Genomic DNA, 57671 nt, shown 5'->3' on the forward strand with positions numbered 1-57671 from the left:
GTGGTGGAGAGTTCCGGAGTGCCGGCGCGCAGGGTGTCCAGGCCGGTGCTGAAGTTCGCGCCGGCGTACCGGGACCAGGTCAAGCCGGTGGCGGAGAGGAACAGCAGGCCGACCGCGAGCCAGACACCGGTGGTGGCGTGCCAGCCCCGGGTACGGCGAACTCCCTTGCGGGCGGTCAGGTCCGGTACGAGCAGGTGTGTCGTCCGGGCGCGGGTGGCGCTGCGGCGGCGCCACCACAGGACTACCCCGCCGAGAACGAGAACCCACAACCAGCTGGCGGCGATCTCGGAGTAGTGCCGGCCGACCTCGCCGAGGTGCAGGTTGCGGTGCAGGTCGTCGAGCCAGGTGGTGGCCGGGGTGGAGCCGAACCAGGTGGTGAGCCGCCCGGTCACCTCGCCGGTGTACGGGTCGACGTAGACGGTGTGCTGCTTGTCGCCGAGTTCCTCGAGCGAGAACACCACCTGGGTGGTCCGGTCGCCGGTGCCGGGCGCCACGGCGGCGATGGTGCCGTCGGGGTGCGCCGCCCGCGCGGCGGTGACCTGTTGGGCGAGGGTCTTCGGCTGGTCACCGACGGTGGCCACGGTCAGCCGGTCGCCGTAGAGGGCCTGGTCCAGCTGGGGGGTGATGGTGTACGCCAGGCCGGTCAGGGCGGCGACCAGCAGGAACGGGGCAACCAGGATGCCGGCGTAGAAATGGAGCCGGGTCAGCAGCGCGGCGAACGGCGTGGGCTGGCGGCCCGGCCGAGCGGCCGGCGCGGCGGTGGAGGTGTCCGGCGCGGGATCGCCGGACAGTTCGGTGACGGACATCGACTACTCCGATCGAAAATATCGGCTTTTTGTTCGGGGTGGCTCGTGCCCGTCGAGCCGTGGGCTGCCCGGCTGCCGTGTCCCGATCGAGTAGTCGGTCAGGTGTGTCAGGAAGTTCCCTCGTCCGCGTAGATCTTCGGGTTGTCGTCCGGCGCGGTGCCAGGACGCCTCCGCGTGCCGACGGCGGCGAAGGGGCGCCGTGGCGGGCCGACTCGCGCCAGGGTGCCGTCAAGGGATCACCCGGTGCCGGTTGATCAGGGCTGCGACGTCCGCCGCGCCAGGTGGACCGTGATGTCGGCGGTGACCTCGACCGCGCCGGGCAGCACCTCGCGTACGCGGTGGAACACCTGCTCACGTACGGGTGGCGGCAGTTCGAGATAGGCCGAGACGGTCGACAGGAGACCGACGAAGTCGTCGGCGCTCATCGGGATCCGCCGCTCGATCACCTCCTGCCGCACGTCGGTGAACCACTCGGAGGCGCGCAGCTCCGTGCCGGGCCACTGCATGCCGGCCTCCGGCGGCGTCCCGTCCGGCGACGGGATCTCGTCGTCGGCGAGGAACGCGGCTCGGGCCGCGGCCACCGCGTCGCGCAGGGCCGGGTCGGCGATCCGCAGCGGCCCGCCGAACGACGCGAACACCCCACCGGACGCGAGCAGCCCAGCGACCCGCTCCCACCGCCGGTGCGGGTCGGTCCAGTGCAGCGCCGCCGCCGCGTACACCAGGTCGTGGTGCTCGCCGGTGCGCAACTGCTCGAACGCGGCCTGCCGGACCCGCACCCCGGCCGGGACGTGCCGGCGCAGTTCGGCGAGCATCGCGGAATCCGGGTCGGTGGCGGTGACCGCGATGCCGCGCCGCGCGAACAGCCGGGTGGCCTTGCCGGTCCCGGCGCCGATCTCCAGGGCGCTCCGGACCGGCCGGTCCGCGTACGCCAGCACCAGGTCGGCAAGCTCCTCGGGATAGCCGGGCCGGAACCGCTCGTACGCCTGCGCCGCCGCTCCGAAGCTCAACGCGCGACCCGGCATGCCGGCCATCCTCCCACGATCGGTCCTTCGTTCGCGGCTATCGTGCGCGGCGTGAGCGAACCCGGCTGGCTGGACGACACCCGCACCTCCTACGACACGGTGGCGTCCAGCTATGCCGACCTGCTGCGCGACGCCCTGGCGAACGAGCCGTTCCAGCGCGGCATCCTCGCGCTCTTCGCCGAGCTGGTCCGGTCGCGGGGGAGCGGGCCGGTCGCGGACGTCGGCTGCGGACCGGGCCGGATCACCCGGCATCTCCATGATCTGGGCTTGAGCGCGTTCGGCATCGACCTGTCACCGGCGATGATCGACCTGGCGCGGCGCGACCACCCGGACCTCCGTTTCGAGGTGGGTTCGATGACCCGTCTCGACCTCACCGACGAGTGCCTGACCGGGTTGCTCGCCTGGTTCTCCCTCATCCACGTCCCGGACGGTGAGATGCCCGCCGTCTTCGCCGGATTCCACCGCGTGCTGCGGCCCGGCGGCGTCGTGCTGCTCGGATTCCACGCTGGTGACGGCAGCCGGCTCAAGACACAGGGGTACGGCGGGCACCCGATGCGGGTCCACGTGCACCGCCGTCCACCGAAGCGGATCGCGGCCTGGCTGACCGACGCCGGCTTCACCGTCGAGGCCGAGATGACGCATCACCCCGCCCCGGACGTCGAAGGCGGCTTCGTCTTCGCCCACCGGTGAGATCAGGCCCTCGCCCTACGCTTCCGGATCCCCGGTCACGTGCGCGGCGACGGCGTCGGCCACGTGCTCGGGCGGGGGAGAGGCGTCGATCAGGTGGGCGTCGGTCACCGACGCGAACGTGTCCAGCGCCCGGGCGACGTGGTCGTGCCGCCAGCCGCGCGCGCCGGCCTCGACCTGGTCGGCGTCGACCCGGGCCCGCAACCGGTCCTCGGGGAGCGTGAGCACGACCTCGCGGACGTCGACGCCCGCGGCGCGGATGCCGCCGAGGATCTCCGCGCGGTACGCCGGGACGAGCAGGCTCATCGGCACGATCCAGATGCCCGGGTGGTGCCGGTCCAGGCCGGTGACCGTCTGCACGACGAGGTGACGCCACAGGGGCAGGTCCTGGAAGTCGCCGGTCGGCGGGGTGACGAACGCGGTGAGCATCGAGCCGAGGAACTCCGGGTCGAACAGCCGCGCGTCCGAAAGCGACTCCGTGAGCAGCCGCGCGGTGGTCGTCTTGCCGACACCGAACGCGCCGTTGATCCAGACGATCACGCGATCATGATGCCATCACGCGGCGAAGTCGACACCCGCGAGCGGCACGCCCCGGTACGCGGCGAGGCGCTCGGCCTCCGCGACCACCGCGTCGAGGGTGCTGCCGGGGAGCTTTCGCCACGGCTGGACCGCGACGTTGAACGACCGGCCGGACTTGCGGGGCCGCCACGTGCCGGCCAGCTCCCCGTCGGCCAGCACGGCGCCAGGGCGGCCCAGCACCGGCCACAACTCCTTGGCGCGGGCCGCGTCCGGCACGAGCGTCGCCCGGTCCTTCGCCTGAAGGAACAGGTCGAACGGGCCGAGCAGGCGGGTCGTGCTCACCTCGGCCGACGTCAGCGCCGCCTCGTCGGCGGCGAGCAGCCAGCGCGTCTCACCGTCGACGCTCACCTCGACCGCGTCGCCCGGCCAGCGGGCCTTGACCTCCTTGACCGGGGCGTCGAGGTAGTCGGCGACATGCTTCGGGGTGGCCGGGCCGAGCAGCCGCAGGTAGGCGCGGATGAGCTCGAACCGGTCGCCGGGCGCGGCAGCCGGACGGAACCCGCGGATGCGTTCCAGGACCGGCGGCGACGTGTCGAGCCGCAGCTCCAGCCCGGCGCGTACGGCGGCGAGCCGGAACGGCATCTCGTAGAGGTGGATCGCGTCGCACGGCCGGCAGTGCCGCAGGTAGGGCTCGGGCATCACCTCGGCGAGCCGCCCGGAGACCTCGCCCTTGACCGTCGGCGTGCGGACGATCTCCCGCATCCGGGCGGCCACCTCGTCGAGCGCGGCGACGATGCCGATGCCGGCGGCCTTCAACGGTTTTGTCGCGTCGTAGATGCGCTTGCCCGCGTCGGCGTCGGAGAACGGCTCGACCGCCGTGGCCACCGCGCCCACGTCGGCGCGGCGGTAGAGGTGCGGGGCGCCGCGTACGGTCCAGAGCATGACCAGGTCGTCACCGGTCAGCGAGGTCACGTCGACCCCGCGCGTCGCCAGCGCCCAGCGGCCGCCGTCGGGGCCGGTATCCTGCACTCCGATGTCGAGCACGGCGGTGTCGGCGAGCGAGCCCTGCGCCCGGTCGAGCTGCTGGGCGCGCACGCGGAAGGCCAGCACCTGACGTCTGTCGACCATCGCCACAGCGTAGGCGCCGGCACCGACACGTCCGGCCGTCGGTGGAACGCTGTGGGTGTCTCCGGCCCCGTTTGAGACCCATGGCGTTCCACTCGCCGTCCGCGGGCCGTGGGGGACTGCGTCAGCGGGCGGCGAGCAGCCGTTCGCGGACCTCGCGGCGCAGGATCTTGCCGATCTGGGAGTACGGCAGCTCGTCGACGATCACGACCCGGCGCGGCACCTTGTAGCCGGCCAGGTGGGTGCGGCACGAGGTCCGGATCGCCTCCGGCGTGGCGGCCACCGCCGGGTCGACCACCACCGCGGCGACGACCTCCTCGCCGTCGTCGGTGGGCATTCCCACGGCGGCGGCCTCGCGGACGCCGGGGACGCGGCGCAACGCCTCCTCCACCTCGGACGGGTAGACGTTGAAGCCGCCGGTGATGATTAGCTCCTTGATCCGGTCGACCACCGTGACGAAGCCGTCGGCGTCCATGGTGACGATGTCGCCGGTGCGCATCCAGCCGCCGGGCAGCAGCACCTTCGCCGTCTCCTCCGGCCGGTGCCAGTAGCCGGAGAACACCTGCGGGCCGCGGACCAGCAGCTCACCGGCCTCGCCCGGGGCGCGGTCGCGGCTCGGGTCCTCCGGGTCGACGATACGCACGTCGGTGGAGGGAAACGGCACGCCGACGGTGCCGGGCCGGCGGGTCGGCGCGACCGGGTTGCCGACGGTGATCGGGGACGTCTCGGTCATCCCGTACCCCTCGACCAGCAGGCCGCCGGTCACCTGCTCCCACAGCTCCACGGTGGCCGGTGGCAGCGACATCGCGCCGGAGATCGCGTACCGGATGGAGGTGAGGTCGACGGCGCGTTCGCGGGCGGCGGTGGCGAGCTTCGCGTAGACCGGCGGCACCGCGGGCAGGAACGTCGGCGGGCGGCGGCGGACCGCGTCGAGCACCTGGTCGGCGTCGAAGCGGGGGAACAGCACCAGGGTGGCCCCGATGCTGACGGCGAAGGTGAGGCAGAGCGTCAGCCCGTAGGCGTGGAACAGCGGCAGCACCGCGTACACGGTCTCCTCGCCGTCGCGCAGGCCGGGCACCCAGGCCCGGCCCTGCGCGGCGTTGGCGCGCAGGTTGCGGTGGGTCAGCACCGCGCCCTTGGGCTCGCCGGTGGTGCCGCCGGTGTACTGGAGCAACGCCACGTCGCCGGCCTCCGGCGCGGGATGCCCGGCGGGCAGCGGCCCGGCGGCGGCAACCAGGTCCGACCAGGCCAGGGCGCCGGGCGCGGGGGCGGTCATCGCGGCGCGGGCGGCGCGGACCTTCGGCAACGGCGCCCGCAGCGCCCACCGCTTGAGCCGCGGCAGCGCCGCGGTCAGGTCGACAGCCACCACGGTACGCACGGCGCCGCGTCCCGCCACCAGCGGCGCGACCTTGTCCCACACGATCGCGACGCCTGCGCCGTGGTCGGTGAGCTGCCGGTCCAGCTCGTCGGCGGTGTAGAGCGGGTTGTGCTCGACCACGACCGCGCCGAGCCGCAGTACGGCGTAGAAGGCGACCACGTGCTGCGGGCAGTTCGGCAGCACCAGCGCCACCCGGTCGCCCGGGCCGACGCCGAGGCGGCGTAGCGCCTCGGCGGCGCGGGACACCTGGTCGGCCAGTTCGGTGAACGTGGTGGTGGCGCCGTAGAAGTCGAGCGCGACCCGGGGCCCGAACCGCCCGGCCGCCTCGGTGAGCAGGTCGACGAGCGAGCCGTCCGGCTCGGCGATCTCGGCCGGTACGCCCGGCGCGTAGCTACGGGTCCAGGGTCGCTGGGCGGTCGCGTCCATCGCCGTTACTCCTCGTCGCGCGGATGACGACCCCAGCCTAACGTGACCGGGCGGTAACCTACGCTAACGTAGGTTGCCGGGTAGGTCACACCTGCGCAGGTCAGTGCCGGCGTGTCGAATGCTGGTGCACCACCCGCCGGCCCTTCACGATGCCGACGATGATCACCGCGGCGAGCGCGATCACGCCGATGATGACGAGCCAGCGGACCGCCTCCAGCAGCAGCCCGAGCAGGATGATCACACCGGCGACCACGCCGACCACCCAGAGCAACGCACGCATGTCCCAGCCTCCCGTCGTACGGTCGGCCGCCCGCTTTCCCGCTGGCCCTGCGGCCATGCGTGGCCCGGTGGGTCAGTGCCGGGCCACGTACACGGTGTTCGCCGCCTCCCGGCCCTGCAACGGGTTCGGGAACCGGACGACGTGCGCCACCGAGGTCGGGAACACACCGGTGAGAGTGCGCTGGAACTCCGGGTCCGGCGGGTCGTTCGACCAGAGCGCGAAGACCCCGTCCGGGTGCAGCAGCGCGGCCAGCCGGCGCAGCCCGTCGACCGTGTAGAACGCGGCATGGCTCGGGTGCAGCACCTGACGGGGGGAGTGGTCCACGTCCAGCAGCACCGCGTGGAAGCGGCGGCCCGGCTCGTCCGGGTCGAAACCGCCGTCGGCGACCGCGGCGAAGAAATCCGCCCGGACGAACCGGGTACGCGGATCGGTGGCCAGCCCGGCGGTGAACGGCAGCAGGTCCCGGCGGTGCCAGTCGATCACGTCCTCGATCGCCTCGACCACGAGCAGCGAACGCACCCGGGGATCCTCCAGCGCGGTCCGTGCCGTGTAGCCGAGGCCGAGCCCGCCGACCACCACGTCCAGCTCCGTGCCGGTCAGCGCGGCCAGTCCGAGCCGGGCCAGCTCGATCTCCGCCACCGGGAAGGCGCTGGACATGAGGTACTCGTCATCGAGCTTCACCTCGTACACCTCGGCGCCCAGCGCCGGGTCGCGTCGCCGCCGCAGGCTGATCTCGCCGATCGGCGTCTCCCGCCAGGCCAGTTCCTCGAAGCGCGCGCCCACCCGGTGTCCTCTCCGCCGATCCGTCCCCGGATGCTACCGGCCGGTGCCGGCCCGGCCCGGCGAAACCACGGCGCGTGGCGCTCAGTCGGCGGGGCGGGTGGCCACCACGACCGTGTCCAGCGCGTCCACGGCGCCGCCGTCGCTCGTCGGGACCGGCCGGCGGGTGGTCTCGGCGCGCTGGACCCGCAGCCCGGCCAGCCCGTCGACCACCGCCTCGGGCGTGAGCAGCACGGCGGGGTCCTGCGGGCCGCCGGTGCCACCGGTGAGGTTGGCCAGGTCGTGCCCGACCACCACGAGCGTGCCGCCGGGGCGCAGCGCGGACTTCGCCGCGGCGAGCACGCCGGCGAACTCGGCGGCGGGCAGGTGCAGGTAGCTGATCAGCACCAGGTCGTAACTGTTCGGCACCGGCCGGTACGCGGTCACGTCCGCTACCCGCCAGTCGACTGTCACGCCCCGCGCGGCGGCCATCTGCCGCCCCCGCTCGACGGCCACGGTGGAGAAGTCCACCGCGTTGACCCGCCAGCCCTGACCGGCCAGCCAGACCGCGTTGCGTCCCTCGCCGGCCGCGATGTCCAGCGCCGACCCAGGAGTCAGCCCGGCGACCGACTCGACCACGAAACGGTTGGGCTCAGCGCTCCACACCAGCCCGGGCGTGTCGGCGTACCGGCTGTCCCAGGTGCTGCTGTCCACTGTGTCCCCTTCCTCGGCGGGCCCACACCGCCATGGTGACCGTACCGGCCGCGGCAAGCGCTCCCACGGTGAGTCCCCAGATCAGCGGCAGCTGCTGGGCGAGCACGAACACGCCCATCACCACGACGAACCAGCCGAAGCCGCGACGCAGCACGTCGGCCGGGATCCGCCCGGCGAGCCGGCCACCGAGCAGGCTGCCGACGACCGCGGCGGCGGTGACCGCGCCGGCCAGCCCCCAGTGGATCTGCACGCTGGACAGGTAGCCGGCCAGGCCGGCGAACGACTTCAGCGCGATGACGACCAGCGAGGTGCCGACCGCCACCGGCATCGGCAGGCCGCCCAGCAGGGCCAGAGCCGGTACGACCAGGAAGCCGCCGCCCGCGCCGACCAGGCCGGTGACCAGCCCGACGACCACGCCGTCCCCGACCACCCGCAGCATCGGCAGCTCGTGCGGCTTCGACCGGCCCTCGGTGGACCGGCGGCCCCGGAGCATCGCGACCGCGGTGGCCAGCATCATCAGCGCGAACCCGGTGAGCAGGACGCTCGCCGGCACGAACTCGGCCAGCCGGCCGCCCGCGTACGCGCCGGTCATGCCGGCCACGCCGAAGATGAGCCCGGTGCGCCAGCGGACCCGGTTCGCGCGGGCGTGCGGCAGCACGCCCACCGCGCTGGTCACGCCGACGACGAGCAGCGAGGTGGCGATGGCCTCCTTCGCGGGCAGGTCGGCGACGTAGACCAGCAGCGGCACGGCGAGGATCGAACCGCCGCCGCCGAGCAGACCCAGCGTCACGCCGATCAGCACCGCGCCGGCCAGCGTCAGCGCGAGGGTGGTCACCTGCGGCTCCCGTCGCGCAGCTGCCCCACGATCGTGTCCAGGTCGCAGCTGGCGCCCCGGTTGTACGGCAGCTTGCTCAGCAGCATGCCCATGGCGCAGGTGTTTGTGAGCGCGGCGAACGTGAGGCCCGCGCCGATGAACGCGGCGACCCACTTCAGGCCCGGCACGAACACCGACGCGACGATCGCGGCGAGCACGATCGAGCCGGCGACGAGACGTACCTGGCGCTCCAGGTCCCAGCGGGCCCGGCCCTGGTTGACCGGCGCGTTCGTGGCCTGCCAGGCCAGCATGCCGCCGTCGAGCACCTTGACGTTGGGCAGGCCGACGGTGCCGAGCGCCTGACCGGCCTGGCCGGCCCGGACGCCGGAGCGGCAGATCAGCACCACGTCCTCGTCCAGGTGGCTGCGCAGCTCCGCGCGGTGCTCCCGGAGCAGGTCCAGCGGCACGTTGTACGCGCCGGGGATGTGCGCCGCCTCGAACTCACCGGGCGTGCGCACGTCGAGCATCCGGGGCGTACGGCCGGCGGCGATCAGTTCGCGCAGCGTCGCCGCGTCGATGGTGGTGGGGGTGGTCGTGGTCATGCTCTGTCTCCTTCAGCGGGTGTTTTCGGGCAGGGTCGAACGCCGGCCGGCGCAGGGGCACGCCGGCCGGGCGCTCGGGGAGAGGTCAGGCGCTGGGCGCCATGCGTACGCCGGCCGCCTCGGCCCGGCCGTACGAGTCGTCGATCAGCACCACGTCGCGGCCGGCGTTGGCGAGCAGGGACGCGGCGGCGGTGGCCCGGTAGCCGGAGCCGCAGTGCACCCAGACCGTCCCGGCGGGGATGTCGGCGAGCCGCTTCGGCACGTCCGGCAGCGGCACGTGCACCGCGCCGTCGATGTGCCCGGCCTTCCACTCGCCTGTCATCCGCACGTCGAGGACGACCTGCGGCTCGGGCAGCCCGGCCGGCGTCTTCCCGGCCTGCGCGGCGGCCAGCGCGTCGAAGTCGGCCACGGCCATCTCGCGCAGCTGCGACGGGTCGCCGGTCCACTGCTCGGGCTCGCCGGTGGCCTGGGCGGCCGGGCGGTCGATGCCGATGCGGACCAGCTCCCGCTGGGCGTCGGCGACCTGCTCCGGGGTCTGCGCCAGGAACGTGATCGGCACGCCCCAGTCGATCAGCCAGCCGAGCCATGTCGACATCGGCCCGTCCAGGCCGAGGCTGACCGTGCCGGCCAGGTGCGAGGCCGCGTACGCCTTGCGGTGGCGCAGGTCGACCACCCACTCGCCGGCGGCGATGCGGCGGCGCAGCTCGTCGGCGTCGGCGCGGGCCACCGGCGTGAGGTCCACCGGGGCGGGACCGGCGGCGTTCGCGACGCCCATGTGGGCGTAGTACGCCGGGTAGGCGTCCAGCCCGGCCAGCGTCTCGGTGACGAACTGGTCGGCGGCCAGCCGCAGCACCGGGTTGGCCTGCTTCTCCCGGCCGATCGTCGACTCGGGGGCGTCGGCCTGGCTGGCCGAGCAGAAGCTGCCGAAGCCGTGCGTGGGCCACACCTGCGCGCCGTCGGGCAGCAGGTCGGCCAGCTTGCGCGCGGAGGCGTGCTGGTGGTGCGCCAGCTCGTGCGCGTACTGCTGGCCCAGCAGGTCGGTGCGGCCGGTGGTGCCGAACAGCAGCGAGCCGCCGGTGAACACGCCGGCCGGCGTCCAGTCGCCGTCGCGCTCGTCGAGCACGTACGACAGGTGGTGGAACGTGTGGCCCGGGGTGCCGAGCACCCGCAGCCGCATGGTGTCCGAGACCGGCACGGTGTCGCCGTCGGAGACCGGCGTGCGGTCGAACTCGACGGTGTCGGCGGCGGCCACGAGGTACTGCGCGCCGGTGATCCGGGCCAGCTCCAGGCCGCCGGAGACGTAGTCGTTGTGGATGTGCGTCTCCACCACGTGGGTGATCCGTACGCCCTTGGCGCCGGCCAGGTAGAGGATGCGGTCGATGTCGCGCTGCGGGTCGACCACGATCGCCACCCGGCCGTCGGAGGCCAGGTAGCTGCGGTCGCCGAGCGAGGAGGTCGCGATGACGGACACGTCGAGAGTCATGTCGTTTCCTCTCATTGCCTATATACCCCGGGGGGTATGTGTGGGACAGTCTGCGGCCCGGGTTCTCCGGGCAGTGGTTTACCCACCCGCGCCGTGGTCACACGGCGCGGGCGGGGCTCAGCCGGTCGGGCGGGCGGGACTCGGTCGGTCGGTCGGGCGCCGTCAGGCCAGGGACAGGAAGAGCTTCTCCAGCTCCTCCTCGGTCATCTCCGGCTCCTCGCCGGCCTGGCGGGCGGCGTCGCAGTAGCGCATGCCGGAAGCGATGATCTTGAAGCCGGCCCGGTCGATGGCCTTGGAGACCGCGGCGAGCTGGGTCAGCGCGGCGCGGCAGTCCTCGCCGTTCTCCATCATCTCGATGACGGCGTTGAGCTGCCCCCGGGCACGCTTCAGCCGGGTCAGCGCCTCGCCGGTCATCTCGGGTCGAAGATTCACGTCCCACCTCCTGCGTTCTAACATACCCCAGGGGGTACCACTGTCGCCACCCCGATCAGACGCCGGCCTGGGCCCGGACCTCGTTCATGTCGAGGTCACGCACGGCCCGGATCAACTCCTCCAGCCCCGCCGTCGGCAGAGCGCCCGGCTGGGCGAACACCAGCATGCCGTCCCGGAACGCCATGAGCGTCGGGATCGACCGGATCTGGGCGGCCGCCGCGAGGGTGGGCTCCGCCTCGGTGTCGACCTTGCCGAAGGCGATGTCCGGGTGCTGCTCGCTGGCCTTCTCGTAGACCGGCGCGAACGCCCGGCAGGGACCGCACCAGGCGGCCCAGAAGTCGACCAGGACGATGCCGTCCCGGTTGACGGTCTCCGCGAAGTCGGTGGTGGTCAACGCCACGCTGGCCATCGGTACCTCCGTTGATTCGGGTTCTGCATGTGTAACACACCCCCGGGGGTATCCATTCCGGGTGGGGTGGTCCTGGCCGCCTTGATCGACTCCAGCTCGGGGAGGTGGTGGGGTCCGGGCCGGTGAGGGACACGCAGGGTCGCCGGGGCATCGACGGAGCGCTTATCCTGTGCGCCGACCATCCCGGCGGGAAGGGACACGATGGCGTCGCGGCAGGACCAGCTGCACTCGTACCAGTTCACCGTCCAGCGGGCGGTCGCCGCGCTCGTCATGCGGGAGACGGACCCGCCGCAGTCCCCGTTCCGCCGGCTGGCCGGCGCCGGTCTGGCCAGCGTCCTGGTCGCCGCGATCGCGCTCGGCGGCGTCGCCCTCTACGGCCTGTTCACCGGCGGCGGTGACTCGTGGCGCGAGACCGGCGCGGTGATCGTGGAGAAGGAGTCGGGCGCACGGTTCGTCTACCGCGACGAGAAGCTGCACCCGGTGTTGAACTACGCCTCCGCGCTGCTGATCATCGGGGCGGAGCAGCCGAAGACGGTGCTGGTCGGCCGCCGCGCCATCGAGGGGGTGCCGCGCGGTCTGCCGCTGGGCATCGCCGACGCGCCGGACTCGCTGCCCGCGCCGAACCGGCTCGTCCGCGACGCGTGGACGCTCTGCTCCACGGATGAGGGCGAGACCGGGCGCGGCGCGGCCCGGTCGGTGCTGCTGATCGGGCGGCAGGCCACCGGCGGCCGGGCGCTCGGCGACCAGGGGCTGCTGGCACGGCACCCGGACGGCGGCCTGCACCTGCTCTGGCACGACCGGCGCTACCTGCTGCGCGACACCGACCGGGTGCTCGCCGCGCTGGCCGCCACGCGGGAACGGGCGGTGCCGGTCGCGGCGGCGCTGCTCAACACGCTGCCGGCCGGTGCCGACCTGGTCCCGCCACCGGTCGGTGACCTCGGTGAGCCGTCCGAGCGGGTCACCGGCGCGAGCGTGGGTGACGTGTACCTGGTGCGCAACTCCGGTGGCGGGCGGCAGTACGCGGTGGCGCAGCGCGGCGGGCTGGCCGGCATCACCGAGTTGCAGGCGGCGCTGCTGCTGGCCCGCACCGGCCAGGGGGAGCCCGAACCGATCACGCTCGGCCGGTTCGCCGCGCTGCCGAAGCTGCCCGGTCTGGTGCCCGGCGGGCCGACCGCGCCGCCCGCCGTACCGCCCCGGCTGGCCGCCGCCGAGAGCGGTGCGATCTGCGCGCGGGCCGGGGACGACGCCGGCGTACGCGAGATCCGCGTCGGCGTCACCGCGCCGGACCTCGCCGCCGCCACGCGGACGCCCAGCGGCCGGGCCGGGCTCGCCGACGAGGTGGTGGTGGAGCCGGGACGTGGCGCGCTGGTGGAGGCGGTGTCCGCGCCGGGCGCGACCGGCGGCACGGTCTGCGTGGTCACCGACCTGGGGCGGCGGTACGCGCTGACCGGCGCGGACGTGCCGGGCATGCTCGGCTACGCCGGGGTGCGTCCGGCGCGGCTGCCGGCGGGCCTGGTGGACCTCCTGCCGGCGGGCAGCCCGCTCGACCCGGAGGCCGCCCGCACCGTCGCCGCACCCGCCTGAGCCCTGGTCGGCAGGAGAAGGGTCAGTCGGCGGGGCGGCGCAGCACGCTCACCGCGAAGTCGGCGTCGTCGCGCCAGGGGCGCAGGTCCCAGGTGGCGAAACGGTGCTCGGGGCGCAGCCCGGCGGCCACCGCGTCGGCGTCCAGGTCGCCGACCGGGTAGCCGCGGTCGGTGGCGAAACCGACCACCACCAGGCCGTCCGGGCGCACGTGGGCGGCGACGCGGGCCAGCACGTCGCGTTCGGTGCCGGGGGCGACGAAGACCATCACGTTGCCGGCGAGCACGGCGGCGTCGAACGGCTCGGCCTCACCCTGCGCGGCCAGGTCCAGCTCGGCCAGGTCGGCGACCAGGAAGCGGGGGCCGGGGTGGTCGGCGCGGGCCGCCTCGACGAGTGTCGGGTCGGCGTCCACGCCCACGGCGTCGTGCCCGCGTGCGGCGAGCGCGGCGGCGACCCGGCCGGTGCCGCAGCCGGCGTCCAGCACGCGCGCGCCCGGCGGTACGAGCGCGTCCAGCAGCCGCGCCTCACCGGACAGGTCGGCGCCCTCGGCGGCGAGCTGGCGGAAGCGGTCCACGTACCACTGCGAGTGGCCGGGCTTCGTGTCGGTCACCCAGCGGGTCGGCTTGCCCATGAGGCCACCGTAGCTGATCTTGTGGCGGCGGGTCAGGCGAGCGCCAGGAACGTGCCGGCGGCCAGCGGTCCGCCGAGCGCGACGCCGGCCAGCACCTGCGGCCAGGTGTGGTCGACCAGCCGTACCCGGGACCAGCCGACCGCCGCGACGAGCGCCCAGCCGAGGTTCGCCGCCGGCCCGGCCAGCGGCACCAGCACGGCGACGGTGGCGGCGGCGACCGCCGCGTGGATGCTCAGCTTCCACCAGTGGTTCACCAGCGCGCACGCCGCGCCGACCACGAAGACCACCACGATCACGGCGAACAGTTCGGCGGGCGCGCGGACCGCCGCCAGCAGCAGCAACCCGGCCGCGACCGAGGCCAGCCCGATCGACAGCGGCCGGGCCCGCTGGGTGCGGTCGCCGACGTGCCGGTCGGTGAGCCGCCCCCGGCGTACGCCGTGGACGAGCACGCCGATCGGGATGACGGCGCAGAACGTGAGCGCGATGCCGCCCCAGAGCAGGAACTGGCCCGCCGAGCGGCTGACCCGGGCGGCGGCGATCAGCGGCAGCGCGGTGACCAGGACGGTCGGGGCGAGCGCCTCGGTGAGCAGCCGGGCCAGTCGGGTGCCGGCCGGTCGGTCCTCCCGTGATGCTCGCACCCGATCATCCTGGCACGGACGCTCAGCCCTTCTCGGCCCCGCTGGTGAGTCCCTCGGTGAGCATTCGCTCCCCGGCGAAGAACAGCACCACGATCGGCAGCGTGAGGATGACCGAGCCGGCCATCAGCACGGTCTTGGGCACCTCCACGCCGTCGGCGAGCAGCGACAGCCCCAGCGACACGGTCCACCGGTCGGGCCGGTCGACCAGGAACAGCAGCGCGAACAGGTACTCGTTCCAGGCGATCATGAAGTCGTACAGCGCGACGGCCATCACCGACGGCGCGGCGAGCGGCAGGCTGACCCGGCGGATGATGCCGAGCCGGCCGGCGCCGTCGATCGCCGCCGACTCCTCGAGGCTGACCGGGATGGTCTCGAAGTAGTTCTTCAGCATGTAGACCGACACCGGCAGGGTCTGCGAGATGTAGACGAGCACCAGGCCGGTCAGCGACCCGCGCAGCCCGGCCCGGGTGAAGACCACGAACAGCGGGATCGCGATGACTATCGACGGGAACAGGTAGACCGCCAGGAACAGCGCGCTGACCTGGCGTCGGCCGAAGAACCGCAGGCGGGACACCGCGTACGCGCCGGGAATGGCGATCACCAGGGTGAGCGCGGTGGCGGCGAGCGCCACCAGGCCGCTGTTGCGGATGAACGTGAGGAAGCCCTGGCCGCCGTCGGAGACGGACTTCAGCACCTCCGCGTACGTGGCGACGGTCAGCTCGCCGAACGGCACCCACAGCGAGCCGGGGTCGAGCAGCAGGCGTTCGATCGGGCGTACCGACAGCACCAGCATGTACCAGAACGGCAGCAGCGTGACCACCAGGAACCCGGCGATCACCAGCCGGCGCAGCCAGCGCAGGCTGACCGTCTCGATCCGGTCCCGGTCCATCACGCCTCCCGTCGCGCGCCGAAGAAGCGCAGGTAGATCGCCACGAACACGAGCAGCACCACGGCGAGCACGACGGCCTGGGCGGCGGCCGCGCCGATGTCGGTACGGGCGGTGAGGAACTGGTAGACGCGGACGCTCACCACCTCGGTGCCGGCCGAGCCGCCGGTGAGCAGGTAGACGTCGTCGAACTTGTTGAACGTCATGATGAACCGCAGCACGCCGATCAGCGCGATCACCGGCATGAGCTGCGGCAGCAGGATGTGCCGGAACCGCTGCGTGGGTGTGGCGCCGTCGACCCGGGCGGCCTCCTCCAGCTCACCGGGCACCGCCTGGAGCCGCGCGAGCAGGAACAGGAACGCGAACGGGAAGTAGCGCCACGCCTCGAACGCGATCACCGTCCACAGCGCGGTGGACTCCTGCGACAGGAACGGCACCGGCTGATCCCAGCCGAGGAAGCGCTTGCCCCAGTCGTTGACGATGCCGAGCTGCGGGTCCAGCATCACCTGCCAGACGAACGTCATGGCGACCACCGGCGCCACGTACGGCAGCAGCATCGACGCGCGGACCAGCGTGCGGCCCCGGAACGGCCCGCGTACGGCCAGCGCCGCCACCAGGCCCACCACTATCGAGCCGGCGGTGCCGCCGACGCTGTAGAGCACTGTGGTCCAGAGCGTGTCGGCGAACCCGGGGGTGTGCAGCACCCGGTCGATGTTGTCCAGTGTCAGCTCGCCGAACAGGCCGGTCTTGCGCAGCGTCGCCAGGCGTACCCGCTGGAAGGCCAGCACCACCGTCCAGACGATGGGTATGCCGATCACCGCGAGCACGACGAGCAGGGTCGGGGCGACCAGCGCGAGCCCGGCGCGGGACTCGCGGCGGCGCAGCGTCAGCGGGCGCCGGCCGGGTCGGCGGGGTCGCTCCGGGGTGGGGGAGCGGCCGGCCTCCGGCGCGGTGGTGGTCAATTGACGCCCTTGGCTATCGCCTCGACGTCCTTGCGGGCGCGTTCGGCGGCGGCGCGGGCGTCGGACTTGCCGCCGACGACGTCGGCGAGCGCCTTGGGCACTGGTAGTTCACCCAGGATGGCGCCGACGAGCTTGCCCTGGTTCTCGGTCAGGCCCCAGCGCTGGAAGGTGTCGGGGCTGCGCCGCAGGGTGGCGAGCACGTCCTCGCCGTAGACCTCGGACAGTGGCTTCTTGGTGTCCACGCCGGCCGGGCTGGTGTTCCAGGCGGTGCGGAACTTCTGCTTGTCCTCCGGCGTGCCGGTGCGCACCGGGAAGCGCCCCTCGGGGGACATGCCGAACCAGCGCGGGTAGCCGTCGGAGAGCATGTACTCCACGAACGACTTCGCCGGGTCGGCCGCGCCGTCGAGCACCGACCAGGAGCTGACCTCGCCGTACTGGGCGGGCTCGGTGCCGTTCGGGCCCTTGATCGCGGTGACGAACCCGCTGTTCTTGGCCAGCCACGCCGGGTCGGACTGGCACTGCGGGCAGGTGGGACGGGCGTCGGCGCGCAGCCCGGCCAGCTCGTCGAGGATGAACGGCGACCAGATCAGCATGGCCGCCTTGCCGGCGAAGTAGGTGGCTCGGGTGGTGTCGACGTCCTGGGCGCCCTTGACCGAGTTGTTGCGCATCAGGTCGCCGTAGAAGCGGAACGCCTCGACGCACTCGGGGGAGTCGAGAACGACCTTGCCGGAGTCGTCGGTGAGCCGGCAGTTGTTCGCCAGCGCCAGGTGCTCGAACGTCTGCTGGGTGAACACGTCACCGGGGGCGGTCGCCGCGGTGATGCCGGCGACGCCGCCGGTGTTCAGCTTCGCCGCGGCGGCGGCGATCCTCTCGTACGTGTCGGGCGCCGGCAGGCCGGCGGCGTCGAACAGGTCCTTGCGGTAGACGAGCAGCTGGCCCCACCCGTCGCTCGGTACGGCGAGCTGCGTGCCGCCGTCGCTGGTGAGTTCCAGCGCGCGCGGGGTGAACGTGTCCCGGCCGAGCCGCTCGACGACGGCGCCGTTGGCGTCGGCGTCCACCAGCTCGTTCGCGGACAGCGTGCGCACCCCGGCGAGCGAGACCGAGCCGACCACGTCGGGCAGGTCACCGGCGGCGGCGCTGGAGGCGATCAGGGACGGGAACTGGTCCTCGTTGACGGTGACGAGGTTGACCTTGACGCCGGTCCTGGCGGTGTAGTCGGCGATGATCGCCTTGGTGGCGGCGACCCGGTCCGCCACGTCTTCCAGGCTCCAGACGGTGATCCGGGAACTGTCGGATTTCTGCCCGTCGTCGCTGCATGCGGCCACGCCGGTCCCGGCCAGTGCCAGGATCAGGCTGATTGCGAGCCGCCGTGTGGAGGGTGATGACATCGGTGGCACTCCTCTCGAAAGAGTACGGCCTGCCGCTAATACCCATCGATTCGTCAATGTAATCACATATGCCCATTTTTTGGGTTAGAATCGAGGCCGGCACTTTCTTCGGAGCGACGCCATGAGCAACTGGGTTGTCTCTCTGGCCGGGCCCCGGCACGTACGCCTGGAGCCCTGCCCCGCGGACCGGCTCGGTCCGGGCCAGGTCCGCGTCCGCACCCACTACTCGGGCATCTCCGCCGGCACCGAGCTGACGCTCTACCGGGGCAGCAACCCGCGACTGCGCAAGGACTGGGACGCCGGCACCCGCATGTTCGTGCCCCGCCAGGCCGGGTCCGCGTACCCGGTGGTGGGTTTCGGTTACGAGGAGGTCGGCGAGATCGTCGAGGTCGCCCCCGACGTCGCCGGGCGGCGGCCCGGCCAGCTCGTCTGGGGCATCTGGGGGCACCGCGCCGAAGCGGTGCTGCCCGCCGCGGCGGCGCATTCGCTGCCGCCCGGCATCGACCCGCTCGCCGCCGTCTTCGCCCGCCCCGGCGCCATCGCGCTGACCGCGGTGCTCGCCGGTGACCTGCACCTGGGCGACTGGGTGGGCGTCTTCGGGCAGGGCGTGATCGGGCTGCTCGGCACGCGCCTCGCGGTGCTCTCCGGCGCCCGCGTGGTCGCCGTCGACCGGATGCCCGGGCGGCTCGCGCACGCCACCGGGCTCGGCGCCCGCCGGACGGTCGACGCCGCCGCCGAGTCGCCCGCCGCCGCGCTGCGCGCCGAGAGCGGCGGCCGGGGCGCGGACGTCTGCCTGGAGCTGTCCGGGTCGTACCCGGCGCTGCACGAGGCGATCCGGGCCACCGCCCACGCCGGCCGCGTCGTCGCGGCCGGCTTCTACCAGGGGTGCGCCCACGGGCTGGAACTCGGCGAGGAGTTCCACCACAACCGGATCCAGCTGGTGGCCGCCCAGGTCTCCGGGCCGGACCCGGCGCCCGGCACGGCCGGCCGGTGGTCCGGGACCCGGATCGCGGACACGTTCATGGACCTGGTGGCCGAGGGCAGCGTCGACCCGCTGCCGCTGGTGAGCCACGTCGTCGACGCGGGCGCGGTGGCCGACGCGCTGGCGTTGCTCGACCGCGGTGACGGTGACGTCCTCCAAGTGGTGCTGAGGTTCTGATGGACATTCCGCTCGCCTGCCAGGAGCAGTTGCTCCCCGGCGCCGACCTGATCGGGAAGTACGCCCTCGCCGTCTCCCTCGGCTACCAGGGCATCGAGCTGCGCGGCCGGGGTGACCTCGCGCTGGCCGGGCGGCTGCCGGAGCTGCGCCGCGCCCGCGCCGCCGGCGTGGTCATGCCGACCGTCTGCGTCGAGATGGACCACTTCGTCGGCGACTTCGACCCGGGCCGCTCCCGCGACGCGGTGGACAACCTGCGCTCGCAGCTCTCGGTGATCGCCGAGCTGGGCGGCGTCGGCGCGATGACCCCTGCCGCGTGGGGCATGTTCTCCCGCCGGCTGCCCCCGTTCGAACCACCACGCTCGGCCGACGACGACCGGCGGGTGCTCGTCGACGCCCTGGGCGAGCTGGCCGGGCACGCCCGCGCCGAGGGGGTCACCGTGTTCCTGGAACCGCTCAACCGGTACGAGGACCACATGGTCAACCGGCTCGACCAGGCCGTCGAGCTGTGCCGCGCGGTCGGGTCGCCGGCGCTGCGGGTGGCCGCCGACACGTACCACATGAACATCGAGGAGGACGACCCGGACGCCGCGCTGCGCGCCGCCGCGCCGTACCTCGGGCACGTGCAGGTCAGCGACTCCAACCGGCACCAGCCCGGCGCGGGGCACCTCGACTGGGCGGCGCTGCTGGCCACGCTGGACGCGATCGGCTACACCGGCTGGCTCGCGCTGGAGTGCCGGCTGCGCGGCGAGCCGGTCGCCGCGCTGCGCCAGGCCGCCACCGCGCTGGCCCAGGCCCGTCCCCGGCGGGCCGCCGCATGACGCTGACCACCGGGGTACGCGCCGACGCCGACCGTCACGCCCGGCTGCGCCGCCTCGCGCTGGCCACCCTGGACGCCAACTGGGAACACGACCACACGGTGCCCTCGCGCACGCTCTACCCGCACCAGTGGAGCTGGGACTCGGCGTTCATCGCGATCGGCCTGGCACACGTCCGCCCCGACCGGGCCTGGCGGGAGCTGCGGACGCTGTTCGCCGCGCAGTGGATCGACGGGCGGGTGCCGCACATCGTGTTCAACCCCGCCTCCCGTGCCGGGCCGTACTTCCCCGGGCCCCAGTTCTGGGACTCGGCCCGCGCCGACGGCGCCCCGGCCCGCGCCACCTCCGGCATCGTCCAGCCGCCGGTGCACGCCCCGGCCGCCTGGCTGGTGCACCGCCGCGCCTCCTCCGAGGCGTCGGTGGCCGCGCTGCGCCGGCTCTACCCGAGGCTCGTCGCGCAGCAGCGCTACCTGACCGGGCGGCGCGACGCGGGCGGCGGCGGGCTGGCCGCGATCGTGCACCCGTGGGAGTCCGGACTGGACAACAGCCCGGCCTGGGACGCGCCGCTGGCCGGGGTGCCCGCCGACGAGGCGGTGATGCGCGCGTACCGCCGGCACGACACCGCGCACGCCGACGCGGCGCAGCGCCCCACCGACCTGGACTACGCGCGCTACGTCGCGCTGGTGGAGTCGTACCGGGCCGGCCGCTACCGGGACGAGGGGCTGCTCGGGCGGCACCCGTTCCTGGTGGAGTGCCCGCTGGTGAACGCCGCGCTCGGCGTCTCCGAGTACGCCCTCGCGCGCATCGCCTCGGTGATCGGCGCCGACCCGGGGCCGCACCGGGACCGGGGGGCCCGGATCACCGAGGCGATGGTCACCCGGCTCTGGGACCCGGTCACCGGCACGTTCCGTCCCCGCGACGTGCGCGCCGACCGCCTCGTGCCGGCCCGTACCGTGCTCGGGCTGATGCCGCTGGCGCTGCCCGAGCTGCCCGCCGCGCAGGTGTCGGCGGTGCTGGCCGAGGCGTGCTCGCCGCGTTTCGGGCTGGCCGCCCGGATGGACCGGCCGCTGCCCACGTACGACCGCACCGCCCCGGACTTCGAGCCGCTGCGCTACTGGCGCGGGCCGAGCTGGATCAACACCGGCTGGCTGCTCTGGCAGGGTCTGCGTACCCACCGCCGGGCCGACCTGGCCGCCGGACTGCGCGAGTCGCTGCTCGACCTGGTCGACCGGGCCGGCTGCCACGAGTACTTCCACCCGGACACCGGCGCCGGACTCGGCTCGCCGGCGTTCAGCTGGACCGCCGCGCTGGTGCTGGACGCGCTCGCTCAGGAGTGATACCGGTGGACGCCGGGTGGACCGACGCGGGCCGGCCAGGCTCAGGCGACGCCGACGCGCAGGGCCGCCATCGGGGCGTCGTCGATCGCGTAGCCGAGCGCGTCGACCACCTCTACCACGCCGCTGACCTGCCGGGCCAGCCGCACCGCGAGCTGCGCCGTGGAACGTCGCTCCACCTGCCCGGTCAGCGTCACCACGCCCCGCTGCACCGTCACGTCGACCACGCCATCGCGCACGCCGAGGCTGCGCCACAGCACCTCCTCGACCACGTCGCGCCGGATGCCGGCGTCCGGGCGCAGGTGCACCTTGAGCAGGTCACCGCGGGTGACGATGCCGACCAGACGGCCGAGGTCGTCGACCACCGGCAGCCGCTTCACGCCGCGCGTGTCCATCAGCCGGGCCGCCTCCACGATCGTGGCGTCCGGCGTGATCGTGACCGGCGGAGCGGTCATCAGGTCGGCGGCGAGCGTCGCACCGGCCTTCGCCTGCGCCTCGCGGCGGTGCCGGTCGGGCAGGATCCGCCGCTCCCGGGGCTGGCCCAGCAGCTCCACCTTGTACATCAGGTCCGCCTCGGACACCACGCCGAGCACCCGCCGGGTCTCGTCCACCACCGGCGCCGCCGTGACGTGCCGTTCGGTCAGCACGTCGACGATCTCCCGGTACGCCGTGCCCTCCCGTACCGACGCCACGTCCCTGGTCATCACGTCCTGCACCTGCCACGTACGCATGGCGAACCTCCCTGTGTCCGCCCCCGACGCTAGGCGGCGGCGACGGGGGAGGAGCAGGGGCGCAATGACCAGGTCAGGGGGCCGGAGGTCCCGAATCACCCAGCCGCTACCGGCTCGGCGACCTCGTCCAGGGGCGGCTCGGCGGTCAGCAGGGCGGCCGGCACCGGCTCGACCGCCACCCGGCAGTCGTGGAACGTCGGCGCCTCGCCCAGGTCGGTGTCGCGGACGCCGGTGACCGCGTTGACGGTGGAACACCCCGGGCTGCGCCGCGCCCAGTACGCCTTGTACGTGAACGCGCACCCCGGCCGGGTCGCCTCGTCCACCGCCACCGCGGCGAGGAACGCGCCCCGGTCGTTGTGCACGCGCACCGCGTCGCCGTCGGCGAGCCCGTGCGCCGCCGCGTCGGCCGGGTGCAGGTGCAGCCGCGGCGGCCCGGCCCGGCGGGTGTGCCAGGGCAGCGACGCGAACGTGGAGTTCATCAGGTAGCGGTTGGCCGGGGTGAGCAGCGTCAGCGGGAACCGGCGGGCCAGTTCCGGGTCGGCCGCCTCGGCCGGTGGCGTGTAGCCGGGCAGCGGGTCCACCCCGAGCGCGGCGAGCGCCGGGTCGTGCAGCCGGGCCCGCCCGTCCGGGGTGGGGAAACCACCAGCGGCGTACGGCGCGGACCCGACCGGCACGCCGGTGAGCCGGGCGTACGTGCGTTCGCGCAGTTCCTCGTACGTGATCGGCGCGTCGGCCAGCAACTGCCGGGCCAGGTCCTCGTCGCTGTCCGAGAACGCCGGGTGGTCGATCCCGAGCGCGGCGGCGATCCGCCGGAAGATCTCGGTGTTCGGCAGCGCCTCGCCCGGCGCGCGGGTGACCGGCAGGTTCAACGTCGTGTAGTGGTGCCCGTAGGACGTCTGCAGGTCCAGGTGCTCGGGCTGCATGGTCGCCGGGAGCACCACGTCGGCGTAGTCGCAGGTGTCGGTCCAGCGCTGCTCCAGCACCACTGTGAACAGGTCGGCGCGGCCCAGCCCGGCCAGCAGCCGGGCCTGGTCCGGCGCGGTCGCCGCCGGGTTGGCGTTGAACACCACGAGCGAGGTGACAGGCGGGTCGGCCTCCCCGGTGAGCACGGTGGCCAGCCGGCTCATGTTCAACGTCCGGGCCGGTGGGGCCGGCATGCCGGCCGGCCGGATCACCGGACCGTTGTCGACCCGGTGGTGGCCGCTGGTGGTCACCAGCGCCCCGCCGCCGGGGTACCGGAAGTCGCCGGTGACCAGCGGCAACGTGCAGATGGCCCGGATCGCCTGCCCGGCGCCGTGGTGCCGTTGCAGGCCCAGCCCGACGCGGATCGCGGTGGGCCGGGTGGTGGCGATCCGCTCGCCGAGGCGGCGTACCACCTCGGGCGGCAGGCCGCACTCGGCGGCGGCCCGCTCCACCGGCCAGTCGTCGAGCCGGGCGGCCAGTTCCGGCCAGCCGGTGGTGTGCGCGGCCAGCCACGCCTCGTCGGCCGCCCCGGCGTCGCGGACGTGGCGCATCAGCCCGAGCGCGAGCGCCGCGTCGGTGCCGGGTAGCGGCGCGACGTGCTCGTCGCTGCGGGCCGCCGTGTCGGTGCGCAGCGGGTCGATCGTCACCACGTACGCGCCGCGCTCGCGGGCCTGCTGCACGAACGGCCACAGGTGCAGGTTGGTCACCAGCGGGTTGGCGCCCCAGAGGACGATCAGCTCCGCCTCGACGATCGACTCCGGTTCGAAGCCGACCGAGGCGCCGTACAGCGAGCGCAGCGCCGCCCGCGCCGCCGCCGTGCAGATGGTGGTGTCCAGCCGGGACGCGCCCAGGTGGGCGAAGAGCCGGGGTCCCATGGTCCAGCCCTGGACCAGGCCCATCGTGCCGGCGAAGTAGTAGGGCAGCACCGACTCCGGGCCGTGGAGTTCGATGCTCGCGCGCAGTCCGGCGGCCACCCGCTCGACTGCCTCGTCCCAGCTCGCCGGCCGGTACGCGACCCGTCCCGCGCCCTTCGGGCCGGTGCGGACCCAGGGCGTGGTGAGCCGGTCCGGCCCGTTCACCGCGTCCAGGTAGCGGTTCACCTTGCCGCAGAGCGCGCCCCTGGTGAAGGGGTGGTCGCGGTCGCCGCGCAGCCCGACCGCGACGCCGTCGGAGACGGTGAGCTGCCAGACGCAGGTGTCGGGGCAGTCCAGCGGGCAGGCGCCGGGGTGGGTGGTGACGGGGGCCATGGGCCGGATGTTACTCCCGGTTCGTGGTGCGGCAGCCACTCGTGGTGACCGGCCGCGGGCCGGGGCGTTTGGCCGGGGTGGGGGCGGGTACCCGCCGGGGCCGACCGGTGCGGGCGTGGTGCCCGCCGGCGGCGAGGGGAGGGGTGGGATGCGGTTCCCCCTGTTCGTCGAGGCGGTGGCGCGGCGGTCCGAGTTGCCGTCCGACGAGGCCGCGACCATCTCCCGGGCGGTGTTGCAGACCCTCGCCGAGCGGGTCACCGCGGACGAGGCGGCCGACCTGGCGGCGCAGTTGCCGGACGACGTCGGCGGCTATCTGGAGCCGGGTGGGATCGCTGTGAACGGCGGCGCGGTGGACTTCCTGTACCGGGTGGCCGAGCGTGCGGCGGTGGATCCGGCGGTCGCCGAGGTGGGCGCGGTGGCGGTGCTCGCCACGCTGCGCGACACGGTGACGGTGGGGGAGTTCCAGGACCTCGTCGCGCAGCTTCCGAAGGGCTTCGACGCGATGGTGGACCCGATCCCGCGGCCACCCTACGATGTCTGAGCAGGCTCCCCGCGATCCGGGTTGAGCTGCGGCACCGGGGCCGCTCCGACGAAGATTCGACTGCCAGAAAGTATTTTCACCGTAAAATAACTCGTCGGCGTTCGCGTACGCTGTAAAACGTCTACGCGCTAGAGGGATGATCGGACGGATTCCTCCGTCCGAGGTTCCAGGACGTCTTCCTCCCTTCGGCTCAAGCCGCATCGATGCTCTTCCGGCGCGGTGATTGAGCAATATTCTGCTTCCAATGTGAAGTCCTGGGGGGGATCAATGATCACATTCGTCGATTGCTGCGTGCCTGTCCTCTGTGGAGCGTATCCCGCTTCCTGACATGGCGGAGCCGATGATTATCAATCGTTTCGGCGCGATCACGGCAGTACACGGCGGACGTCCGGCACTTCTCGGTGAGACCCACGAGGTCACCTACACCGAGCTGGCCGGGGCGGCCGGCGGGCACATGGCCGTGTTCGCCGCCGCGGGCCTGCGTCCCGGAGACCGGATCGCGCTGCTCACCGCGCACGGCGCACCGACCGTCGCGGCGCTGCTCGGCGCCCTGGCCGCCGGGTGCGCGTACGTGCCACTGGACCCGGGCTTCCCGGTCGCCCGGCTGCGCCACATGGTCGACGCCGCCGGCGTCACCGCCGTCGCGTGCGCCGCCGAGCACCGCGACCTGGCCTCGGCGCTGGCCGGCGAGCGTCCGGTCGTGCCGCTGGACGAGGTGCCGCCGGCCCCGCTGCGCCCGGTTCCGGCCGAGCCGGACGCGCTGGCGTACGTGCTGTTCACCTCCGGCTCCACCGGCGTGCCCAAGGCGGTCGGGCAGACCCACCGCAACCTGGCCCACGTCGTCGACAACCAGATCGCCGCACTCGGCGTCGGACCGGACGACCGGCTCAGCCTGCTCGCGTCGTTCAGCTTCGACGCCGCCATCCCCGACCTCTACCCGGCGCTGCTCACCGGCGCCGCCGTCGTCCCGGTCGACCTGCGCCGCCAGGGACTCGCGTACGCCGTCGAGCAGCTCGACCGGCACCGCGCCACGGTGCTGCACTGCACGCCCACCGTCTACCGCTTCCTGCTCGACACGCTCGGCGCGCGCCGGCTGGCCACGGTGCGGGCGGTGCTGCTCGGCGGCGAACAGGCCACCTGGACCGACGCGGCCCGCGGCCGGGACCGGTTCGCCCCCGAGTGCGTGCTGGTCAACGGCTACGGCGCCACCGAGATGACGTTCGCCGCCCGGCATCTGCTGCCGCTGTCCGAGGTGGACCCGGGCGCCCACGGGCCGCTGCCGGTCGGCACCGCGTTCCCCGGCTACCGGCTCGACCTCGCCCCGGACACCGGCGAGATCGTCGTCCACAGCCGGCACCTCGCCCCCGGCTACCTCAACCAGGACAGCGACCGCTTCGGCGTCGACGCCGACGGACTGCGGTCGTACCGCACCGGTGACCTGGGCCGGCTGCTGCCCGGCGGGGAACTGGTCTGCCTCGGCCGGCTCGACCGCCAGGTCAAGGTACGCGGACACCGCGTCGAGCTGACCGAGATCGAAGCGGTGCTGTCCGCCCAGCCCGGCGTCGCCGGCGTCCGCGCGATCGTGCGCGACGGCGAACTGCTCGCGTACGCCCGCCCGGCCGGCGCCCGCCCCGACCCGGCGGCGTTGCGCGCCGCCCTGACCGCGGAGCTGCCCGACTACGCGGTGCCCCGCGCGGTGGTGGTGGTCGACGAGTTCCCGCTCACCGTCACCGGCAAGGTCGACGAGCGGGCGCTGCCCGACCCGGTGACCGAGGTGCCCGCCGACGCGGCGCCGGCCACCGAGACCGAGCGCGCCGTGCACGACATCTGGTGCGCGGTGCTCGGCCGCGACGCGGTCGGCCGCACCGACAGCTTCTTCGACGTGGGCGGGCAGTCGCTGCTGCTGGGCCAGGTTCAGCAGCGCCTCGCCGAGCGGTTCGGCGTCCGCCTGCCGATGCTGCGCCTGTTCGACCACCCGACCGTCGCCACCCAGGCGGCGCTGCTCGACGCCCCGCCCGAGGCGGTCCGCGCCCCGGTGCTGCCCGCGCCCGCCGCGCCGGTACGCGCCGCCCGCGAGTACACCGGCGACGAGATCGCCGTGGTCGGCCTCGCCGGCCGGTTCCCCGGCGCGCCCGACGTGGCCACGTACTGGTGGAACCTGTGCACCGGGGTCGACTCGGTGCACGACCACACCGACGAGGAACTGGCCGCGCTCGGCGTCGGGCCCGGCCTGCTCGCCGACCCCCGGCACGTGCGCGCCACCGGCCGGCTCGACGGGGTGGCCGACTTCGACGCCGAGTTCTTCGGCTTCGGCGCCGACGAGGCCGCCCGTACCGACCCGCAGCACCGGCTGTTCCTGGAGACCGCCTGGGAGGCGCTGGAGGACGCCGGGCACGACCCCGCCCGCTTCCCCGGGCTGGTCGGCGTCTACGCCGCCACCTCGGCAAACCGCTACTTCCTGTTCCACCTGATGGACAACCCGGCGGTGGTCGGCGACGTCGACCCGGACGACTGGGAGGCCCGGCTCGTCGGCCGCCAGCTCACCGACCACCTGCCCGGGCAGGTGGCCTACCGGCTCGGCCTGACCGGCCCGGCGATGGCCGTGCAGTCCGCCTGCTCCAGCTCGCTCGTCGCGGTGTGCGTGGCCGCGCAGAGCCTCGCCGACTACCAGTGCGACCTGGCCCTGGCCGGCGGCTCCACCGTGATGTGGCCCCGGCACCGGGCGGGCGGGCTCGTCTCGCCCGACGGCCGGTGCCGCGCCTTCGACGAGGCCGCCGCCGGCTCCGGCTTCGGCTCCGGCGCCGGCGTGGTCGCCCTGCGCCGGCTCGCCGACGCGCAGGCCGACGGCGACCGCATCTACGCGATCCTGCCCGGCTGGGCGGTCACCAACGACGGCCCGGACCGGGCCGGCTTCGCGGTGCCCGGCCCGGCCGGGCAGGCCGCCGCCGTCGCCGGCGCGCTCGCCACCGCCGAGGTCGCGCCGGGCGAGGTCCGCTTCGTCGAGGGCCACGGCAGCGGCACGCCGCTCGGTGACGCCATCGAGGTCGCGGCGCTGCACGAGGTGTACGCGGGCGCCGCGCCCGCCGAGTCCACAGCGCTCGGCTCGGTCAAGACGAACATCGGTCACCTCGACGCCGCCGCCGGCATCGCCGGGCTGATCAAGACGGTGCTCGCCGTCCGGCACGGGGTGATCCCGCCGAACCTGCACTTCACCCGCCCGCACCCGGAGATCGACCTGACGGCCGGACCGTTCTACGTGCCCACCAAGGCGCGGGACTGGCCGGACGGCGCGCGCCGGGTCGCGGGGGTCAGCGCGTTCGGCCTCGGCGGCACCAACGCGCACGTGGTGGTGGAACAGCCGCCACCGGCCGAGCCGGCCGACCCGCCCGGCGAGGGGCCGTGGCTGCTGCCGGTCTCCGCGCGTACCCCGGCGGCGCTGCGGGCCGCGCTGACCCGCCTGCGGACCCACCTGGCCGGCGCCGCCCCGGCACTGTCCGACGTGGCCGCCACGCTGGCGCTGGGCCGGCGGGCGTTCGCGCACCGGGCGGCGGTGGTCGCCGCCGACCTGCCGGCCGCACTGTCCGCCCTGGACGTGTTGCTGGACACCGACGCCCGGATCGCCGGCGACGGCGGTCCGCTGCGCGAGACGGCCGCCGACTGGGTCGCCGGGCGTGACGTCGACTGGCACGAGCTGCACCCCGACGGCACGGTGCGTCGCACCGGACTGCCCACCTACCCGTTCCAGCGCCGCCGGCACTGGATCGACCCCGTGCAGAAAGGTCCGCGGTGAACTGGTTCGTCTCCGCCGGAAGCCGACCCGAGGCCCCGGTGCGATTGTTCTGCCTGCCCTACGCCGGTGCGGGCGCCAGCGCGTTCCGGCGCTGGGCGTCCGAGTTCGGCGAGAGCGTCGACGTGACGCCGGTGCAACTGCCCGGCCGGGAGAACCGGATCACCGAGGACCCGCGCTTCAGCGTCGCCGAGGTGGCCGACGCCATCGCCTCCCGGGCCGACCGCCCGTACGCGATCTACGGCCACTCGATGGGCGGACGGCTCGGCTTCGACGTGGTCCGCGAGCTGCGCCGCACTGGCCGCCCGCTGCCGCTGCGGCTCTACGTCGGCGGTGCCCGCGCCCCGCACGTACGCACCCCCGGCCCGTTCGACGGGCTGTCCCAGGCGAGCGACGACGAGCTGCTGCGCCGCCTCGGCGAGGGCGGCGGCCTCCCCGCCGAACTGCTCGACCACCCGGAGCTGGTGGAACTGCTGCTGCCGCTGCTGCGCGCCGACTTCGGCCGGGTCGACGACTACCGCCACGTGCCCGGCGAGCCGCTGCCGGTGCCGATCGTCGCGTTCGCCGGCCGCACCGACCGGGCGGTCACCCGGGACCAGAACGCGGCCTGGGCCGAGCACACCGCGGCCGGGTTCACCCTGCACGAGCTGGACGGCGGGCACTTCTTCCTGCACGACCGGCTGCCCGAGCTGGCCGCGCTGATCCGCGCCGACCTGACCGCCGCGCTCTCGGACCCCCGCGCCGGCACGCCGGACGCGGGTCCGGACCCGGTGCGCGCCGCCGGCCGCGGGACCGCCGGCGCCGCGCACCGGGTCCCCCTCGGCGACACCGGCTGGTCGGTGTGGCGCGACGCGGTGCTGCGTACCACCGGGTTCCCGGCCGACGGGCTGGAGCTGTTCAGCGCGCCCCGGGCCGCCACCGCCGCCGACGAGCTGCTCGCCACCGGCGCGGGCACGGACCGGTTCGACAAGGAGTTCGAGGAGGCGCTGCGCTCCGGCGCGCAGCGGTTCACCGCGCTGGCCGCCGATCCGCTGCTTCGCGAGGCGGTCACCTGGCAGAACCGGGGCGCGCTCGTCGCGTTCGACGGGCTGGTGCGCGGCGGCGCCGACGCGGCCCGCAACGTACGCCGCCGCGACCGGGAACGGGCGCTGCTGAAGTACTGGCAGCGCTACTGCGGCAAGAACGAGACGGTCGGCTTCTTCGGGCCCAGCTGCTGGGTCACAGTCGATCCGGCACAGCCGGAAGTTGCCCGGGTCAACCCCGGCGACCGGTTGACCCGCCGACGCTGGGTGTGGTTCGAGTCGTGGGCGCTGACCGCGTACGCCGACCGGATCGGCGCGGACCTGGCGGTCCGCCGCTGGTGGCCACCGATGCTCCGGCCACACCTGGCGGTCCGGGACCGGGCCGTGCTGCGCCCCGGACGTCCGCCGCTGACGCTGACCCCGGTCGAGGCCGGGCTGCTGCGCGCGGCCGACGGGCGGCGCCCCGCCGCCGACCTGGTCGCCGACCCGGCGATCGGGCTGCGCCGCCCCGAGGACGGCTACGCGCTGCTCGACCGCCTGGTGGAGCGCGAACTGATCACCTGGGACGCGGCCCTGCCGGTGAGCCCGGACGCCGAACGGGTGCTGGCCGACCGGATCGAGGCGATCGGTGACGAGCAGGCCCGCGCCGCCGCCCGCGCCGGGTTTGACCGGCTGCGCGCCGCGCGCGACGAGGTGGCCGCGGCGGCCGGGGACGCGGAGCGGCTGCGCGCCGCGCTGGACGCGCTCGACGCCACGTTCACCGAGCTGACCGGCGTGCCCGCGGTACGCCGGGCCGGACAGATGTACGCCGGGCGCACGGTCTGCTACGAGGACAGCGCCCGGGACCTGGACGTGGTCTTCGGCGCGCCGCTGCTGGCCGAGCTGGCCGCCCCGCTGGACGTGCTGCTGCGCGCCGCCCGCTGGCTGGCCAACGCGCTCGCCCGCGCCTACCTCGACGTGCTGCGCGGCCTGTACGAGGAACTGCGCGCCGAGTCCGGCGGCCCGGTGCCGCTGGCCGACCTGTGGTTCCTGGCCCAGGGCATGTTCTGGGGCGACGGCGAGCGGCCCGTCGACGCGGTGGCGGCGGAGTTCGCCGCCCGCTGGTCCGGGCTGTTCGGCCTGGACACGCTGCCCGCCGACACCACCGACGTACGGCTGCGCGCGGCCGACCTCGCCGACCGGATCGACGCGGTGTTCCCCGGCACCGGCCCGGAGTGGTCCAACGCCGCCATCCACAGCCCCGACCTGCAGATCTGCGCCACCGACGCGGACGCCCTGCGGCGCGGCGACTACACCGTGGTGCTCGGTGAGCTGCACGCCGCCTGGTCGTCGTTCGACTGCGCTGTGTTCACCCCGTCGCACCCGGACGTGGAGCGGCTGCGCGACGCGCTGGCGGCGGACCTCGGGCAGCGGCGCGTCCGGCTGCTGTTCCCCGCCGACTGGCCGCGCCGGACCAGCCGTACCGCCGAGTCGCTGACCGGCCCGACCGACCGGCACCTGGCGTTCCTCGACGCGCCCGGCGCCGACCCGGCCCGCGTGCTGCCCACAGTGGACCTGGTCGTCGACGACGTCGACGGCGAGCTGGTGGCGACCGCCTCGGACGGGCAGCGCTGGCCGCTCACCGAGATCTTCGCCGAGCCGTTCAGCGCGCACGCCGTGGACGGCTTCAAGCTGGTCGCCGCCGCGCCGTACACGCCCCGGATCACCGTGGACCGGCTGGTGCTGGCCCGGCAGACGTGGCGGACCACAGTGGGCGACAGCGGCCTGGCCGTCCCGAACGGGGAGCGCGAGCGCTTCCTCGCCGTCCGGGACTGGCGCCGCCGCCTCGGCCTGCCCGAACAGGTGTACGTCAAGTTCGGCACCGAGACCAAGCCCTGCTTCGTCGACCTGTCCGCGCCGGCGTTCGCCACCACGCTCTGCGCGATGGCGCGCGCCGCCCGGGTCGACGGCGGCGACGACGTCTCGTTCACCGTCAGCGAGATGCTGCCCGCCCCGGAGCAGGCGTGGGTGCCCGACGGGCAGGGCCGCCGCTACTTCAGCGAGCTGCGCCTGCACATCACCGACGCCCGGCGGGAGGACCACCGGTGAGCCATCTGGTGCCCCTGGGCGACACCGGCTGGTCGGTGTGGCGTGACGTGGTCCTGCGGACCGCCGGTTTCCCGGCCGCCGGGCTGGACCGGTTCGCCGCGCCGGACTGCGCCGCCGTCGCGGACGCGCTGCTCGCCGGCGACACCGGCGCCGAGGTGTTCGACAAGACGCTGCGCGAGGCGTTCGCCGAGTCCTCCGCGGTGGCCGGCGAGCTGGCCGCCGACCCGCTGCTGCGCGAGGCGGTGACCTGGCAGAACCCGGACATGCTGATCGCGCTGGACGGGCTGCTGCGCACCGACCCGCAGGTCCGCAACGTGCGCCGCCGCAAGCGCGAGCTGAGCCTGCTGCGCTACTGGCAGCGCTACTGCGGCAAGGCCGAGACCATCGGCTTCTTCGGTCCGGTCTGCTGGGGCACGTTCGACACCACCCGGCCCGGCGTGCACACCGTGCCCGGTCCCACGCTGGTGCACCGGCGGCGGGTGTACTTCGAGGCGTGGGCGCTCATCGCGTACGCCGACCGGCTCGCCGACGACCTGGCGGTGCGCCGCTGGTGGGCGCCGGCCCTGCAACCGCACCTGACCGTCGCCGGCCGGGAGCTGCGCTGGCCGCTGCACCCGCCGATCGCGCTGACCCCGGTCGAGGCGCTGGTGCTCGGCGCCTGCGACGGGCGTACCCCCGCGGTGGAGCTGGCGCAGCGGCTGTGCGACGCCGGTGACGTGCACAGCGCCGACGACGTCTACCTGCTGCTGGACCGGTGGGTCGAGCGCGGCCAGCTCAGCTGGGGCGCGAACCTGCCGATCGCGCCCGACGCCGAACTGGTGCTCGAAGCGCGGATCGCCGCGATCGGCGACGAGCCGGTCCGCGCCGCCACAGCGGCCGAGTTCGGCCGGCTGCGCGCCGCCCGCGACGAGGTGGCCGCGTCGGCCGGCGACCCGGACCGGCTCGGCGCCGCGCTCGCCGCGCTCAACGCCGAGTTCACCGCCGTCACCGGCCGCCCGGCCACCCGGCACAGCGGGCAGATGTACGCCGCCCGCACCGTCTGCTACGAGGAGACCGCCCGCGACCTGGAGTTCCGCATCGGGTCGGCGGTCATCGACGCGCTCGCCGAGCCCCTCGCCGTGGTGCTGCGTACCGCCCGCTGGTTCACCGGCGAGGTGGCCGCCCGCTGCGGTGAGGTCTTCACCGAACTGCACGAGGAACTGGCCGCCGACGGCCCGGTGCGGCTGGCCGACCTGTGGCTGCTGGCCCAGGGCACGCTCGTCTCCCCGGACGGCCCGATCGGCCGGGCCGGCGCCACGCTCACCGCACGCTGGGCCGAGCTGTTCGGCCTGGCCGACCTGCCCGAGGGGCAGCCGGAGCTGCGGCTGCGCGCCGCGGACCTGACCGACCGGGTCCGGGAACTGTTCCCGGCGACCCGACCCGGCTGGCCGTCGGCCCGGCTGCACAACCCGGACGTGCAGCTGTGCGCCGCCTCGCCGGAGGCCGTCGAGCGGGGCGACTTCCTGCTCGTGCTCGGCGAGCTGCACCCGGCGTCGGTCGCGTTCGACAGCGCGGTGCTCAGCCCGTTCCACCCCGACCCGGCGGCGCTGCGCGCCGACCTCGACGCCGACCTGGGCCCGGTCCGGCTGCGGGTGCTGTGGCCGGACAGCTTCCCCCGCCGCACCACCCGCACCACGTACGCGCTGACCGGCCCGGCGGACCGCCAGCTCGGCATCGACACGGCGCACGGCGCCGACGTGGACCGCCTGGTCCCGGCCACCGCCGTGCTGGTCGAACGCACCGGCGACACGCTCACCGCGGTCTTCCCCGACGGCGCCCGCTGGCCGCTGATGGAGGTCTTCGCCACGCTGCTCGGCTCGCTGCTGCTCGACGCGTTCAAGCTGCTCGGCGCCGCGGCGTACACGCCCCGGATCACCATCGACCGGCTGGTGGTGGCACGGCGCACCTGGCGCACCACGGCCGGGGCGTGCGGGCTGGGCGGCCACCCCGACGAGTCCGCCCGCTACCTGGCGGTACGCCGCTGGCGCGCCGAGACCGGCCTGCCCGAGCGGGTCTTCGTCAAGGTCGGCACCGAGATCAAACCCTGCTACGTGGACCTGACCGGGCCGCTGTACGCGCAGTCGCTGTGCGCCATGGTCGACGCCGCGCTCCGGACCGGCCCGGACGTGCCGGTGGTGGTCTCCGAACTGCTGCCCGCCCCCGCCGAGGCCTGGGTGCCCGACGCCCAGGGCCGCGGCTACGTCAGCGAACTGCGCCTCCAGATCACCGACCCGGCCGAGCACCTTGGAGCACTCCGGTGACCGACACCCTGACCGTCAGCGCCGTCCACGGCACCGACCTGCCCTGGCCGGACGCCACCCTCGCCGACCTGATCACCGCGCAGGCGGCCCGCACCCCGGACGCGGTGGCGGTGCGCCAGTGGGACACCCGGCTCACCTACCGGCAGCTCGTCGACCGGGCCGCCGGGGTGGCCGCCGCGCTGCGTGAGCACGGCGTCGGCCGGGGCGACCGGGTCGGCGTGTGCGGCGCGCGTACCCCCGACCTGGTGACGACTGTGGTCGGCGTGCTGCTCGCCGGCGCCGCGTACGTGCCGCTGGAGCCGGGCGGCCCTCGGGCCCGGCTGCGCGGCATCGTCCGCGACGCGGGCGTCCGGGTCGTCGTCGGCGACGCGGCGGCGGCCGAGTTCGGCGACGAGCCCGGCGTGACGGCGCTCGGCCTGCCCGGCCCGGCCCCGCTCGCGCCCTGCCCGGCCCGCCCCGGCGACCCGGCGTACGTGCTGTTCACCTCCGGCTCCACCGGCCGCCCGAAGGGCGTGCTGACCACCCACCGCAACGCCGTCGAGTTCGTCACCGGCGTGAGCGCGCTGACCGGCGCCGACGCCTCTATCCGCAGCCTCGGCATCGCCTCGCTCGGCTTCGACGCGGCCACCATGGACCTGTTCGTGCCGCTGACGCTCGGCGGCGCGGTGCAGCTGCTCGGCGCCGACGACCGGGCCGACCCGGTCCGGCTGGCCCGGTTCGTCGCCGAGCACGAGGTCACCTGGGGCTTCATCACCCCGACCGTGCTGTCGCTGCTGGACCCGGCCGGGTTCCCGTCATGGCGGGTGCTGCTCTGCGGCGGCGAGGCGGTCCCGGCCGAGCTGGTCGCCCGCTGGGCGCCGGGCCGGCGGTTCCTCAACGGCTACGGCCCCACCGAGACCACGGTGCTGGCGGTCACCTGCGACCTCACCCCGGCCGACACCGACCCGATGCCGATCGGCCGGCCGTTGCCCAACCACCGGGCGTACGTGGTCGACGCCGACCTGCGGCCGGTGCCGGCGGGCGAGACCGGCGAGCTGCTGATCGGCGGGCCCGGCCTGGCCGACGGCTACCTGAACCGGCCCGGCCTGACCGCCGAGCGGTTCGTGCCCGACCCGTTCGGCGACGTCCCCGGCGAGCGGCTCTACCGCACCGGCGACCTGGTCCGGCAGGGCCCGGACGGCCGGATCGTCTACCTGGGCCGCGCCGACCGGCAGGTCAAGGTGCGCGGCCAGCGCATCGAGCTGGGCGAGATCGAGGCGGTGCTGGCCGCCTGCCCCGGCGTCGAGCGCGTCGCGGTGGAGGCGGTGCCCGGCCCGGCCGGCGCCGAGCTGGTCGCGTTCCTCACCCCGGCCGGCGCGCCCGGCGACGACGAGCTGCGGGCGTACGCGCAGACGCGGCTGACCACCGCGATGCTGCCGGCCCGGACGGTGCGGCTGGACGCGCTGCCGGTCAGCCCGGTCACCGGCAAGCTGGACCGGCCGGCGCTGCGCGAACTGGCCGCGGCGACCCCGGCCGCAGTCGCCGACGCGTCCGCCGACGACGACCCGGTGACGGCGGCGGTCCGGCGCGTCTGGACCCGGCTGCTCGGCGCCGCGCCCGCCCCGGACAGCGACTTCCTCGCCGCCGGCGGCAACTCCATCGCCGCGATGCGGCTGGTCGCGGCGCTGCGCGCGGAGCTGGGCCGGCAGGTGGACACCCGGGTGCTGTTCGCCGACCGCACGTTCGCCGCGCTGGTGGACCGGGTCCGCGCCGCCGACCCGGCCGACGCCGACGGGCTGACCACCGGCAACCCGCCGACGCTGTCCCCGCCGCAGCGGCGGCTGTGGTTCATGGACCAGCTCGCCCCGTCCAGCGCGCCGTACAACATCGCCGTCGCGCACCGGCTGCGCGGGCCGCTGGACGTCGCCGCGCTCGGCGCCGCGCTGCGCGCCGTCGCCGAACGGCACGACGTGCTGCGCTGGCGGATCCCGCAGAACGGCGGCGTGCCGTACGCGGTCCGCGAGGAACCCACCGACGTGGCGGTGCCGGTGGTCGACCTGACCGCCGCCGCCGACCCGGACACCGAGCTGGCCGGCATGCTCGCGGCCGGCGCCGGGCACGCGTTCGACCTGGCCACCGGCCCGCCCTGGCAGGTGACCGTGTACCGGCTCGCCGCGCAGGAGCACGTGCTCGCGGTCACCGTGCACCACGCGGTCTTCGACGGCTGGTCCGAGGCGCTGCTCTACGACGAGCTGGCGCTCGCGTACGCCCGCGCGCTCGGCCGGTCCGTGCCGGGCCGCCCGCCGCTGCCCGCCACGTACGCCGACTACGCGGTGTGGCGCGCCGACCGGGACCGGCGCCGCGGCGAGACCGACCTGGCCTGGTGGACCGCGCACCTGGCCGGCGCGCCGACGGTGCTGGACCTGCCCCGCGACCGGCCCCGCCCGGCCGTGCAGACGTACGCCGGCGCGGAGGCCGCGGTACGGCTGGACGAAGCCGCCGACCGGGACGTGCGCGACCTGGCCGCGCGGCGCGGCACCACAGTCGCCGCGGTGCTGCTGGCCGCGTTCGGCGAGCTGCTGCGCCGGGTCACCGGCGGCGACGAGCACGTGCTCGGCGCGATCGTCGCCGACCGGCGGCTGGCCGCGTTCGACGAGGTGATCGGCTTCTTCATCGACACCGTGCCGGTGCGGGTCCGCTCCGGTGGCGCGAGCTTCGCCGAGCAGGTCGACCGGGCCGCCGCCGAGCTGCACGAGGTCACCGCCCACCCGGGCGCGCCGCTGGAACGCATCGTGGAGGCGCTCGGCGTGGGCCGGGACACCTCCCGCGCCCCGCTGGTGCAGGTGCTGTTCAACGTGCTCAACTTCGCCCCGCCCCGGCTGGCGCTGACCGGCCTGGCGGCCGAGCCGGTGGCGGTGCCCAAGCCCGGCTCACCGTTCGACCTGACCGTCTACGTGGTGGAGCGTGACGGGCGGGCCGGCGTCGAGGTGGTGCACAACCCGGACCTGTTCACCGCCGAGCGGATCAGCGCGCTCCTGGCCGACCTGGCCGCCCTGGTCGGCGCGCTCGCCGCCGACCCGGACGCGCCGGCCGCCGAGGTGGCGCCCGAGCTGCCCCGCCCGGCGGTGCGTGTGGCCGCGCTCGGCGCGATGACCGTCGCCACCGCCGAACCGGCCCGCGTGCCGCTGCCCACCGGCTCGGACGCGCTCACCGGCACCGAGGAGCTGATCGCCGGCATCTGGCGCGACGTGCTCGGCCGGGACACCGTCGGCGTCACCGACAACTTCTTCGACATCGGCGGCCACTCGATGGCCCTGGCCGCCGTGTACGCCCGGCTCACCGAGGCCACCGGCCGCTCGATCACCATGCTCGACCTGTTCCGCCACCCGACCGTGCGGGCGCTCGCCGCCAGCCTGGACGGGGCCGCGGACCGGCCGGAACTGGCCCGCGCCGCGCTGCGCGCCGCCGCCCGGCGGGGCCGCGCCCGCCGAACCCCGCCGCCACGCCGACCTCACCCGTGACGCGATCCCTTGTGAATGAAGGAACCCCCATGCAGAACGACATTCCCGCCGACGACGGCGTCGAGCCCATCGCCATCGTCGGGCTCGCCGCCCGCCTGCCCGGCGCGGCCGACGTCGACGAGTTCTGGCGCAACCTGGTCGACGGCGTGGAGTCGACGACCGAGCTGACCCGCGAGGAGCAGCTCGCCCGCGGCGCCCAGCCGCAGGAGGTCGACGACCCGGGCTGGGTCAACCGTGCCCCGCTGGTGGACGGCTACGACGAGTTCGACGCCGGCCTGTTCGGGATGACCGCCCGCGAGGCCGAGATCACCGACCCGCAGCACCGGCTGTTCCTGGAGACCTGCTACACCGCGCTGCAGGACGCCGGCTACGACCCGGGCCGCTACGACGGCGCGGTGGGCGTGTACGCCGGCACCGGCGGCAACACGTACCTGCACCGCAACGTGTTCCGCAACAAGCGGGTCGGCGGGAATCCGCACGGCGCCGTCTCGCTCGCCACCGGCAACTCGCCGAACTACGTGGCCACGAACGTGTCGTACCGGCTGGACCTGCGCGGGCCCAGCATGACCGTGCACACCGCCTGCTCCACCTCGCTGGTGGCGTTCCACCTGGCCTGCGAGGCGCTGCGCAACGGCGAGTGCGACATGGCCCTGGCCGGCGGCGTCAACATCGAGCTGCCGCACGTCGGCTACCTCGGCATGGACGGCTTCACCTCGCCGGACGGGCGGTGCCGGCCGTTCGACGCCGGAGCGAACGGCACGGTGTGGGGCAGCGGCGTCGGCGTGACGCTGCTCAAGCGGCTCTCCGACGCGATCGCCGACGGCGACACCATCCGCGCGGTCGTGCTCGGCAACGCGATCAACAACGACGGCGCCGGGAAGGTCGGCTTCACCGCCCCCAGCATCGACGGGCAGATGGAGGCCGTCGCCCAGGCCGTCGAGCTGGCCGGCGTCGACCCGCGCAGCATCAGCTATGTGGAGGCGCACGGCACCGGCACCGCGCTCGGCGACCCGATCGAGGTCGCCGCGCTGTCCGCCGTCTACACCAAGGACACCGACGAGCGCGGCTGGTGCGGCATCGGGTCGGTGAAGTCGAACATCGGCCACCTGAGCCAGCCCTCCGGCATCGTCAGCGTGATCAAGACGGTGCTGGCGATGGAGCACGGGCTGATCCCGCCGACCATCAACTACGAGGCGCCGAACCCGGCCATCGACTTCGCCGACACCCCGTTCTACGTGGCGAACACGCTGACCAAGTGGGACACCGACGGCGGGCCGCGCCGGGCCGGGGTCAGCTCCTTCGGCATCGGCGGCACCAACGCGCACGTCGTGCTCCAGGAGGCGCCGGCGGCGGAGCGGGACGAGCCGCCGGCCCGCCCGGCGCACCTGCTCCAGGTGTCGGCGAAGACGCCGACCGCGCTGGACGTCGCCGTGCGCCGGCTCGCCGAGCACCTGGAGGGCGGCAGCGACGTGGCGCTCGCCGACGTGGCGCACACGCTGCGCGTCGGCCGCCAGGTGTACGCCCACCGCGCCGCCGTCGTGGCCGGGGACCCGGCGTCCGCCGCCGCCGCGCTGCGCGAGCGGCGCAAGGGCCACCGGGGCGTCGCCGACGGACCCGCCCCCCGGGTGGCGTTCCTGTTCAGCGGCCAGGGCTCGCAGTACGCCGGGATGGGCGCCGAACTGTACGCCCAGGACCGGGCGTTCGCCGCCGCCGTGGACGAGTGCGCCGACCTGCTCCGCCCCGAGCTGGGCCTGGACATCCGGGACCTGATCCTCGGCCGCGACCCGGACGCGGCGGACAAGCTCACCGAGACCCGGTGGACCCAGCCCGCGTTGTTCACCGTCGAGTACGCCCTCGCCGTCGCGTGGCGGGCCGCCGGGGTCGTCCCGGCCGCGATGATCGGCCACTCCATCGGCGAGTACGTGGCCGCCACGCTCGCCGGCGTGCTCGACCTCGCGGACGCGCTGCGCGTGGTGGCCGCCCGGGGCCGGCTCATGCACTCCCTGCCCGCCGGTTCGATGCTGGCGGTCACGCTCGACGAGTCGGCGGTGGCCGACCGGCTGCCTCAGGGCCTGTCGGTGGCCACCGTGAACGGCCCCGGCACCTGCGTGGTGGCCGGCGAGACCGCGCTCGTGGAGGAGTTCGCCGCCAGCCTGGGCGGCAAGAACAAGTCGAAGCTGCTGCGCACCTCGCACGCGTTCCACTCGCCGATGATGGACCCGATCCTGGACGAGTTCACCGCGCTGATGGCCACCGTGCCGCTGCGCGCCCCGGCGGTGCCGTTCCTGTCGAACGTGACGGGCACCTGGATCACCGAGGCGCAGGCCACCGACCCGGCGTACTGGGCCGCGCACCTGCGCCGCCCGGTCCGCTTCGGCGCGTGCGTGGCCACGCTGCTCGCCGAGGGCACCTGGGCGCTCGTCGAGTGCGGCCCCGGCCGGCAACTGGCCAACCTGGCCCGGATGCAGGTCGCCAAGGCCGGCGAGGCGCAGCGCGCGCTGACCCCGCTGGGCAGCCTGCCCGGCGCGGGCGAGCCGACCGGTGACCTGGCCGCGCTGCTCGGCACGGCCGGCGCGCTCTGGTGCGCCGGGGTGCCGGTGCGCCTTGCGGCCGACCCGGCGGCGCGGCGGGTGCCGCTGCCCACGTACCCGTTCGAGCGGCGCCGCTACTGGATCGACCCGGACCCGGAGCAGGAACTGGCCGCGGCGCCCGTCGAGACCGGCCCCCGGCCGCTGCCGGAGTGGTTCGCGGTGCCGGTGTGGCGCCAGGCCGCCCCGGCGCGCGCCGTGGAGCCGCTGGGCCGCTGCCTGGTGCTGGCCGACGGTCCGCGCGGCGAGGCGCTCGTGGCCGCGTTGCGCGCCGCCGGCGACGACCCGGTCGAGGTACGCGCCGGCGAGGCGTTCACCGCCACCGCGAGCGGTTTCCGGCTGCGCCCCGGCGTACGCGCCGACGCCGAGGAGCTTCTGGCCGCGCTCGGCGCCGACGTGCCCCGCCGGATCGTGCACGCGTTCGCCCTCGACGGCGAGCCGGCCGGCACCGACCCGGCGGCGGCCTGGGCGGCGCAGGAGCGCGGCTTCTTCGGCGCGCTGCACCTGGTGCAGGCGCTCGCGGGCGCCGGTGTGACCGCCGACGAGGCGGGCGTACGCCTGGACCTGGTCACCGCCGGCATCGGCGACGTACGCGGCGACGACCTGACCCGCCCCGAGCACGCCACGCTGGCCGGCCTGGCCCGGGTGCTCCCGGCCGAGCTGCCCGGCCTGACCGTGCGGCTGCTGGACACCGACCCGGCCGCGCGCGGCGTGGCCGCCCTGGTGGCCGAGCTGCGCAGCCCGGTCGACGCCGAGCACCCGGAGGTGGCGCTGCGCGGCGACCGCCGCTGGCTCGGCGGCTACGAGCAGGTGAGCGTCGCGGCCGAGGCGGAGCCGGGCGTGCTGCGCGAGGAGGGCCGCTACCTGATCACCGGCGGTCTCGGCGGCATCGGCGTCACCCTGGCCGAGGACTTCGCCCGCCGGGCCCGCGCCAAGCTGGTGCTGCTGGCCCGCTCCGGGCTGCCCGGGCGCGACGAGTGGGACGCGCACCTGGCGGTGCACGGCGGCGCCGACCGGGCCGGACGCGCCATCGCGGCGATCCGCCGGATGGAGGCCGCGGGCGCCGAGGTGCTGGTGCTCGCCGCCGACGTCACCGACGCGGACGACCTGCGCCGGGTCCGCGACGAGGCCGAGCGGCGGTTCGGCGGGCTCGACGGCATCGTGCACGCCGCCGGCCTGCCCGGCGGTGGCATGGCCGAGATCAAGGAGCGCGACGAGGCGCAGCGTGTGCTGGCCCCGAAGCTGGCCGGCACGCTCGCGCTGGCCCAGGTCTTCGGCGACCTGCCGCTGGACTTCGTCGTGCTGTGCTCCTCGATCACCGCGGTGATCGGCGGGTTCGGCCAGGTCGACTACTGCGCCGCGAACAACTTCCTGGACGCCTTCGCGCGCTCCGGCACCGGGTTCCGCGCCCCGGTCGTGTCGCAGAACTGGGGCGGCTGGGCCGAGGTCGGCATGGCGGTGGAGACCGCCGCGCCGGCCGCGTTCCGGGCCGCCGGGCGGGACACCGTGACCACCACGGTCACGCACCCGGTGCTGACCACGATGGTCGCCGGGCCGGACGGCACGGTGCTGCACGGCCTGGTCGCGGCCGACACCCACTGGCTGCTCGACGAGCACCGGATCGGCGGCGTGCCGGTGGTGCCGGGCACCGCCCACCTGGAGTCGGTGCGCGCGGCGGTGGCCGCCGCGCTGCCCGCGCCGGGGCCTGACGCCGCGGTCGAGCTGCGTGACGTGGTGTTCCTGGAGCCGTTCTCGGTGCCGGACGGCACCGTGGCCCAGTACCGGGTCGAGCTGACCCCGACCGAGGACGGCACCGACTTCACCGTGGCCAGCCTCGCCGCCGGCCAGGCGCGCGCCCACGTACGCGGCAGCGCCGGGTGGACCACCGAGGCGGCCCCGCCGGCCGCCGTGCCCGCGGTGGCCGGACGGCGGGTCGACGACGACGCCTCGTTCGGCCGGGGACGCACCAGCATGCTGACGTTCGGCCCGCGCTGGGCGGCGCTGGCCGAGCACCACCTCGCCGACGGCGAGGAACTCGCCCGCGTGCAGGCGCCCGCCGCCGCGCTCGGCGACCTGCCCTCGTGGGGGCTGCACCCGGCGCTGCTGGACGTGGCCACCGCGTTCGGCCGCGGCCAGGGCTCCGGCACCTACCTGCCGCTGTCGTACGGCCGGATCGTGGTGCGCGGCGCGCTGCCGGCGACGTTCCACAGTCACCTGCGGCACCGGCCCGCCGCCACCGACGAGGTGGTCGCCGCCGACCTGTCGCTGCGCGACCCGGACGGGCGGGAACTGGTCGCGATCAGCGACTTCGTGCTGCGCCGGGTCGACCAGGACGCGGTCACCGGCAACCTGGCCGAAGCCCCGGCGGACGCCGACGCCCCGGCGCCGGTGACCGAGGACATCCGCCCGGTCGACGGCGCGGAGGCGTTCCGGCGCAGCCTCGTCGCCGGGCTCGGCGCCCAGGTGGTGATCGCCACCCGCACCGTCGCCGACATCCGTCGCCGGGCCGCCCGGGTCACCACCGACAGCATCGCCGAGGAGACCGACGCGGCGGCCGGCGCGACCGCGGCCACCGGCGGCGGCTCGGCCGCACCCGGCACCGAGCTGGAGAAGACCATCGCCCAGGTGTGGCGCGACGGTCTCGGCGTCACCGACATCGGCGTGGACGACGACTTCTTCGCCCTCGGCGGCAACTCGCTGGTCGCCGTGCAGCTGATCGCCGCCATGCGCAAGGCGACCGGGGTGCGGCTGCCGATGCGCAGCCTCTTCGAGACCCCCACGGTGGCCGGCCTGGCCGCCCGGATCGAGGAGCTGCGCGCCGAGGCGCCCGCCGACCAACCGGCCGCCCCGGCGGCGATCCCGGCCATCCCGCGGCTGCCCCGCGGCTGACATCCGACGGAACAAGGAGACACCGCACCATGAGCGAGACAACCGCGACGCTGCCGGTGGTCGTCGAGAACGACGGCCGGCCGCTGACCGACCTCATCGCCGCCCGGCGCGCCGAGCTGCGGGACACCCTCGTCGCCAGCGGAGGGCTGCTGTTCCGCGGCTTCGACGTGGGCGGCGTGGACGGCTTCGACCAGGCCGTACGGGCCCTGGCCGGCGAGCCGCTGACCTACACCGAGCGCTCCTCGCCCCGGCACTCCATCAAGGGCCGGGTCTACACCTCGACCGACTACCCGCCGGACGAGGAGATCTTCCTGCACAACGAGAACTCGTACCAGGCGCGCTGGCCGCTGACGCTGTTCTTCTACTGCGTCACGCCGCCGGACAGCCAGGGCGCCACGCCGCTGGCCGACGTGCGCCGGGTGTACGAGCTGATCGACCCGGCGGTACGCGAGGAGTTCGTCCGCCGCCGCTGGATGCTGGTGCGCAACTTCCACGGCGACTTCGGCACCCGCTGGCAGGAGGTGTTCAACACCGAGAGCCGCGCCGAGGTGGAGGCGTACGCGGCGGACAACGGGATCACCGTGGAATGGGTCGGCAAGGACGGCCTGCGTACCCGCGCGGTCCGGGACGTGGTGCACCACCGGCCCGGATCGGACACCCCGCGCTGGTTCAACCACGCCACCTTCTTCCACCTGAGCACGTTGCCCAAGGACTACCAGGAAGGGCTGCTGGCCATGTTCGGCGCCGACGGGCTGCCGTCGAACACCTACTACGGCGACGGCGGCGAGATCCCCGCCGACGTGATGGACCACCTGCGCGCCGCCTACCGGGCGGCCACGGTCCGCTTCGACTACCAGCGCGACGACGTGCTGGTGGTGGACAACATGACCGCCGCGCACGGCCGGGAGCCGTTCACCGGCCCCCGCAAGATCGCCGTGGCGATGGCCGAGCCGCACACCCCCGACACCGCAGGAGCGAACTGACATGGCCGAATCCCGATTCCTGGTCGTCCGCAACGACGAGGAGCAGTACTCGATCTGGTCGGCCGACCGCGAGCTGCCCGCCGGCTGGCACGACACCGGCTTCGCCGGCAGCCGCGAGGAGTGCCTGGCCCACGTGGACGAGGTCTGGACCGACATGCGTCCCCGCTCGGTGCGCGAGGCCCTCTCATGACCCAGGAGTGGACGTTCCCGGCCTCCTACGCCCAGGAGCGGGTGTGGATGGCCAACCAGCTCGACGCCGGGTCGCCGGTGTTCAACGTCTCCTTCCCGTGGATGTTCCCCGCCGACGTGGACGCCGAGACGGCCGGCGACGTGGTCAACCGGGTGATCGCCCGGCACGAGGCGCTGCGTACCCACCTGCGGGTCGACGACGGCGCGCTGGTGCAGGTCGTGCGCGCCCACGAACCGGCGCCGCTGCCCGTCACCGACGTCACCCATCTGCCCGCCGGTGAGCAGCGCGGCGAGTTCGAGCGGATCCGCGGCGAGATGGCGCGCGCCCCGATCCCGATGGACGCCGCGCCGCTGTGGCGGGCCCGGCTGATCCGCATGGAGGACGGGCTCGCGCTGGCGTTCGTGGCGCACCACGCCGTCTTCGACAGCCACTCGGCGGTGCTGTTCCACCACGAACTGGTCGCGTTCTGCGAGGCCGCGCGCACCGGCGCCGAGCCCGCCGTGCCCGAGCTGCCCATCCAGTACGCCGACTTCGCGGTCTGGCAGCGCCAGCAGCTCACCGGCGAGGAACTGGACCGGCAGCTCGCCTTCTGGACCGGCCACCTGGCCGGAGCGCCGCCGGTGATCGGCCTGCCGCTGGACCGGCCCCGTCCGGGCCAGCTCGGGTTCGCCGGTGACGAGGTGCGCTTCACGCTGCCCGACGGGCTGCTGGACCGGATCGGCACGCTGGCCACCGGCGCGCAGGCCACCCCGTACATGGTGCTGCTGGCCGGTTTCGCGGCGCTGCTGTCGCGGATCTCCGGCGACACCGACGTGGTGGTGGGGGTGGCCACCGCGGGCCGCGACAACCCGGAGCTGGCGCCGCTGATCGGCATGTTCGTCAACCCGGTGGCGCTGCGCTGCGACGTCTCCGGCGACCCGGCGTTCGCGGCGCTGCTCGGCCGGATCCGCAACGGCCTGATCGACGCCATGGAGCACGGCCAGGCGCCGTTCCAGAAGATCGTCGAGGCGGTCGACCCGCAGCGGGACCCGTCGGTGCAGCCGATCTTCCAGACCGCCCTGAACTGGATCCCGGACTCCGGCCTCGACCCGGTGGAGCTGGGCACCACGAAGGACGACCTGGCCTTCGACATCACCACCGGGGAGTGCCGCCTGGTCTACCGGACCGAGCTGTTCGACCGGGAGACCGCCGAGGCGGTGGTGCGCCGCTACGTGCGGCTGCTCGCCGCCGCCGTCGCCGAGCCGCAGCGCACCGTCGCCGCGCTGCCGCTGCTCACCGACGACGAACATGACCTGGTGCTGGGCGCCTGGAACGACACCGCCCACGACGTGCCGGCGACCACTGTGGTCGACGAGGTGCAGCGGCAGGCCGCCGCCACCCCGGACGAGCCGGCGCTGGTCTGCGACGGCGCGACGCTGCGCTACGCCGAGCTGAACACCGCCGCGAACCGGCTGGCCCGGCTGCTGGTGACGCGCGGGGCCGGCCCGGAGACCCGGGTCGCGCTGGCCCTGCCCCGCTCCTGCGACCTCGTCGTGGCGATGCTCGCCGTGCTGAAGGCCGGCGCCGCGTACGTGCCGGTGGACACCACGTACCCGGCCGGGCGGATCGCGTACCTGCTCACCGACGCCGCGCCCGCGCTGGTGGTGGCCGACCCGGACACCGCCGCCCTGGTGCCCGGCGACGCGCTGGTGCTCGACGGAGAGGTCGGCTCCGACCAGCCCGGCGACGACCTCACCGACGCCGACCGGGTCGCCCCGCTGCGCCCCGAACACCCCGCGTACGTGCTCTACACCTCCGGCTCCACCGGCCGGCCCAAGGGCGTGGTGGTCGAGCACCGGGCGGTGACCGCGTACCTGGCCTGGGCCCGGGCCACCTACCCGGGGCTTTCCGGGGTGGCGCTGCTGCACTCGCCGGCCTCGTTCGACCTCACCGTCACCGGCCTGCTCGGCACGCTCACCGCAGGCGGCACGGTACGGCTCGCCGCGATCGACGAGCCCGCCGCCCGCGCCGGTGGGCGGCCGACCTTCCTCAAGGTCACGCCGAGCCACCTGCCGCTGCTCGACGGCGAGCTGTCACCGACGACCGACCTGGTCATCGGCGGCGAGGCGCTGACCGGGGAGCAGCTCGCCGCCTGGCGGGCGGCGCACCCCGACGTGGCGGTGATCAACGAGTACGGCCCGACCGAGGCCACTGTGGGCTGCGTCGCGGCCCGCATCGCCCCCGGCGAGCCGGTCGCGTCCGGCCCGGTGCCGATCGGCACGCCCACCTGGAACACCCGGGCGCTGCTGCTCGACACCGCGCTGCGCCCGGTGCCGCCGGGCGTGGTGGGGGAGCTGTACGTCACCGGCACGCAGCTCGCCCGCGGCTACCACGAGCGGCCCGGCCTGACCGCCGAGCGGTTCCTGCCCTGCCCGTACGGCCCGCCCGGCACCCGGATGTACGCCACCGGCGACCTGGCCCGCTGGCGCGCCGACGGCACGCTGGACTACCTGGGCCGCCGCGACGACCAGGTCAAGGTGCGCGGCATGCGGATCGAGCTGGGCGAGGTCGAGGCGGCGCTGCTGGCCCACCCGGACGTACGGGCCGCCGCCGCGGCGGTCCGCGCCGACGGCGGCGAGCCGATGCTCGTCGGCTACCTGGTGGGCCCGGCCCACGAGGACTCGGTCCGCGCCGAACTGGCCCGCGAGCTGCCGGCGCACCTGGTGCCGGCCGCCCTGGTCCGGCTGGACGCGCTGCCGCTGACCCCGAACGGCAAGCTGGACCGCGCCGCGCTGCCCGCCCCGGCGACGGCCGAGACGGCGCAGGACAGCTACGTCGCGCCCCGCACCGAGGCCGAGGCCCTGGTCGCCGAGGTGTACGCCGACATCCTCCAGGTGGAGAAGGTCGGCGCGCACGACGACTTCTTCGCCCTCGGTGGCAACTCGCTGCGCGGCATGCGGGCGATGGCCCGCATCCGCGCCGAGGTGGACGTGGAGCTGCCCATGCGGGCGCTGTTCAGCAGCCCCGTGGTGGCGGACCTGGCCGCCCAGATCGAACAGCGGATCGCCGCCGAGCTCGACGGTCTCTCCGACACCGAGGTCGCCGCGCTGCTCGCGGCGGAAGAGGGAACCAACTGATGACCGACCTGAAGGATCCGGCCCGCGAGGCGGCCCGGCAGGCGCTGATCGCCCGACGGCTACGCGCCCGCCAGACCGCAACCGCGGCCCGGATCACCCCCCGCCCGGCCGGCGCCGAGGTGCCGCTGTCCTACGCCCAGGAGCGGGTCTGGTTCATGGACCAGATCGCCCCGGGCGAGGCGGCGTACCACATCGCGGTGCCGCTGCGGGTGTGCGGACGGCTCGACGTGGACGCGCTGCGCGCCGCCCTGACCGCGCTCGCGGACCGGCACGAGTCGCAGCGCACCCGCTTCCCGGCCGACTCCGACGGCCGCCCCACGGTGGTGATCGCGGACACCGCGGACGTGCCGCTGACGGTGGTGGACGCGCCCGACGAGGCCGCCGCGCAGGCGCTGGTCGAGGCGGCGGCGGCCGAGCCGTTCGACCTCGCCGAGGGGCCGCTGCTTCGGGCCCTGCTGATCCGGCTCGCCGCCGACGACCACGTGCTGTTCCTGGCCCAGCACCACATCGTCGGCGACGGCTGGTCGGTGGACGTGCTGCTGCGTGACCTGATCACGCTCTACCGGGGCGGCGAGCCGCCCGCCCTGCCGATCCAGTACGGCGACTTCGCCGTCTGGGAGGCCCAGGAGCTGGACGGCCCGCAGGCGCGGGCGCACGTCGACTACTGGAAGCAGCGGCTGGCCGGCATCACCCCGCTGGAACTGCCGCTGGACCGGCCCCGCCCGGCCACCCAGACCTACCGGGGCGACTTCGTCGAGTTCCAGCTCGACCCGGCCGCCACCGAGGCGCTCAACACGCTCACCCGCGACAGCGGCGGCACGCTGTTCATGACGTTGCTCGCCGCGTACCAGGTGCTGCTGGCCCGGCACTCCGGCCAGGACGACTTCGCCATCGGCGCGTCGGTCGCCGGACGGTCCGCGCCGGAGCTGGAGAACCTCGTCGGCATGTTCATCAACATGCTGCCGCTGCGCGCCGACCTGGGCGACGACCCGACCTTCGCCGAGCTGCTGGAGCGCACCCGCCGCACCGTGCTCGACGGTTTCGAGCACGCCGAGGTGCCGTTCGCCAAGGTGGTCCACGAGCTGGGCCTGCCGCGCGACGTCAGCCGCTCCCCGGTGTTCCAGGCCATGTTCGTGCTGCAGAACTACGAGATGGGCCGGTTCACCGGCGTGTCCCGTACCGACGAGGTCACGTTCACCTGGAACCCGATGGAGTTGCGGGCCACCCGGTTCGACTTCGAGCTGCACGCGGTCGAGACCGTCGACGGGCTCTGGGGCAAGCTGGTCTTCAACACCGACCTGTTTGACCGGGCCACCGTGGAGCGGATGGCGCAGCGGTGGACCGCCCTGCTGGACGCGGTCGTCGCCGCGCCGGACACCCCGGTCTCCCGGCTGCCCCTGCTGCCCGCCGCCGAGCGGGAGCTGCTGGCCGCCTGGAACGACACCAGCGCGGACTTCCCGCGCGCCGAGACGCTGCACGGCCCGATCGAGGAGCGCGCCGCGGCCACCCCGGACGCGGTGGCGGTCACCATCGACGGCCACAGCCGCACGTACGCCGAGCTGAACGCGCAGGCCAACCGCGTCGCGCACCGGCTGCGCGCGGCCGGCGTCGGCCCGGAGACCCTGGTCGGGGTCTGCGCGGAACGCTCGGTGGAACTGGTCGCCGGCCTGCTCGGCGTGCTCAAGGCGGGCGGCGCGTACCTGCCGCTGGACCCGGAGTACCCGGCCGACCGGCTCGCGTTCATGGTCGGCGACGCGGACGCGCCGGTGGTGCTGGTCCAGTCGCACCTGCGCGACGTGCTGCCGGACACCGGCGCCACGGTACTCGAACTGGACGACGCCACCGTGTGGAGCGGTCAGCCCGACACCGATCCGGCGCCGGCCGCCGGACCGGAGCACCTGGCGTACGTCATCTACACCTCCGGCTCCACCGGCCGCCCGAAGGGCGTGCCGAACACGCACCGGGGCATCGTCAACCGGCTCGACTGGATGCAGAAGACGTACCGCCTCGGCGCCGACGACGCGGTGCTCCAGAAGACCCCGGCGAGCTTCGACGTGTCGGTGTGGGAGTTCTTCTGGCCGCTGCGCACCGGCGCGCGCCTGGTGCTGGCCAAGCCGGGCGGTCACAAGGACGCCGGCTACCTGCGTGACCTGCTGGTGTCCGAGCGGATCACCACCGCCCACTTCGTCCCGTCGATGCTGACGGTCTTCCTCGCCGAGGACGGCGTGGAGGCGGCCACCGCGCTGCGCCGGGTGATCTGCTCCGGCGAGGAGCTGCCGCTGGCCTCGGCGGCCGACTTCACCGCCCGGCTGCCCTGGTGCGGCCTGCACAACCTGTACGGCCCGACCGAGGCGGCCATCGACGTGACCGCCTGGGCGTGCGAGCCGGACCGGCTCGCGCAGGTGACCAGCGTGCCGATCGGCGCGCCGATCGCCAACCTGCGGCTGCACGTGCTCGACCCGTCCGGCGCGCAGTGCCCGGTCGGGGTGGCCGGCGAGCTGCACATCGGCGGTGTCGGGCTGGCCCGCGGCTACCACCGCCGGCCGGCGCTGACCGCGGAGAAGTTCGTCCCCGACCCGTTCTCCGCCGAGCCGGGCGCCCGCCTCTACCGCACCGGCGACCTGGCCCGCTGGGTGATCGGCCCGGACGGCGCCGGGGTGATCGAGTTCCTGGGCCGCATCGACCACCAGGTCAAGCTGCGCGGCCTGCGCATCGAGCTGGGCGAGATCGAGAGCGCGCTGCGCGACCAGCCGGGCGTCACCGAGGCGACGGTGATCGTCCGCGAGGACAGCCCGGGCGACAAGCGGCTCACCGCGTACCTGGTGGGGGCGGCCGAGCACGCCGGGCTGAAGGCGGCGCTGAAGGACACGCTGCCCGAGTACATGGTGCCGGCCGCGTTCGTCACGCTCGACGCGCTGCCGCTGACCCCGAACGGCAAGCTGGACCGCAAGGCGCTGCCCGCGCCGGTGGTCACCCGCGAGGCGTCGGTGGCGCTGGTCGAGCCGCGCGACGACACCGAGCGGGCGCTGGCCGCGATCTGGTCCGAGGTGCTCGGCGTGGACACGCTCGGCATCGACGACGACTTCTTCGACCTGGGCGGGCACTCGATGCTCGCCACCCAGGTGGTCGCGAAGATCCGCAAGGCGGAGCTGGGCGGCCGGGCGGTCGGCGTGATGGACCTGTTCCAGCAGCGCACCATCCGCGACCTGGCCGCGTTCATCTCCGGCGACGCCGCCCAGGAGGGGCCGCGCCGGCTGCTCTACGAGCTGACCAAGCCGATCCCGGCGGGCAAGCGGGTGCTGACGTACGTCTGCGTGCCGTACGGCGGCGGCAGCGCCATCGTCTACCAGCCGCTGGCCGACGCGCTGCCGGCCGGGTACGGGCTGTGGTCGCTGGCCATCCCCGGCCACGACGTCGGCCTCACCGAGGACGCGCTGCCGTTCGAGGAGCTGACCAGCCGGGTCGCCGACGAGATCCTGGAGCGGGTCGAGGGACCGATCGCCCTGTACGGCCACTGCGGCGTGGGCAGCGCGATCGTCGCCGAGGTGGCCCGCAAGGTCGAGGCGGCCGGCCGGGACCTGGAGGCCGTCTACATCGGCGCGATGTTCCCGTTCGCCCGCCCCAAGGGCGTCTTCTCGGCGGCCCGCAACAAGCTGGAGCAACTGCGCAGCAACAAGCACTACGCGAGCTGGCTCAAGTCGATGGGCGTGGACACCGACGAGCTGGACCCGGAGCAGGCCGACCGGATCATCAGCAACATGCGGGCCGACTCCCGCGCCTCGGAGGAGTACTTCACCCGGCTGCTGGACAAGCAGGCGACGAAGCTGCGCGCGCCGATCATCTCGGTGGTCGGCTCCGAGGACCCGGTTACCGACTACTACCGCGAGCGGTACACCGAGTGGCAGTTCCTCAGCGACACGCTCGGGCTGGTCGTGCTCGACCAGGCAGGTCACTTCTTCCTGAAGTACCGCGCCGAGGAGCTGGCCGAGATCGTCACGCAGGCGCACCCGGCGGTGGTCGCCGGTGACATCGGCGCGCTGAGCCCGCAGGCGCGGGGTGAGGACGCCGGCTGGGCGGTGGCGGACACGCTGCGCGTGGGCGTGGCCCGCAAGGCCAGCACCGCGGTCAAGCCGAGCATGGGCCGCTTCCTGGCCATCACGGTCGGGCAGCTCGTCTCCAGCACCGGCTCCGCGCTGACCGCGTTCGCGCTGCCGATCTGGCTGTTCAACCGCACCGGCTCGGTGGCCGACCTCGGTCTGCTGTGGGCGCTGGCGCTGATCTGCGGCGTGCTCATGCTGCCGGTGGCCGGCGCGCTGGTGGACCGGGTCAGCCGCCGCCGGATCATGATGACGGCCAGCTGCTTCGCCGGCTCCATCCAGCTGGTGCTGGCCAGCCTGCTGTGGACCGACAACCTGGTGCTCTGGCACATCTACCTGCTGGTGGCGCTGAGTTCGGTGGCCGGATCGTTCCAGCGGATCGCGTTCCAGTCGGCGGTGCCGCAGCTGGTGCCCAAGCGCTACCTCGGGCACGCCATGGGCATCACCCAGCTGTCCACCGGTGTGGCCACGCTGCTCATGCCGGCGTTCGCGGCCGGCCTGCTCGCCACCATCGACCTGAAGGGCATCCTGCTCGTCGACGTGGCCAGCTACGTGCTCGCGGTGCTCACGCTCGCCGTGGTCCGCTTCCCGGACGCGCTCGGCTGGCGGCCCCGGGAGCGGCTGCTGGTGGCCATCGCCAACGGCATGCGCTACTCCTGGCGGCACCGCGGATTCCGGCTGATGCTCGGCTACTTCGCGCTGGGCAACATCTTCCTGGCGCCCGCGCTGGTGCTGATAACCCCGTTGGTGCTGTCGTTCGGCAGCCCCACCCAGGTCGCCCAGGTCGCGCTGGCCGAGGCGGTCGGCGCGGTGCTCGGCGGCATCCTCATGTCGCTGTGGGGCGGGCCGCGCAAGCGCCGCATGATCGGCGTGCTGATCGGCAACCTGGGCACCGCGATCGGCTGCATGCTGATCGGCCTGGACGCCTCGGTGGCGATGATCTGCGTCGGGTTCTGCTGGCTGGCCATGTCGATGACCACCGCGCAGTCGATCTACGCGACGATCGTCCAGGTGAAGGTGCCGCAGCGCTTCCACGGCCGGGTGTTCAGCCTCAACCAGACCATCTCCTGGTCCACGCTGCCGATCGGGTTCGCGCTGCTGGCGCCGGGCGCCACCGCGCTGTTCGAGCCGATGCTCGCGCCGGGCGGAGCGCTGGCCGGCACGGTGGGCGCGGTGATCGGCACCGGACCGGGCCGGGGCATCGGGTTCGCGTACATCTGTTTCGGCGCGGCGCTGGTCCTGGTCACGCTCGGCGGGTTCGCGATCCGGCTGCTGCGCCGCTTCGACATCGAGGTGGAGGATTCCCTGCCGGACGACCTGATCGGCGCCCAGGAGCGTGAGAAGCGTCTGGCCGCCAAGGCGGAGAAGAAGGAGCTCGTCTCGGTCTGACCTCGCCTCCCATCCGGTTGATCAAGGAGTTCGTGTCCTTTCCGGGCCTTCCGGCCGGCACGAACTCCTTGATCACCGGGGGTAGCATCGGTGCGATGGGCGAGGACGTCACCGACACGCTGCTGCGGGAGATGGGGCGCCTCGATCCGTGTGTGGCGGTGGTCGAGGCCGGTGAGCAGGACGTCGACGGGCTCACCGACTACAGCCCGGAGGGTCACCAGGCCCGCGCCGATCTCGCCGCGCGCGCCCTGCGCCGGATCGAGGCGCTGCCCGCCCCGAGCCCGCTGCACGAGCACCTCGCCGAACGGCTGCGCGCCCGGATCGCCTTCCACGACGCCGGGGAGGACCTGCGGGAACTGCACGTCGCGGCCACCGGCCCGCTCCAGCTCATCCGCCAGTGCGTCGAATCAGCGGTCCCGGGCCGCGACGCCGGGCGCGCGGCCTACGAGGACGGCTGGGCCCGCGTCGGCGCGCGCCAGGCCGCGATCCCGGCATCCCTGGACGGGTACGCCCGCAGCCTGCTGGTCGCCGCCGAACGTGGTCACCTGCCCACACGACGCCAGGTGGACCTGGTGACGCAGCGCTGCCGCACCTGGATCGACGAGGACACGGCGCTCGTGCAGCGCTACGGCGACGGGCCGCAGCGCGCGTCGTTGCAGGCGGCGGCGCGGGACGCGCGGGAGGCGTACCGGAGGTTCGCCACGACGCTCACCGCGGACCTCGCGCCGCTCGCGCGCGACGACGAGGCGTTCGGCCCGGCGCGGTACGCCCTCTGGGTGCGGACCTTCCTCGGCACGGAACCGGACCTGCGCGAGCTGTACGAGTGGGGCTGGGACGAGTTCACCGCCATCGAGGCGGACCTGGTCGCGGAGGCGAGAGCCCTGGGTGGCACGGTGCCCGAGGTGCTTCAACGGCTCGACCGCCCCGACGCGCCAGGTGTGCTGCGCAGCCGGGACGAGTTCGCCGCCTGGCTCCAGGAGCTGCTGGAGGCCACCACCGAGCGGATGCACGGCACGCACTTCGACATCCCCGCGCCGCTGCGCCGCATCGAGTCCCGGGTCACCACGTCGGGCGGCACCGCCTACATCGCGCCGTCGCGGGACCTGACCCGGCCGGGCCGGGTCTCGTGGCTGCTGCCCGACGGTCAGGAGCGCTTCCCGACCTGGTGGGCGTACAGCACCGCGTACCACGAGGGCGTCCCCGGCCACCACCTGCACCTCGGCTCGGAGGCGTGCCGGGGCGGCCCCGGGCAGCGGCTGAACCTGCTCGGCGGGCTCTCCGGCGCCCAGGAGGGCTGGGCCCTGTACGCCGAAGGGCTGATGGACGAACTCGGACGCTACGAGCAGCCGGGCGCCCGGCTGGGCCACCTGTTCATGCAGTTGCTGCGGGCGGCCCGGGTGGTGCTCGACATCGGCCTGCACCTGCGGCTGCCGATGCCGTCGGGCAGCGCGCCGTGGACGCCGCAGGCCGCGCTGGACCTGCTGCGCGACCGCTGCCACCAGGGCCCGTACGCGCCACTGGAAGTGGCCCGGTACCTGGGCCGGCCCGGGCAGGCGCTCACCTACAAGGTGGGGGAGCGGGTGTGGCGCGACGGACGCGCGGCGTTCCCCGGCGACCGGCGCGCGTTCCACAACCGGGCGCTGGAACTCGGCTCGCTGGGACTGGACCAGCTCGCGAGCGCGCTTCCCGCCTATCCGGCCTCGTCGGCGGGCAACTCCTCCGGGTCGGCCACCCAGGCGGAGTAGACAGGCAGCGCGTGCCACGGGCCGCCGGCCGGGTCGGTGGTCACCGCGACCACCGCGTACGGGTGACCGAAGCGCAGCTCCGCGACGCGGGCGACACCCTCCGGCGGCAGCGCTGTCGCCCGGCCGAACGCGGTCACCGCGGCGGCCTCGAAGCCGTAGCGGCCGAACCGGGCCACCGCGGACTGCGCGGCGTCGAACCCCGGCCCGGCCAGGCCCAGCAGCTCGCCGAGTGCCTGCGCCGCCGCGTCGAAGCCGAACCCGGGCGCGGTCAGGTCGTGTCGGCTCTGCGCCGACCAGCACGGCAGCACCGCCGTGGCGCGTTCCTCCCGGCCGTCGTCCGCGTACGTCCGGGTCGGCTCCTCCCGCAGCGTCCACAGCGGCGTCTCGCCCAGCGGCAGGTCGAACAGCGACCGGCGGCCCGGCATGGAGTCCGGCAGGAGCGCGGCGGCGCTCGCCAGCTCCTGTGCGGCGGCCAGCACGTCTGCGGCGGGCACGTCGGGCGCGGCGGCCACCGACACCACGAGCATTCCCGCGCCGTCGTCGCCGGTGCGGGCCGGCACCGCGTGCGCCGCCACGTCACCGGCCCGGTCGGTGGCCGCCACCCAGCACCGGTGCCCGAACGGCGGCGTACGCAGCACCCGGCTCAGCCGGCCCGACCAGGCGCTGCCCGCGCCCAGCTCCGCGCCGGGGGCGGTGTCGAACGGGTCGGCCCACGACACGCGGGTGGCCAGCGCGTTGGCCAGGAGCAGCAGCGTGTCCGGGGTGACGTCGACGGGGAAGCTGTCGATCAGCCCGCCGGTACGCTCCCGGGCCCAGCCGTCCAGCGTGGCCTGGTCGGGCAGCGGGCCGCGTTCGGTGTTCTCCGGCAGCGCGGCCCGCCACGCGGCCAGCTCCGGCGCCGGAGCGCGCTCCCACAGCGCGGTGGCCGCGGCGACCATCGGGTGCGGCGCGGCGAGCAGCGCCCGGGCCTCCGCGGCGGCGTCGTCCGGGTCGGCGTCGAGCGCCTCGGCCAGCGCCGCCCGGGTCTCGCCGGTGGCGGCCGGGCCGGTCAGCGCCAGCAGCAGCCACGCGCCCAGCGGCGAGGCGACGTGGTGGGTGTCACCGGCGGCGCGGTGCAGCCGCTCGGCGTAACGGGCCAGTGGTGCGTGCAGGGGAGTCACGGCTCCACTCTGCCCGCTCACGCGCCGGGTGGCACGCCCGCGCTCAGGACCACAGCTCGAACGGCTCGTCGATCTCCTCGCCGGCCAGGAACGCGGGCAGCAGTTCGGGCAGCCGCCCGGGATAGCAGCGCGGCCGCTCGGCGAGCACCTCGGCCAGCGGCCACCAGCGGAACCCGAAGTAGTCCTCCACCTCGTAGTCCAGCCGCAGCGCCTCGTCCACGTCCGGTCCGGGGCCGGGCAGCCGTACCGCCACGATCACCTCGTCCTGGAGGTGGCGGCGCTGCCGGTGCCGGAAGCTGGCCCGCCGCCGCCACGTCGGCGCGCCCACCTCGTCCGGACCGATCGCGATGCCGGTCTCCTCGCGCAGTTCGCGGACCGCCGCCTCCCGGTAGGTCTCGCCCGGGTCCAGCCCGCCGCCGGGTAGCTCCCACCACACGCCGAGGTCGGGGTGGTCCGGGTCGCGGGTGTGGAACAGCAGCAGGTGGTCGGTGGCGTCGAGCACCACCAGCCGCACCGCGCTGCGCTCGAACACCGGCAGATCATCGGGTAGCCGCACGCCCCCAGCGTAAGGAAGGGCCCCTTATTAACGCCTCCGGTAGTAGAAGGGCCCCCTATTAACAGGGGCATCCCGCACGGCACCGTCCACCCGACCGGGCGACCCGATTCCCGGGCGGTCGTACCCCGGCCGATAGGCTGCCCGCCGTGGCAGGTCTGTTGAAGAACGTGGCGTCGCGGCTCGGCCGGATCACCCGGGCTGTGCCCGCCCCGCCCCGCACGGGCGCGCCGATCCCGGCTCAGGTCGCGCGCCGCCGCCAGGTCAACGCGCTGCAGCGCCGCGAGTTGTCGTACGCGCCGGAGCCGGACGGCCAGGCCGACCCGGGCGAGATCGTCTGGACGTGGGTGCCCTACGAGGACGACCCCCGCCAGGGCAAGGACCGCCCGGTGCTGGTGGTCGGACGGCACAGCCGCACCCTGTTCGGGCTGATGCTGTCCAGCCAGAGCGACCGGGACGGCCAGCGGCACTGGCTGGCGCTCGGCCCGGGGGAGTGGGACCGGGACAACCGGCCCTCCTGGGTGCGCCTGGACCGGGTGCTCACCATGCGCGAGGACAGCATCCGCCGCGAGGGCGCGGTGCTGGACCGGCCACGGTTCGACCGGGTCGGGCAGGCGCTGCGCGCCGGCTACGGCTGGCGCTGACCGCTCGGGTCAGTACTCCGCGACGAGCTGCCGGGTCGGGCGGGCCGCGCCAAGCGTCTTCGCCTCGTACATGGCGGCGTCGGCGCGGCACAGCGCGTCGGTGAGCTGCGTCGGGCAGTGCACCGGCGCGAGCCCGACCGAGGCGGTGACCTGGATGCTGCGCGCGCCCAGCGGGATGGGCGCGGCGAGCGCCTCGCAGAGCCGCCGCGTGGCGTGCTCGATCCACCGGCGGTCGGCCGTGGGGCTGGCCAGCAGGCCGGCGAACTCGTCGCCGCCGAGGCGGGCCACCAGGTTGTTGCCGGCGAACGCGGCGAGCCGCTGCGCGACGCTGATCAGCACCTGGTCGCCGGCGGCGTGCCCGTAGCGGTCGTTCACCTGCTTGAAGTTGTCCAGGTCGAGCACGACCGCTACCAGTGGCTGGCCGGCCGGGTCGGTGAGCAGGGTGGCGGCGAGCCGGAAGAACGCGCGGCGGTTGGGCAGGCCGGTGAGCGGGTCGTGGCTGGCCGCGTGCCGTTCGGCGGCCAGTTCGGCCTGGAGCAGCTCGATCTCGGCCTCGGCGCGTACGGCGCGGCGGCGCAACTGCCAGGCCGAGATGAGGGCCCCCGCGGCGGATATGCCGGAGGCGACGGTCATCGGATCCGGCACGCGCGTCCTCCTCACCGCAGTCCCCTAGCCGCGCGCGGCGGCATCCGGAGGCCGGGTTCGGGTCACCGAATGTGAGCGACCCGGCACACCGTACGTTTCGGCTATCATGCTCTCCGTCCATTGCAGATGCAATAGCAGATGCACGTGCATCTCACTCCTCAGTCGACAGACGTCGCCACCCACCGCTCCTCCCCGCGGCCTCGGCTGGCTCATCCCGAAGGACGCCCATGCAACAACCGCCGAACGGTGTGCCCGTGCCCGAGCTGCCCCCGATGCGCTGGTCGAAGAGTCGTCGCAGCAACCCCAGCGGCAACTGCGTCGAGTTGGCCGAGCTGCCCGGTGGCACCGGAATCGCGGTCCGAAACTCCCGGCACCCGGAGGGCCCGGCGCTGATCTACACAGTGGACGAGATCGCCGCCTTCGTGCTCGGCGCGCGCGACGGCGACTTCGACCACCTGATCCCGCCGTCCCGCACACGGGACTGATTAACCGCTCCGGAGGAGTTCACCTCACTGTCGGTTCATGGCATGCTTACTCGTCGGCCGGGGGGCGCCCGGCCGGGGCAGTCGGGATGCGAGGGCGGTCAGGTGGCGACGGTGCCCGTCGAGGGTGGTCCGACAAGCGGGCCCACCGTGCTGCGCAT

42 protein-coding genes (1 of these 42 running past the window's edge) are annotated in these 57671 nt (G+C 74.6%); 19 read left to right on the top strand and 23 right to left on the bottom strand.

Annotated features, from left to right (window positions below):
* Both A8711_RS11395 and A8711_RS11400 read right to left on the bottom strand, forming a co-directional pair.
* The coding region (locus A8711_RS11395) for a PepSY domain-containing protein (protein WP_141707659.1) at positions 1–806 on the bottom strand (806 nt) is incomplete at its 3' end.
* A 254-nt stretch (positions 807–1060) separates the two neighbouring features.
* Positions 1061–1828, bottom strand: a complete 768-nt coding sequence (locus A8711_RS11400; protein ID WP_069088209.1) for a trans-aconitate 2-methyltransferase — start codon at positions 1826–1828, stop codon at positions 1061–1063.
* A gap of 42 nt (positions 1829–1870) precedes the next feature.
* Here A8711_RS11400 and A8711_RS11405 point away from each other — a divergent pair, with 42 nt between their 5' ends.
* The gene (locus tag A8711_RS11405; RefSeq protein WP_199744103.1) at positions 1871–2518 is read left to right on the top strand and encodes a class I SAM-dependent methyltransferase; all 648 of its coding nucleotides are present in this window, start codon (positions 1871–1873) and stop codon (positions 2516–2518) included.
* A gap of 15 nt (positions 2519–2533) precedes the next feature.
* On the opposite strand, the gene A8711_RS11410 is transcribed toward A8711_RS11405, so the two are convergent.
* The 11 genes from A8711_RS11410 to trxA form a co-directional block, all read right to left on the bottom strand.
* Positions 2534–3055 carry an AAA family ATPase gene (locus A8711_RS11410; protein WP_069088181.1) on the bottom strand — a complete coding sequence of 174 codons (522 nt, stop codon included), beginning with the start codon at positions 3053–3055 and terminating at the stop codon, positions 2534–2536.
* A 15-nt stretch (positions 3056–3070) separates the two neighbouring features.
* Complete coding sequence (locus A8711_RS11415; RefSeq protein WP_069088210.1) at positions 3071–4162, bottom strand: winged helix DNA-binding domain-containing protein; 1092 nt, start codon at positions 4160–4162, stop codon at positions 3071–3073.
* 121 nt (positions 4163–4283) lie between these two features.
* A complete protein-coding gene (locus tag A8711_RS11420; RefSeq protein ID WP_069088182.1) occupies positions 4284–5963 on the bottom strand; it encodes a long-chain-fatty-acid--CoA ligase in 1680 nt (559 codons plus the stop codon).
* Between the two features lie 100 nt (positions 5964–6063).
* Complete coding sequence (locus tag A8711_RS11425) at positions 6064–6243, bottom strand: hypothetical protein (protein WP_043324665.1); 180 nt, start codon at positions 6241–6243, stop codon at positions 6064–6066.
* Positions 6244–6315: 72 nt separating this feature from the next.
* Positions 6316–7026, bottom strand: coding sequence for a spermidine synthase (locus A8711_RS11430; RefSeq protein ID WP_069088183.1), 711 nt, complete (start codon positions 7024–7026; stop codon positions 6316–6318).
* 81 nt (positions 7027–7107) lie between these two features.
* Entirely contained in the window at positions 7108–7716 is a 609-nt protein-coding gene (locus tag A8711_RS11435; RefSeq protein ID WP_043324663.1) for a bifunctional 2-polyprenyl-6-hydroxyphenol methylase/3-demethylubiquinol 3-O-methyltransferase UbiG, read from the bottom strand.
* Positions 7655–8551, bottom strand: coding sequence for a sulfite exporter TauE/SafE family protein (locus A8711_RS11440; RefSeq protein ID WP_043324662.1), 897 nt, complete (start codon positions 8549–8551; stop codon positions 7655–7657). The genes A8711_RS11435 and A8711_RS11440 overlap by 62 nt, the downstream gene beginning before the upstream one ends.
* On the bottom strand, positions 8548–9132 hold the full coding sequence (locus A8711_RS11445; protein WP_043324661.1) for a rhodanese-like domain-containing protein: 585 nt from the start codon (positions 9130–9132) through the stop codon (positions 8548–8550). Before A8711_RS11445 ends, A8711_RS11440 begins: the two co-directional genes overlap by 4 nt.
* Positions 9133–9217: 85 nt before the next feature.
* Positions 9218–10615, bottom strand: a complete 1398-nt coding sequence (locus A8711_RS11450; protein ID WP_043324660.1) for an MBL fold metallo-hydrolase — start codon at positions 10613–10615, stop codon at positions 9218–9220.
* Between the two features lie 162 nt (positions 10616–10777).
* Positions 10778–11047 (bottom strand): metal-sensitive transcriptional regulator, encoded by a 270-nt coding sequence (locus A8711_RS11455; protein WP_013285930.1) that lies wholly within the window; start codon positions 11045–11047, stop codon positions 10778–10780.
* Positions 11048–11102: 55 nt separating this feature from the next.
* Positions 11103–11456, bottom strand: coding sequence for a thioredoxin (gene trxA, locus A8711_RS11460; RefSeq protein ID WP_069088184.1), 354 nt, complete (start codon positions 11454–11456; stop codon positions 11103–11105).
* A gap of 201 nt (positions 11457–11657) precedes the next feature.
* On the opposite strand from trxA, the gene eccB reads away from it, so the two are divergent.
* On the top strand, positions 11658–13040 hold the full coding sequence (gene eccB / locus A8711_RS11465) for a type VII secretion protein EccB (RefSeq protein WP_069088185.1): 1383 nt from the start codon (positions 11658–11660) through the stop codon (positions 13038–13040).
* A 22-nt stretch (positions 13041–13062) separates the two neighbouring features.
* On the opposite strand, the gene A8711_RS11470 is transcribed toward eccB, so the two are convergent.
* From A8711_RS11470 to A8711_RS11490, 5 genes are read right to left on the bottom strand one after another with little or no spacing between them, the layout of a single operon-like run.
* The gene (locus A8711_RS11470; RefSeq protein ID WP_043324656.1) at positions 13063–13668 is read right to left on the bottom strand and encodes a bifunctional 2-polyprenyl-6-hydroxyphenol methylase/3-demethylubiquinol 3-O-methyltransferase UbiG; all 606 of its coding nucleotides are present in this window, start codon (positions 13666–13668) and stop codon (positions 13063–13065) included.
* A gap of 32 nt (positions 13669–13700) precedes the next feature.
* Entirely contained in the window at positions 13701–14306 is a 606-nt protein-coding gene (locus A8711_RS11475; RefSeq protein WP_069088186.1) for a phosphoesterase PA-phosphatase, read from the bottom strand.
* 22 nt (positions 14307–14328) lie between these two features.
* On the bottom strand, positions 14329–15195 hold the full coding sequence (locus A8711_RS11480) for a carbohydrate ABC transporter permease (protein ID WP_043330209.1): 867 nt from the start codon (positions 15193–15195) through the stop codon (positions 14329–14331).
* The gene (locus A8711_RS11485) at positions 15195–16154 is read right to left on the bottom strand and encodes a carbohydrate ABC transporter permease (protein ID WP_069088187.1); all 960 of its coding nucleotides are present in this window, start codon (positions 16152–16154) and stop codon (positions 15195–15197) included. The genes A8711_RS11480 and A8711_RS11485 overlap by 1 nt, the downstream gene beginning before the upstream one ends.
* Positions 16151–17542 carry an ABC transporter substrate-binding protein gene (locus A8711_RS11490; RefSeq protein ID WP_043324652.1) on the bottom strand — a complete coding sequence of 464 codons (1392 nt, stop codon included), beginning with the start codon at positions 17540–17542 and terminating at the stop codon, positions 16151–16153. Before A8711_RS11490 ends, A8711_RS11485 begins: the two co-directional genes overlap by 4 nt.
* A 121-nt stretch (positions 17543–17663) precedes the next feature.
* Between A8711_RS11490 and A8711_RS11495 the strand changes: the two genes are divergently transcribed.
* Genes A8711_RS11495 through A8711_RS11505 form a run of 3 tightly spaced genes read left to right on the top strand, consistent with a single transcriptional unit; the run spans position 17664 to position 20853 of the window.
* Positions 17664–18701, top strand: a complete 1038-nt coding sequence (locus tag A8711_RS11495) for a zinc-binding dehydrogenase (protein ID WP_069088188.1) — start codon at positions 17664–17666, stop codon at positions 18699–18701.
* Positions 18701–19519: a sugar phosphate isomerase/epimerase family protein gene (locus A8711_RS11500; RefSeq protein ID WP_069088189.1), complete on the top strand. Its 819-nt coding sequence runs from the start codon at positions 18701–18703 to the stop codon at positions 19517–19519. Before A8711_RS11495 ends, A8711_RS11500 begins: the two co-directional genes overlap by 1 nt.
* Positions 19516–20853 carry a hypothetical protein gene (locus tag A8711_RS11505; protein ID WP_069088190.1) on the top strand — a complete coding sequence of 446 codons (1338 nt, stop codon included), beginning with the start codon at positions 19516–19518 and terminating at the stop codon, positions 20851–20853. Before A8711_RS11500 ends, A8711_RS11505 begins: the two co-directional genes overlap by 4 nt.
* Before the next feature lie 41 nt (positions 20854–20894).
* Here the strand turns inward: A8711_RS11505 and A8711_RS11510 are convergent, their stop codons facing one another.
* Both A8711_RS11510 and A8711_RS11515 read right to left on the bottom strand, forming a co-directional pair.
* Entirely contained in the window at positions 20895–21581 is a 687-nt protein-coding gene (locus A8711_RS11510) for a CBS domain-containing protein (RefSeq protein WP_069088191.1), read from the bottom strand.
* Between the two features lie 95 nt (positions 21582–21676).
* Positions 21677–23791: a molybdopterin-dependent oxidoreductase gene (locus tag A8711_RS11515; protein ID WP_069088192.1), complete on the bottom strand. Its 2115-nt coding sequence runs from the start codon at positions 23789–23791 to the stop codon at positions 21677–21679.
* A gap of 148 nt (positions 23792–23939) precedes the next feature.
* On the opposite strand from A8711_RS11515, the gene A8711_RS11520 reads away from it, so the two are divergent.
* The 11 genes from A8711_RS11520 (at position 23940) to A8711_RS11570 (ending at position 54026) form a co-directional block, all read left to right on the top strand.
* Positions 23940–24332 (top strand): DUF2267 domain-containing protein, encoded by a 393-nt coding sequence (locus A8711_RS11520; RefSeq protein ID WP_069088193.1) that lies wholly within the window; start codon positions 23940–23942, stop codon positions 24330–24332.
* A gap of 340 nt (positions 24333–24672) precedes the next feature.
* Positions 24673–28122 carry an AMP-binding protein gene (locus A8711_RS11525; RefSeq protein ID WP_233607915.1) on the top strand — a complete coding sequence of 1150 codons (3450 nt, stop codon included), beginning with the start codon at positions 24673–24675 and terminating at the stop codon, positions 28120–28122.
* Positions 28119–31229 (top strand): thioesterase domain-containing protein, encoded by a 3111-nt coding sequence (locus A8711_RS11530; RefSeq protein WP_083296992.1) that lies wholly within the window; start codon positions 28119–28121, stop codon positions 31227–31229. Before A8711_RS11525 ends, A8711_RS11530 begins: the two co-directional genes overlap by 4 nt.
* On the top strand, positions 31226–33529 hold the full coding sequence (locus A8711_RS11535) for a lantibiotic dehydratase (RefSeq protein ID WP_069088195.1): 2304 nt from the start codon (positions 31226–31228) through the stop codon (positions 33527–33529). The genes A8711_RS11530 and A8711_RS11535 overlap by 4 nt, the downstream gene beginning before the upstream one ends.
* Entirely contained in the window at positions 33526–37029 is a 3504-nt protein-coding gene (locus A8711_RS11540; protein WP_069088196.1) for a non-ribosomal peptide synthetase, read from the top strand. Before A8711_RS11535 ends, A8711_RS11540 begins: the two co-directional genes overlap by 4 nt.
* 29 nt (positions 37030–37058) lie before the next feature.
* A complete protein-coding gene (locus A8711_RS11545) occupies positions 37059–42506 on the top strand; it encodes a type I polyketide synthase (protein ID WP_069088197.1) in 5448 nt (1815 codons plus the stop codon).
* A 29-nt stretch (positions 42507–42535) separates the two neighbouring features.
* Positions 42536–43489 carry a TauD/TfdA family dioxygenase gene (locus tag A8711_RS11550; RefSeq protein ID WP_043324628.1) on the top strand — a complete coding sequence of 318 codons (954 nt, stop codon included), beginning with the start codon at positions 42536–42538 and terminating at the stop codon, positions 43487–43489.
* Between the two features lies 1 nt (position 43490).
* Positions 43491–43679, top strand: a complete 189-nt coding sequence (locus tag A8711_RS11555; RefSeq protein ID WP_043324625.1) for an MbtH family NRPS accessory protein — start codon at positions 43491–43493, stop codon at positions 43677–43679.
* Positions 43676–46795, top strand: coding sequence for a non-ribosomal peptide synthetase (locus A8711_RS11560; RefSeq protein WP_069088198.1), 3120 nt, complete (start codon positions 43676–43678; stop codon positions 46793–46795). Before A8711_RS11555 ends, A8711_RS11560 begins: the two co-directional genes overlap by 4 nt.
* Positions 46795–52281 (top strand): non-ribosomal peptide synthetase/MFS transporter, encoded by a 5487-nt coding sequence (locus A8711_RS11565; RefSeq protein ID WP_069088199.1) that lies wholly within the window; start codon positions 46795–46797, stop codon positions 52279–52281. The genes A8711_RS11560 and A8711_RS11565 overlap by 1 nt, the downstream gene beginning before the upstream one ends.
* A 95-nt stretch (positions 52282–52376) precedes the next feature.
* A complete protein-coding gene (locus A8711_RS11570; RefSeq protein WP_069088200.1) occupies positions 52377–54026 on the top strand; it encodes a DUF885 domain-containing protein in 1650 nt (549 codons plus the stop codon).
* Here A8711_RS11570 and A8711_RS11575 read toward each other — a convergent pair.
* Both A8711_RS11575 and A8711_RS11580 read right to left on the bottom strand, forming a co-directional pair.
* On the bottom strand, positions 53972–55186 hold the full coding sequence (locus A8711_RS11575) for a hypothetical protein (RefSeq protein ID WP_069088201.1): 1215 nt from the start codon (positions 55184–55186) through the stop codon (positions 53972–53974). The two genes, A8711_RS11570 and A8711_RS11575, sit on opposite strands and share 55 nt — an antisense overlap.
* A gap of 43 nt (positions 55187–55229) precedes the next feature.
* Positions 55230–55742 (bottom strand): NUDIX hydrolase, encoded by a 513-nt coding sequence (locus A8711_RS11580; RefSeq protein WP_043324617.1) that lies wholly within the window; start codon positions 55740–55742, stop codon positions 55230–55232.
* A 146-nt stretch (positions 55743–55888) separates the two neighbouring features.
* Between A8711_RS11580 and A8711_RS11585 the strand changes: the two genes are divergently transcribed.
* A complete protein-coding gene (locus tag A8711_RS11585; protein ID WP_069088202.1) occupies positions 55889–56383 on the top strand; it encodes a type II toxin-antitoxin system PemK/MazF family toxin in 495 nt (164 codons plus the stop codon).
* Between the two features lie 9 nt (positions 56384–56392).
* Here A8711_RS11585 and A8711_RS11590 read toward each other — a convergent pair whose 3' ends face one another.
* Positions 56393–57028 (bottom strand): GGDEF domain-containing protein, encoded by a 636-nt coding sequence (locus tag A8711_RS11590; RefSeq protein ID WP_043324610.1) that lies wholly within the window; start codon positions 57026–57028, stop codon positions 56393–56395.
* Between the two features lie 227 nt (positions 57029–57255).
* On the opposite strand from A8711_RS11590, the gene A8711_RS11595 reads away from it, so the two are divergent.
* The gene (locus A8711_RS11595) at positions 57256–57513 is read left to right on the top strand and encodes a DUF397 domain-containing protein (protein WP_030502645.1); all 258 of its coding nucleotides are present in this window, start codon (positions 57256–57258) and stop codon (positions 57511–57513) included.
* Positions 57514–57615: 102 nt separating this feature from the next.
* Positions 57616–57671, top strand: partial view of a helix-turn-helix transcriptional regulator gene (locus A8711_RS11600; protein ID WP_043324606.1) — the 5' portion only. 832 nt of this gene lie beyond the right edge of the window; 56 of the gene's 888 nt are visible here — the first part of the coding sequence; the start codon lies at positions 57616–57618; its stop codon lies beyond the right edge, outside the window.

The sequence above is a fragment of the Micromonospora sp. II genome (assembly GCF_001709195.1).
Classification (GTDB): domain Bacteria; phylum Actinomycetota; class Actinomycetes; order Mycobacteriales; family Micromonosporaceae; genus Micromonospora; species Micromonospora chalcea.

Coding starts and splice junctions, on each gene's coding strand:
- A8711_RS11445 (WP_043324661.1), bottom strand. CDS start 9,132: ATGACCACGACCACCCCCACCACCATCGACGCGGCGACGCTGCGCGAA.
- trxA (WP_069088184.1), bottom strand. CDS start 11,456: ATGGCCAGCGTGGCGTTGACCACCACCGACTTCGCGGAGACCGTCAAC.
- A8711_RS11500 (WP_069088189.1), top strand. CDS start 18,701: ATGGACATTCCGCTCGCCTGCCAGGAGCAGTTGCTCCCCGGCGCCGAC.
- A8711_RS11515 (WP_069088192.1), bottom strand. CDS start 23,791: ATGGCCCCCGTCACCACCCACCCCGGCGCCTGCCCGCTGGACTGCCCC.
- A8711_RS11550 (WP_043324628.1), top strand. CDS start 42,536: ATGAGCGAGACAACCGCGACGCTGCCGGTGGTCGTCGAGAACGACGGC.
- A8711_RS11560 (WP_069088198.1), top strand. CDS start 43,676: ATGACCCAGGAGTGGACGTTCCCGGCCTCCTACGCCCAGGAGCGGGTG.
- A8711_RS11520 (WP_069088193.1), top strand. CDS start 23,940: ATGCGGTTCCCCCTGTTCGTCGAGGCGGTGGCGCGGCGGTCCGAGTTG.
- A8711_RS11400 (WP_069088209.1), bottom strand. CDS start 1,828: ATGCCGGGTCGCGCGTTGAGCTTCGGAGCGGCGGCGCAGGCGTACGAG.
- A8711_RS11480 (WP_043330209.1), bottom strand. CDS start 15,195: ATGGACCGGGACCGGATCGAGACGGTCAGCCTGCGCTGGCTGCGCCGG.
- A8711_RS11595 (WP_030502645.1), top strand. CDS start 57,256: ATGCAACAACCGCCGAACGGTGTGCCCGTGCCCGAGCTGCCCCCGATG.
- A8711_RS11490 (WP_043324652.1), bottom strand. CDS start 17,542: ATGTCATCACCCTCCACACGGCGGCTCGCAATCAGCCTGATCCTGGCA.
- eccB (WP_069088185.1), top strand. CDS start 11,658: ATGGCGTCGCGGCAGGACCAGCTGCACTCGTACCAGTTCACCGTCCAG.
- A8711_RS11470 (WP_043324656.1), bottom strand. CDS start 13,668: ATGGGCAAGCCGACCCGCTGGGTGACCGACACGAAGCCCGGCCACTCG.
- A8711_RS11525 (WP_233607915.1), top strand. CDS start 24,673: ATGATTATCAATCGTTTCGGCGCGATCACGGCAGTACACGGCGGACGT.
- A8711_RS11415 (WP_069088210.1), bottom strand. CDS start 4,162: ATGGTCGACAGACGTCAGGTGCTGGCCTTCCGCGTGCGCGCCCAGCAG.
- A8711_RS11510 (WP_069088191.1), bottom strand. CDS start 21,581: ATGCGTACGTGGCAGGTGCAGGACGTGATGACCAGGGACGTGGCGTCG.
- A8711_RS11555 (WP_043324625.1), top strand. CDS start 43,491: ATGGCCGAATCCCGATTCCTGGTCGTCCGCAACGACGAGGAGCAGTAC.
- A8711_RS11565 (WP_069088199.1), top strand. CDS start 46,795: ATGACCGACCTGAAGGATCCGGCCCGCGAGGCGGCCCGGCAGGCGCTG.
- A8711_RS11505 (WP_069088190.1), top strand. CDS start 19,516: ATGACGCTGACCACCGGGGTACGCGCCGACGCCGACCGTCACGCCCGG.
- A8711_RS11425 (WP_043324665.1), bottom strand. CDS start 6,243: ATGCGTGCGTTGCTCTGGGTGGTCGGCGTGGTCGCCGGTGTGATCATC.
- A8711_RS11545 (WP_069088197.1), top strand. CDS start 37,059: ATGCAGAACGACATTCCCGCCGACGACGGCGTCGAGCCCATCGCCATC.
- A8711_RS11450 (WP_043324660.1), bottom strand. CDS start 10,615: ATGACTCTCGACGTGTCCGTCATCGCGACCTCCTCGCTCGGCGACCGC.
- A8711_RS11420 (WP_069088182.1), bottom strand. CDS start 5,963: ATGGACGCGACCGCCCAGCGACCCTGGACCCGTAGCTACGCGCCGGGC.
- A8711_RS11570 (WP_069088200.1), top strand. CDS start 52,377: ATGGGCGAGGACGTCACCGACACGCTGCTGCGGGAGATGGGGCGCCTC.
- A8711_RS11495 (WP_069088188.1), top strand. CDS start 17,664: ATGAGCAACTGGGTTGTCTCTCTGGCCGGGCCCCGGCACGTACGCCTG.